Source organism: Hymenobacter sp. B81, from assembly GCF_044628455.1.
In the GTDB taxonomy this organism is placed as follows: domain Bacteria; phylum Bacteroidota; class Bacteroidia; order Cytophagales; family Hymenobacteraceae; genus Solirubrum.
On record NZ_JBIYZW010000003.1, the window covers coordinates 476401 to 534071 of the forward strand.

The window sequence follows — 57671 nt, forward strand, 5'->3', positions numbered from 1 at the left end:
TGCCTTTCATCTTTCTTAAATCTATTGATATTGATGATAGATAAGATAGGAAGCGCTTTTTGTCTCCTATCGCAACATCGTGAGCATCATCTAAAGTATAGCCATTTCTTAAGGCTTCAATTCCGTCCTCTTTGCTTATGATTTCACGTAGTAGATTCAGGTCAGGATTTTGACTTCTTATGATTGGTTGAATATTTTCAGATTTTTTTCCAAATAGCCAAATCATTAACTCCTGTAAATTGTCAATATGGTTTTTAGGTACAGGATCTTTTATTGAAATTTCTTTATTCTCAATTCCTAAAAACTTTTGAAAGTCTGGCTGATCTAATGCAGTGTATAGGTGTGAAAAAGAAAAGTGACTTTTTGCTCTGTCTTCAGTGCTAAATATGCCTTCTTTTTCTGCTTGTTGCAATACTGCGTAACCTCTATATAACCTGGCAACAGTTTTGTGACGGTCGCCAATGGTTTCAGCAATTTCTTCTAATGAATTGTGGTATTCTTCTTTGACTTCTGAAATAAATTTGGCTTTACTGAAACTGTCCCAAGGTTTACTTCCGTTGATATGCTTGAATCCTAATGTGGCCCAAAGTTCTTTTTTGTTTGGATAAATAACGCATGGTAGATTTTGTAATTCTTCTTCTCTCTCTCGGCTAATAATTGGTAGATCGGTAGCGCGTATCTGTTTTCTTAACTCACTATTCAGTAGCAGCTGTACAGCTGTAAGGCGTCTATTTCCTTCAATAACTATATATTTTCTTTCACCTTTTTTGGTAGATTCGTCTATGATAACGAATAACGGTTCGGAATGAAAAAAGCCATTTTTGGCGATTGACAAAGCTACTTCGTCAACCGCCATTTCAGACCACATTACTTTTGCCAAATCAATAGGATTGTTGCCTCCATCCCTCCAAGCTAACCTAGGGTTGTTAGTGTCTAATTGGAGTTGTTTAGTCGGTAATAATACAATTTTGTCTTTGTCTGGTTCGGGTAAGTTCGTGGAGTCCTTCATGCCGGAATTTTTTAAATAAAGCCTGCTAGTTAAACAAGTTTCCTTAGAATCTCCTGGGCGGCTACGGCAATGACGGTGCCGGGGCCGTAGATGCCCGTGACGCCGGCTTCGTAGAGGAAGGCGTAGTCCTGGGCCGGAATCACGCCACCGGCAATGACGAGGATGTCTTCGCGGCCCAGCTTGGCCAGCTCCCCGATGAGCTGGGGCACCAGGGTTTTGTGCCCGGCGGCCAGGGAGGATACTCCCACCACGTGCACGTCGTTTTCGGCGGCCTGGCGGGCCACTTCCTCGGGCGTCTGAAACAGGGGGGCAATGTCCACATCGAAGCCCACGTCGGCGAAGGAGGTGGCAATGACTTTGGCGCCGCGGTCGTGGCCGTCCTGGCCCATTTTGGCCACCATCATGCGGGGGCGGCGGCCTTCCTGCTGGCTAAAGACGTCGGCCAGCTGGCGGGCCTTGGCAAATTCCTGGTCGTAGTCCATTTCGGCGGAGTACACGCCCGACACGGTGCGGATGGTGGCCTGGTGGCGGCCGTACACGGCCTCCAGGGCGTCGGAGATTTCGCCCAGCGTAGCGCGCAGGCGGGCGGCCTGCACGGCCAGGTCCAATAAGTTATTGGGTGTTGGTTGTTGGTTGTTGGCTTCGGGCTGGTCGTTCGAGCCAGAACCCATAGACGAGGAACCAGAAACCTGCCGCGCGGCGTCTGTGAGGGCTTGCAGGGCCTGCTGCACGGCGGCATGGTCGCGCGTGGCCTTGATCTGGTTGAGCCGGGCAATCTGCGACTCGCGCACGGCGGCGTTGTCGATGTCGAGGATTTCAATCTGGGCTTCGCGGGCGGCTTCCTCGTCGGAGAGGCGGTAGCGGTTCACACCCACAATCACCTCCTTGCCCGCGTCGATGCGCGCCTGCTTGCGAGCGGCGGCCTCCTCGATGCGCAGCTTGGGCAGGCCGGTCTCGATGGCCTTGGCCATGCCGCCCAGCGCCTCTACCTCCTCAATGAGGGCCCAGGCCTTGTCGGCCAGCTCGTGGGTGAGAGTTTCCACGTAGTACGAGCCGCCCCAGGGGTCTACCACCTTGGTGATGTCCGTCTCGTGCTGCAGGTAGAGCTGGGTGTTGCGGGCAATGCGGGCCGAGAAGTCGGTGGGCAGGGCAATGGCCTCGTCGAGGGCGTTGGTGTGCAGGCTTTGGGTGCCGCCCAGGGCGGCGGCCAGGGCCTCCACGCAGGTGCGCGCCACGTTGTTGAAGGGGTCCTGCTCGGTGAGCGAGTAGCCCGAGGTCTGGCAGTGGGTGCGCAAGGCCAGCGACTTGGGGTTTTCGGCCCCGAACTGCTTGATGAGCTTGGCCCACAGCAGGCGGCCGGCGCGCAGCTTGGCAATTTCCATGAAGTGGTTCATGCCGATGGCCCAGAAGAAGGAGAGGCGCGGCGCAAACTGGTCGATGGTCATGCCCGCCTTCAGGCCGGCGCGCACGTACTCCACGCCGTCGGCCAGGGTGTAGGCCAGCTCCAGGTCGGCCGTGGCCCCGGCTTCCTGCATGTGGTAGCCCGAGATGCTGATGGAGTTGAAGCGCGGCATCTTCTGGGCCGTGTAGGCGAAGATGTCGGCAATGATGCGCATCGAAGGCTCGGGCGGGTAGATGTAGGTGTTGCGCACCATGAACTCCTTCAGAATGTCGTTCTGAATGGTGCCCGCCAGCTTCTCCGGCGCCACGCCCTGCTCCTCGGCCGCCACAATGTAGAAGGCCATGATGGGCAGCACCGCCCCGTTCATGGTCATCGACACCGACATCTGGTCCAGCGGAATCTGGTCGAAGAGAATCTTCATGTCCTCCACCGAGTCGATGGCCACGCCGGCCTTGCCCACGTCGCCCACCACCCGCGGGTGGTCAGAGTCGTAGCCGCGGTGCGTGGCCAAATCGAAGGCCACCGACAAACCCTTCTGCCCGCCCGCCAGGTTGCGGCGGTAGAAGGCGTTGCTGGCCTCGGCCGTAGAGAAGCCCGCGTACTGCCGAATGGTCCAGGGATTCTGTACGTACATGGTGGAGTAGGGCCCGCGTAGGTAGGGCGCCTGCCCGGCCCCAAAGCCGAGGTGGTCGAGGCGGGCTACGTCGTGGGCAGTGTAGAAGCCTTTGAGCGCGATGCCTTCGGGCGTGGCCGAAGTAGCCGGCGCAGCCGGGGCCGCGGGCAGCGGGGCCGCGTCGTAGGGAATATGGGCGAAGTCGGGTTTCATGGAGTTACTGGGTAACACGTGACAGGTGACACGTGAGAGGTTTTTAGTTTAGGTGACAGGTCACACGGGACACGGAACAGGTAACAAGTGACAAGTCATAGGTAACAGGTAATGAAAATAAGAGTGCGGTTATTCTTTGGGTTTTAGGGACTTCAACAAGCCGTTGATTAAGCCGGTAAGGCGGTCGAGAATTGCAATGGCATCGTCAGTTTGTGTTGGAGTAAGGTAGCCCAGGCGTTCGGACAGTAGCAGAATGGTGTCAAGTTCGGTGACGGAGCCGCGGGCAATTAACAGGAAGCGGCTGAACTCGGCAGGAGAGTAGCGGCCGGCTCCTTCCGCAATGTTAAGCGGTACCGAGGTGGCCGCCCGCCGCAGTTGCGACGCCAGTTCGAACCGCTCAGTTGACGGAAAGGAGCTGGCCAGCTCATAAGCAATGGGAACGAAGTCAAACGCCTGCCGCCAGCACTCCAGCCAGTAATGGGGTTTCTCGCGCCGCATGTCGTTGCCTGTTGCCTGATAACGAACGATTGACCTGTCACCTGTTACGTGTCACGTGTTACCTCCCTTGCAGGCGGGCCAGCACGTCGTCGGTGCTGTGGCCGTGCACGGTGAACTCGCGGAAGCCGAAGTGGCGCACGGCGTCCTGCATGGTGGCCAGGTCGGCGGTCATCAGCACGGGCGGGTCGAGCTGGGCTTCCGGGGTTTCGCCTTCAGCCGTTTCGGCCTCGTCGAGGCTGTTGATGAAAGTGGCGAAGGCGCGCACCTGGTCTTCGTTGGCCCACATGAGCGTGGCCGCGTCGGGCGTCGAAAAAAGCAGCGACAGGGTACCGGCGGGCGGCAGGTCGGTGGAAGCGGGGCGCTCCGATTCCGGCATCAGCTGCACGTACAGGTCGTGAATCAGGCCGATGGTTTCGGTGCCCAGCAGCACCACGGCCGCCTTTTTCTTTTGCTGCTCCTTGCGAATGAAGTGCAGGGCCGTGGCCAGGCGCAGCACCTCGGAGGGGTAGGCCGCCCGGGTGGTGTCGAACTGCCGGCTGCGCAGCAGGGCCTTGGGGTCGTAGCTGAATTGCTCCTGGGCGTTCTGGAAGCGGTTGGTGCCCACAATCACCCGCTCGCCGGTGGCAATGGCGTGGAACTTCTCCAGGGCCGTGCGGCGAATGTCCTCCAGCATGCGGGCGCGGTTGCTGAGCAGGCCGCCGGCCGCCTCGGTGCGCTGAAACAGGGCCCAGGCTTCGCGGGCCAGCTGGTCGGTGAGGGTTTCGAGGTAGTAGGAGCCGGCGGCGGGGTCAGCCACGCGGTCGAGGTAGGCCTCCTCGCGCAGCATTACCGGCACGTTGCGGGCAATGCGGGCGGAGAAGTCGTTGGGCGCGGCAAACAGGCTGTCGAAGGGCAGCACCGAAACCGAGTCGGCGCCGCCCAGCACCGCGCTCATGGCCTCGGTGGTGACGCGCAGCAGGTTGGTGTGGGGGTCGAGCGTGGTTTGCGCCCACGACGAGGTGCTCACGTGCAGGCGCAGGCGGTTGGCGGTTTCGGCGGGCAGGCCGTAGGCGTGCAGCAGCGTGGCCCAGAGGCGGCGCAGGGCGCGCAGCTTGGCCAGCTCAGTGAAGTAGCTGGGCCCCACCACCAGGTGCACGTGCAGGGCGGCGGCCACGTTGGCCACGCTCAGCTCGCCCTCGGGCAGGCTGCTGAGCAAGCTCACGGCCGTGCTCAGGGTGTAGGCCAGCTCCTGGGTAGCTGCGGCGCCGCGGTTGCCAAAGAAGGTGCCGTTTACGGCCAGCGTCCGAAACTCGGGGTGCGGCAGGGCCAGCTGCACGCAGCGGCGCAGGCCGGCCGCGTGCAGGGCGAAGTCGTCGGGCGAGCTGTGGGGGCCGGGCACGTAGCGCAGAAAGCCGCGCAGGCTGAGGCCGGGTGCGGCATCGAGCAGGCGCTGCAACAGCGCATCGGGGGCCTGACTGGTGGTAAAACCCAGGTGCGCGGTGCCCAGCGGCAGGCGGGCGGCCAAGTAGGCCACGTCGAAGCGGGCCGCGTCGGCCAAATCGAAGTGCACGCCGTCGGCGCCGCGCTGCAGGGCTTCGGCCGCGTGGTCGATCTGGGCGTGGCCGTCGGTGTGGGCCGGCACCAGCAGGGTGGGCAGGTTCAGCCAAGCATTGGGGGCAGCGTCGGGGCCGGGAGCGGGGCGCAGCAGCGGCGCGGGCTCCGCGCCCAAGGCGCTCAGGGCTTCGCGGTGGTAAAACGGCTCGATGGTGAGGCCTTCGGGGGAGTGCCAGCGCAGCGTGTCGGGGTCGGCGCCCTTCAGGTCGCGGCGGATGCGCTCCTGCCAGGCCGCGGTGCTGAGGGGTTCGAACTCGGAAAAGGTAAGGGGAGCGGAACGGGGCGTATCAGCCATGAGATACAACAACCGGGGGTAGGTCGAAACGATTGCGGCTTAAAGATACTGGTTCGGGGTAGAGTGCGCGGCCGGAGCCGACCCCGGCAAAGCGGGGGCAGTTGTCGTAGCTTTGTGTTTGCCTTTGTCCGCCGCGGCGGCCCCCGCACCCGGTTGTGCGGCTTGGCGCGGGCCGCCACGGCGGCTCCGTTCCCCGGTTTCTGACGGCGGCGGGCATCAATTTTCCCGCGCCGGCGTTGCCGCTCGGGTGGCGTAAGCTGCCGGCGGTCTTTCCGAACATTCCGTGTCGATGACTTCTCTTTCTGCCCGACTTTCCCTTTCGCTGCTGCTGCTGACTACGGCCCTTGCGCCGGCCTGCCAGCGCGGCACCTACCAGCCCACGGCCCAGCTCAGCACCACGGCCCAGACCGTGACAGCCGCCCAGCCCGCCGATCCGCGGGCCGAGGCCGTTATCGTACCCTACCGCCAGCGCGTGCAGCAGCAGATGGGCGAGGTCATCGGCACGGCGCCCGAGCCCATTCGCAAGAACCCGGGCGAGTCGCCGCTGGCCAACTTTGCCGCCGACCTGATGCGCGAGCGGGCCGCCACGGCCCTGGGCCAGCCCATCGACCTGGGCGTGATGACCAACGGCGGCCTGCGCGCCGAGCTGCCCGCCGGGCCGCTCACCGTGGGCTCGGTGTTCGAGTTGATGCCCTTCGAAAACGAGCTGGTGGTGCTGGAAGCGCCCGGCCCGGTAGTGCAGCAGCTGTTTGAGTACTGCGCCCGCATCAAAATGGCCTTGTCGGGTGCCACCTACGCCGTGACGGCCGAGGGCAAGCCCACCGACATCCGCATCGGCAAGGAGTTGTTCGACCCCAACAAGGAGCGCCTCTACACCATTGCCATTTCCGACTACCTGGCCGGTGGCGGCGACAAGCTGGACTTCTTCCGCCCCCTGGCGCCCCGCAAAACCGGCGTGCTGGTGCGCTCCGCCATCAACGACCACATCCGCGCCCTGACCAAAGCCGGCAAGCCCGTGGAAGCCAAAGTAGAAGGCCGGGTGAAGTTTTAATGTGTTTGAATGTGCTAATGTGGAAAATGTGGGCAATGGGCTGATATGCTAAAGGTCGTTCTGGCATTAGCACATTCAGCACATTACTCACATTACCCACATTAGCGCGCAGAGCAGCACATTTCCCACATTAACCACATCAGAGAGCAGTGAATCGTCGCGACTTCATCAAATCTTCGGCCCTGACCACCGCCGGCCTGGGCCTGCTGGGCCCCGGGCTGCTGACCTCGGCTGAGGCCGCAGGCGCCGCCGTGCGCCTGACCATTCTGCACACCAACGACATGCACTCGCGCATCGACCCCTTCCCGGCGGCCGACCGGCAATGGGCCGACCAGGGCGGCATGGCGCGGCGGGCGGCGCTGGTGCAGAGCATTCGCCAAGCCGAGCCCAACGTGCTGCTGCTCGACGCGGGCGACATCTGGCAGGGTACGCCCTATTTCAACTTCTTCGGCGGCGAGCTGGAATACAAGCTCATGAGCCAGATGGGCTACGACGCGGCCACCCTGGGCAACCACGACTTCGACAACGGCCTGGAGGGCCTGCTCAAGCAGCTGCCCCACGCGCAGTTTCCCTTCATCAACGCCAACTACGACTTTTCGCAGACCCCGCTGAAAGGCCGCTTCCAGCCCTACAAGGTGTTCGAGAAGCAGGGCGTGCGCATCGGCGTGTTCGGCGTGGGCATCGAAATGGCCGGACTGGTGGCCGACAAAAATTACGGCGCCGCCAAGTACCTCGACCCCATTGCCGTGGCCCGTGAGCAGGTGCAGCAGCTGCGCGGGGCCGAGCGGTGCGACCTGGTAATTTGCCTCTCGCACTTGGGCTACAAGTACGAAAGCGCCAAGGTCGACGACCACAAGCTGGCCGCCGCCGTGCCCGGCATCGATTTGATCATCGGCGGCCATACCCACACCTTCCTCGACACGCCCACTGTAGTAGAGGGTGGGCAGGACCACCGCACCCTCGTCAACCAAGTGGGCTGGTCGGGCATCAAGCTCGGGCGCATCGACTACGTATTTAACCGCGCCAATAAGAAGTTGGGCGTTGCGGCGGCTGGAGCGCTGAGTATCAACGCTTCCGCTTTGGGGTAGGCAAGATGGGTTTGGCGCTCTGCCGACTTTTCCACATTTTTGTCTCCCTTTCGCCGAACCGTGGCTTTTTCCGCGGTTTTGCTCCCGCCCCGTTCCACCCCACCGCACACCGCTTGCGCCGCTCGACTAATGCAGAAGGATTGCCGAACCGTCTGGGCCAACTGTCTGCGCGTCATCCGGGCCAACGTCGGGGAGCAGAGCTTCCGCACGTGGTTTGAGCCCATTGTGCCGGTGGCCCTGCAAGGGGCCCTGCTCATTATTCAGGTGCCCAGCCAGTTCTTCTACGAGTGGCTGGAAGAGCACTACGTCGACGTGCTCAAGAAAGCCATTGTGCAGGAGCTGGGCGCCGACGGGCAGTTGGAGTACTCCATCGTGGTCGACCAGGGCAACGAACAGTCGCGGCCGCGCACGGTGAATTTGCCGGCGGCGCGGGCCACCGGCCAGCGGCCTCCTTCGAATACGCCCACGGCCGCGCAGGTGCGGCCCATGGCTTCGGGCCAGAACCCGGCCGTGTCGGCCTTCGGCGGCAACGGCAGCGTGGCCAACAACGCGGCCCGGCAGGCCGCCAACGTGCAGGCCGCGGCGGCCGCGCTGGCCCCGCCGCCCCCGCTGCGCAACCCCTTCGAAGCCCGCTCGGTGGCCGACCGCAGCTACCTCGACTCGCAGCTCAACCAGAACTACTCGTTCAACAACTACATCGAGGGCTCGTGCAACCGCCTGGCCCGCTCGGCGGGTTTCGCCGTGGCCAACAAGCCGGGTACCACCTCCTTCAACCCGCTGATGATTTACGGCGGGGTAGGGCTGGGCAAAACCCATTTGGTGCAGGCCATCGGCAACCACATCAAGGAGCACGCGCCGGGCAAGTTCGTGCTCTACGTCTCGGCCGAGAAGTTCACCAACCAGTTCATCGAAAGCCTGCGCAACAACTCGGTGCAGGACTTCGGCAACTTCTACCTGCTGGTCGACATCCTGATTCTGGACGACGTGCAGTTCCTGGCGGGCAAGGACCGCACCCAGGAAATGTTCTTCCACGTTTTCAACCACCTGCACCAGGCCGGCAAGCAGGTCATCATGACTTCCGACGTGCCCCCGCGCGAACTGAAGGGCTTCGAGGAGCGTTTGCTGAGCCGCTTCAAGTGGGGCCTCACGGCCGATTTGCAGAGCCCCGACTTCGAGACGCGCGTGGCCATTATCCAAAACAAGATGATGGCCGACGGCATCGACATTCCGCCGCAGGTGGTCGAATACCTGGCGTACTCAGTCGAGACGAACGTGCGCGAGCTGGAAGGCGTGCTGATTTCCCTGATTGCCCAGTCGAGCCTGACGCGCCGGGAGGTGGACCTGGAAATGGCCAAGCAGGCGCTGCGCCACATCATCGAGGACGTGGAAGCGGAGGTGAACCTGGACTTCATTCAGAAAACCGTGGCCGAGCACTTCAGCATTCCGGTGGATTTGCTCAAGGCCAAAACGCGCAAGAAGGAAGTGGTGACGGCCCGGCAGGTGGCCATGTACTTCGCCAAGGAGCACACCAACCACTCGCTCAAGAGCATCGGCTACCACTTCGGCGGCCGCGACCACAGCACCGTGATTCACTCGGTGCAGACCGTGTCGGACCTGATCGACTCCGACAAAACCTTCCGCACCACCATTCAGGAGCTGCGCAAGAAGTTTACCAGCAAGTAAGCCGCCGCTCCGGCGCCGGCTTACCGATTAACCAGCCCAAAAAAGCGGGGCCCTGACGTTGACGTCGGGACCCCGCTTTTCTTTTCAGGCCAGTTCTCGGCTACAGCTGCCGCAGGCCGATCTGGTTGCGCTGGGCAAACTCGTCGAGCAGCAGGCGCAGCTCGCGCTTGCGGCGCTGGCCGCGCACCTGGCGCAGGCTCAGGTTGTAGCTGCCGCCTTCCTTCAGGTGCAGGCGCAGCTCGCGCGGGGCCACGTCGATGCTCTGAATGTCGCGGGCCTGGAAGGGTTCCTTGGGCTTGAACAGCCCGCCCTTGTGCACGATGTAGTCGGGCGTGATTTCCAGGTAGGTTTGGGTGCCGAATACCGGCGCGTTCTGAATCAGCACGTAGAGCACGTAGATGATGGCGAACGTGAGGAAGACGTAGTGGAAGAAGTTGTTGTCGCCGCGGCCCCGGCCCGAGGCCATCGAAAACAGCGCGTAGGCAATCCAGAACCCGCCGATGGCCAGCTGGGCCAGAAACGGAATGCGGGAGTTGTTGGCGGGCGTGAGGCGGATGCGCGTAAAGGACGAGGGCATAGGCGGAAAGTCGGAAAGGCCGCAAAACTACGCAAAAGGCCGCAGCCCCGGCCAGGGCGCAAACGAGGCGGACCCGCGGACGGTTGCCGGCCGCTTTAGGCTTTGAGCGTGGCCGAGGTCAGCGTCAGCTCGTCGACCCCGCCCTGGAGCAGGGCCGAAATGGGGCACTTCTCCTTGGCCGTTTCGGCGTAGCGCTGAAACTCTTCCTGCGTGAGGCCTTCCACCTCGCCCTCGGTGGTCAGGGCAATCTTGGTAACCCGCGGCGTTTCGCCCGAGGTGTCCAGGGTCACCTTCGACTCGGAGCGGAGCTGCTTGACCTGCTTGCCGTCCTTGGTCAGAATAACGCTCAGGAACATGGTGTAGCAGGCGGCGTGCGCGGCCCCGATCAGCTCCTCGGGGTTGCTGCCGCGCTGCCCCTCGAAGCGGGCGCCCACGGAGTAGGGCACTTTCACCGTGCCGCTTTGGGTGGTGATTTCGCCGCTGCCTTTGCTGTCGCCGTTCCACACGGCATTGCCACGTTGGTTGATCATGATGAGAGGAGTTTGAGGTTGAGAAGGTGAAAAGATGAGCTTATTCGCGGTAAATACCACCAGCCCGGGCGCGAGGTTGTGCAACTTATCTTTCGCGCTGCTTCCTCCCACCACCAGTCGTTCACGCTTGCCGCCCACCCACACGCCCGATACGTATTTGGAGGACCTGGCTCGGCTGGTTCGGCGCAGTCCCATCTGGCTGGGCTGGTTGGCTTGGGGCTGCATCAGTTTGAGCGTTGTGCTGGCCCGGCTGGACCTGGAGCTGGCGGACCGCGAGTGGGCAGTGCTGTGGGCCCGGCTGGTGTTCTTTTTGTTTTTGTTTGTGCCGCTGGGCGCCTACCTGCAGTTTGCCGGCCGGTGGCCACTCCTCGTTCGGCGGGTGGTGCGGGTGTTGGGTGCCCTAGCCGCGCTGCCCTGGCTGCTGACGGGCTGCCTGGGCTGCGTGCTAATGGATGAAGCACCTCAATCGGTGCCGGAAACGCTGTTTCGCAGCCGCACTCGGCCGGAGGTTCGGATTGAGCGACGAAGGGTCAACGAGGATGAGCCTGGGCTGGTCTCGTACCAGGTGGTGCAGCTCACGCCCACACTGGGCTGGTGGCAGCTGGTAGAGCCCGTTGATACCGCCGCACTCGACTTTGCCCACTGGCAGCGCGTCAGCCGTTAGCCCTACATTTACCTTCCCGCCTTTCCCAAAACCCTCTCCCTGAATGGGCCTGAAGTCCTTCCTAAGTCGTCCGCTAGCCGCCTACACCGTCCACCAGTACCGCAAGTGGGCGCTGCACCCCGAGGCCGCCCAGCAGCGCATTCTGCAAAATCTGGTGCAGCAGGGCACCGCCACCGCCTTCGGGCACGCGCACGGTTTGGCCGACGTGCGCACCGTGACCGATTTCCAGCAGCGCGTGCCGGTGCGCGACTACGAGGCACTGAGCGCGTACTTCGAGCGGGTGAAAGTGGGCGAGCGGGACGTGCTCTGGCCCGGCCGGCCGCTGTACCTGGCCAAAACCTCGGGCACCACCTCCGGCACCAAGTACATTCCCATCACCGAGGCGAGCATAGCCAACCACATCAACGGGGCCAAGGACGCGCTGCTGCACTACATCCACCACTCGGGCAAGCCGCAGTTTCTCGACGGCCGGCTGATGTTTTTGTCGGGCTCGCCCGAGCTGGAGCAAGTGGGCGGCATCAAAACCGGGCGGCTCTCGGGCATCAGCAACCACCACGTGCCGGCCTACCTGCGCCGCAACCAGCTGCCCAGCTACGCCACCAACTGCATCGAGGACTGGGAGCAGAAGCTCGACCGCATCGTGGAGGAAACCCTGGGCCAGCCCATGTCGCTGATTTCGGGCATTCCGCCCTGGGTGCAGATGTACTTCGACCGCCTCACCCAGCGCACCGGGCGGCCGGTGGGGGAGGTGTTCCCCGCGTTTCAGCTGTTCGTGTACGGCGGCGTCAACTTCGAGCCCTACCGCCGCAAGCTGTTCGACAGCATTGGGCGGCCCGTGGATACGCTGGAGCTGTTTCCGGCTTCCGAGGGCTTCTTCGCTTTCCAGGACCAGCCCGACAACCCGGGCCTGCTGCTGCTGGCCGACGCGGGCATCTACTACGAGTTTATCCCGGCCGAGCGGTTTTTCGAGCCCAACCCGCCGCGCCTCACCCTGGCCGAAGTAGAGCTGGACAAGAACTACGCCCTCGTGGTATCATCCAACGCCGGGCTGTGGGGCTACTCGGTGGGTGACACAGTGCGCTTCGTGAGCCTGCGGCCGCACCGGGTGGTGGTGTCGGGGCGCATCAAGCACTTTTTGTCGGCTTTCGGCGAGCACGTCATCGGCGAGGAAGTGGAGCAGACGCTGCGCGAGGTGCTGCAGCAGTTTCCGGAGGCGGAGGTAGTCGAATTCACCGTGGCCCCGCGGGTGAGCGAAACCGAGACTGAGCCGTCGCGCCACGAGTGGCTGGTGGAGTTTGCCCGCCCGCCCGAGGATGCCGCCGCCTTCGCCGCCGCCCTCGATGCTGGCCTGCGCCGCCGCAACGTGTACTACGACGACCTGCTCGCGGGCAACATCCTGGCGCCGCTGCTGCTCACCAGCCTGCCCGCCGGGGCGTTTCAGCGCTACATGAAAAGCCAGGGCAAGCTGGGCGGGCAGAACAAGGTGCCGCGCCTGAGCAACGACAGGGGGCTGGCCGAGGGATTGGTAGGGCAAATTTTATAGCTCGTGTATTCCGGCACCACTCGCCCCGAATCCGTAAATTGAATTATGTTCCGCCTCGACCGCACTACTTCCCGCAAAACTTCCCTACGCCACGACCAGGATGCCGAGGACGTGACGTATTGGCTGACCAGAACGCCCGAAGAGCGGATGGCCGCCGTCGAATTTCTGCGCCGGCAGGGCTGGGTTTTCTGCTCTTCTGCTTCCCATGCAAGCCAACCAGCTGAGCCCCGACTACAAAGAGTTTGTCGAGTTCTTAAACGCCCGCGGCGTTGAATACCTGGTGGTAGGGGCCTATGCCGTGGCTCGTTACGGCGTGGTGCGCAACACCGGCGACATCGATATCTGGATCAATACTACCCCGGAAAACGCCGCCCGCATGATGCAGGTCTTGGCCGATTTTGGCGTGAGCGGACTGGGCTATCAACTGTCTGACTTTACCGAGCCTGACACGGTCGTGCAGTTGGGCGTGACTCCCGTGCGCATCGGTATTCTCACCACGGTGGATGGCGTGCAGTTTGCCGAGTGTTTTCCGAACCGGGAAGTAACGGTGCTCGACGGAGTGCCCATTGCCGTAATTCACCGCACCGATTTATTGCGCAACAAGGCCAGTACCGGCCGTGCCAAAGACCAGGAGGATCTGCGGCTGCTGAACCGGCAAAATCCCCGCTGATCGGATGCGCGTCGCCTTCGACCTCGACAACACCCTCATCCGCTCGGCCCACCCGTTTGCGCTGGAAACGCCGCGGCTGGGCTGGCTGGCCCGGCTGTTCGGCCACGAGAGCCTGCGGCGAGGTACCCCGGAATTGATGCGCTACTGTCGGCAGCAGGGCTGGGAGGTGTGGGTGTACACCACTTCGTACCGCTCCCGCGGCTACATCCGGCGGCTGTTCTGGCTGCACGGCCTGGGTCTCGACGGCGTGGTGAACCAGACCCTCCACGAGCGGGATGTCACGGCCCGCTGCTCCAAGCACCCACCCACTTTTGGCATTGATGTGCTAGTCGACGACGCGCCCGGGGTGGGGCTGGAAGGCGAGCGGCACGGCTTTCGGGTCATTGTAGTGCGGCCCGACGACGAGCAATGGGTGGAGACAGTAAAAACCAGGCTACTTAGCCAATGATGGAAGCACTTGGCAGGGTTAATTTTCGCTCCGTATGGTACCTCGATGCGGTGCATCAGCCCAGTTGGCCTGCCGGCCTACCACCGGCCGATTGGCTGCTGTTCGTCATAGCTGACCACTACGATTACGAGCAGCTGATCCGGGTAGCGGCTGAGTGTATGAAGCGGCAACCGGCAATAGTGTGCAGCGCCGGATTATGCGCGGTGGAAGCGGATTATGTCTTCGACGAGGAAATCGTAGCCCAGGCCAGGGCGTGGGAAGTCAGGCATGGAGCAGCGTACAATTACGAATACGGTACCCAAAGCACCATTCACTACGACTTTGACGAAGGGTTCTGGTTTGCTACTGCCAAAGCCCAACATGCTCGGCAGTCCATTCACCTCATCGTATGTTTAGACCTTAGCGGCCGGTACAAGGAGCGTATCCTGGAACTGTTGCAGCGAATAAACGACGGGTGGCTGCCGCCAGCGCCAGATTATGACCAAGGAAAAACTGTTCGCATTATGTAAGGCTTACGCCGAAACCCGCATCCGCACCTGCCAGGCGGCCATCGATGCGGCGCAGGAATCGGCCAACTCCGAAACCAAGAGCAGCGCGGGCGACAAGTACGAAACCGGCCGCGCCATGGCCCAGAACGAGCGCGACCGAAACCTGGTGCAGCTGGCCGAAGCCCGCAAGCTGCTGGCCGAGCTGCAGCGCATCGACCCTGCCCGCCCCTGCGAGGCGGTGCACCCCGGCGCGTTGGTCAGCACCAGCCTGGGCCGCTTCTACATCGGCATCAGCGCCGGCAAGCTCACGGTAGATGGTGTGGACTACTTCGCGGTATCGACGGCGGCACCTGTGGCGGCGGTCCTGAGCGGTAAGCGGGCGGGCGAGCAGGCCACGTTCAACGGCAAAACCATCCGTATCGAGGCCGTGGCCTGAGCCGGGACGTGTCCCGGAGCACTGGTCACGACTTCCTCAGTCCTTCGGGACTGTCCCGGAGCCTTGGTCACGACTTCCTCCGTGCTCCGGGACAGTCCCAGAGCACTCAGCACTACTTCCTCAGCCTTCTGGGACTGTCCCAGAGGCTTGGTCACGACTTCCTAAGCTCTCTGGGACTGTTCAAGAGCACTGAGTACTACTTCCCCAGAGCTTTGGGACAGCCCCGCGCGGCGCGGTAGCGGGGGCGGGCCGAACCGAGTACCTTTGCCGGAAGCCCCGCCGCCCTATGCCGCGGGGGCGGCCTTGTTCATGTCGTTTCCCCAACCTTTCCGTACCCTGGCCCTGCTGGGCTCCACCGGCTCCATCGGCACCCAAACCCTGGACGTGGTGCGCGCCCACCCCGGGCGCTTCCGCGTGGCGGTGCTCACGGCCCAGCGCAGCGCCGACTTGCTGGTGCAGCAGGCCCGCGAGTTTCGCCCCGAGGTCGTTGTCATCGGCGACGAGAGCAACTACCTGGCCGTGAAGGCCGCCCTGGCCTCCCAGCCCGAAACCCAGGTGCTGGCCGGCGCCGCAGCCCTGGCCGAAGTGGCCGCCCGCCCCGGCGTCGACGTGGTGCTCACGGCCCTGGTGGGCTACGCCGGGCTGCTGCCTACGGTGGCCGCCCTGCAGGCCGGCAAAACCCTGGCTTTGGCCAACAAGGAAACCCTGGTAGTGGCCGGGCAGCTGGTCACGGCCCTGGCCCGCAAGCACGGCGCGGCCATCTACCCCGTCGACTCCGAGCACTCGGCCCTGTTTCAGTGCCTGGTGGGGGAGGCCCCCGAGTCGGTCGAGAAAATCATTCTCACGGCCTCGGGCGGACCGTTTCGCGGGCGCTCGGCCCAGGAGCTGGCCCGGGTGACCAAGGCCCAGGCCCTGAAGCACCCCAACTGGGACATGGGCGCCAAAATCACCATTGACTCTGCCTCGCTCATGAACAAGGGCCTGGAGGTGATTGAGGCCAAGTGGCTGTTTGACTTGCGCGACGAGCAGATTGAGGTGGTGGTGCACCCGCAGAGCATCATTCACTCCCTGGTGCAGTTCCGCGACGGGTCGCTGAAGGCCCAGCTGGGCTTGCCCGACATGAAGCTGCCCATTCAGTACGCGCTGGGCTACCCCGAGCGCCTGGCCAACGACTTTCCCCGCTTCAGCTTCCTCGACTACCCCACGCTCACCTTCGAGCGCCCCGACACCGACACCTTCCGCAACCTGTCGCTGGCCTTCGAGGCCATGCGCCGCGGCGGCAACGCGCCCTGCGTGCTCAACGCCGCCAACGAAATTGCCGTCGATGCCTTCCTGCGCGAGCGAATCGGGTTTCTGGAGCTGCCCGCGGTGGTGGAAAGCTGCCTCTCCAAGGTTTCGTACCTTGCCGATCCGTCGCTCGACGACTACGTGCACACCGACGCCGAAACCCGCCGCGTAGCCGCCGAGTTGGTTAAATAACCAGCGGCCGGCAACGGTTTAGGGGCAAATGGTGTCGGATGGCACCAAGTAAGAACGTCATGTCGAGCGCAGCCGAGACATCTCGCGTGTTGCTGTCTGGTAGTAACCTCAAATAAGAAATTACTATCCGGCAAGATTCCTCGCCTTCGCTCGGAATGACGCTCCTTTTTCAAAGAACAACTGACAACTGATTTAAATGGATATTCTGGTAATGGCCGCGCAGCTTCTGCTGGGACTCACCATTCTGGTGGGCGTGCACGAAGCCGGGCACATGCTGTCGGCCAAGTGGTTTGGCATGCGGGTGGAGAAGTTCTCCATCGGCTTCCCCCCCAAGATTTTCGGCAAGACCTTCGGTGAAACCGAGTACATGATCGGGGCCGTGCCCCTGGGCGGCTTCGTCAAGATTACCGGCATGGTCGACGAGTCGCTCGACACCGACGCGCTCAAGCAGGAGCCCCAGCCCTACGAGTTCCGGGCCAAGCCGGCCTGGCAGCGGCTGATTGTGATGCTGGGCGGCATCATCGTGAACGTGCTTACGGGCATTCTCATCTTCACCCTGCTCACCTACAACTACGGCGAGAGTTACCTGCCCGCCGCCGAGGCCCAGCGCTTCGGCGTGGTGCCCAACCAGCTGGGCCAGCAGATTGGCTTCCAGCCCGGCGACAAGATTGTGAAGATCAACGGCCGCCCCTTCGAGCAGTTCAACGACGTGTACGCCCCCGACGTGGTGATGGGCTCGGGCAGCTACTACACCGTGGAGCGCAACGGCCAGCTAGTCGACATCTCGGTGCCCGCCGACTTCATGGACAAGATGGCCGACGCCGACCAGGCCCTGTTTGTGGTGCCTAACGACCCCTTCGTGGTGGGTGAGGTGGTGCCCGCTGGCCCGGCTTCGAAAGCCGGCCTGGAAGTAGGCGACCGGATTCTGAAGGTGGGCAGCAAGGCTATTCAGTTTTTTCCCGAGCTGCAGGAAGCCCTCAAGGCCAACGCCAACAAGCCCACTCCGCTGCTGGTGCAGCGCGGCGCCGGGCAGGTTACGCTCACGGTGAACGTGGACGAGGAAGGCAAGGTGGGCTTCCGGCCCAAGTCGCTGCTCAACTACGCCACCCGCGAGTATAGCCTGGCCGAGTCGATTCCGGCCGGCACCAAGCAGGCCTTCGGCATCGTGGGCGCCCAGCTCAAGGCCTTCGGCAAGATTTTCAGCGGCGAAGCCTCGGCCCGCAAGTCGCTGGGCGGCCCCATTGCCATTGCCCAGACTTACGGCGGCACCTTCGACTGGATCAAGTTCTGGACGCTCACCGGCATGCTCTCCATGGTGCTGGCCTTCATGAACCTGCTGCCCATTCCGGCCCTCGACGGCGGCCACGTGGTGTTCCTGACCTACGAAATGCTCTCGGGTCGCAAGCCCTCCGACCGCTTCCTCGAAAACGCCCAGAAAGTGGGCATGGTGCTGCTGCTGGGCCTGATGGTGTTCGTGTTCTTCAACGACATCTTCAAGTCGTTCTTCTAAGCAGCACGGCGGCTGCGCTGCCCGGGCCTTACCGCCGCCGGAACGACTTGCCCCCGCGGCAGCGTTTGGCCGCGGTAAGGCCCCGGCTTTTTCTGCTCACCTGGTTTTCCCCGTTCATGCTTCGTCGTTCCCTTGTTTTTGCCGCCGCGCTGCTCTTGCTGAGCTTGGCGGCCTGGGCCCACGCCTACCACGCCAGCATCATGGAGCTGCGCGTGAACCCGGATAAGCAGCAGCTGGAAATATCCCTGAAGGTGTTCACCGACGACCTGGAGAAGGCCCTGTCGGAAGGCCAGCCCCGCCCGGTGAGCCTGGAGCAGAGCCCGGCCGGTACGGTGCAGCCGCTGCTGGCTGCCTACCTGCGCCAGCGCATCGGCTTCACGGGCAAGCCCGGCGAGGCGCTGCCGCTCAGCTACCTGGGCATGCAGCGCGAAAACGACGCGCACTGGCTGTTTTGCACCGTGAAGCTGCCACGGCCCCTGCGCGGGGTGCAGCTGCAACACCGCCTGCTGCTCGAGCACTTTGCTGACCAGATGAACATCGTGAACCTAGAAGCCGGCGGCAAAAAGCAGAGCGCCCTGTTCCGCGACGGCCACGACACCCAGCTGCTGAGCTGGTAGCGCCGGCCGCTCAACCGAAGCAGTAAAGCCAAACCCCGCCCGGCAAACGACAAATGCGTTTTTGGGCGGGGTTTAGCGTTGAGGAGGCCGGACGGGTTACCAGCCGCTGCCGGCGCCGGAGTCGGCGGGCTTCTGGTCGGCTTGGGGTTTGATGAGGCGGAACTCCACGCGGCGGTTGATGCGGCGGTCTTCCTCGGTTACTTCGTCCTTGAGCGGCTCGGTGCTGCCGTATCCGAAGCTTTCGATGCGGTTGGGCTGCAGCTTGCCCTTGGTTTCGATGTACTTGCGGATGGCGTCGGCCCGGTCGCCCGAGAGCTTCTCGTTTACGTCGGGGTCGCCCAGCGCATCGGTGTGGCCGGCAATGCGCAGGCGCGTCTCGGGGTGGTCGACCAGGAACACCACGATGCGGTCGAGGGTGGAGTGCATTTCGGGGCGAATGGTGGCCTTGCCCGGATCGAACTCGATGTTGCGGAAGATGAGCGGAATGTTGTAGTCGATGCTGGTGGTCATGAGCTTGAGCACGGTGTCGGCCTGCAGGTCGAACTTCTTTTCCACCGTGAAGTAATCGGGGCTCTGAATCAGCATCACGTACTTCGAGCCGTCAATCAGGTCGAAGTCGAAGGAGCCGTCGGGGCGGATGTACTTCGAGGCTACCTCAATGCCGTTGTCCACGTCGACGATGCTCACGATGCCGCCCAGGGGCTTCTGCGTCACCGAGTCGATGAGCGTGCCCTCGACGTGGGTGGTGGCCAGGGGCTGGGCCTCCATGGGCAGCGGGAAGGAGTAGAGGTCGAGGTTCTTGAGCTGCTTTTCCTCGGAGCGGGCGTAGTACAGGTTCTTGGAGGCCGCGTCGATGGTGAAGTAGTACTCCGAGCCCCGTCCGTTCACCAGCGGGCCGATGTTGATGGGCTCCTGCCAGCGCCCGGCGGCGCGGTAGGCCTTGTAGATGTCGAAGTCGCCGAAGTTCAGCAGCTGCCCGCGCGAGGAGAAGTACAGCACGTTGTAGAGCGGGTGGTAGAAGGGGCTCACCTCACTTTCGCGGGTGTTCACGATGGGGCCCATGTTCTGGGCCTTGGCCCACTGCCCGCTCTTGAGCTTGTAGGTAAACCAGATGTCCGACAGCCCGAAGCCGCCGATGCGGTCGGAGGCAAAGTACAGGGTGTCTTCGGTGCGCGAGAGCGTGGGCTGCGAGTCCCAGGCCGAGGAGTTCACGTTCATGCCCAGGCTCTGGGGCACCGTCCACTGCCCGTTCTTGAACGTGCTCACGAACAGGTCGCAGTTGCCGTGGCAGGTGGGGCACTCGCAGCGCGAGAAGTACATGGTGGTGCCGTCCTTCGAGAGGCAGGCCGAGCCCTCGTTGTAGGGCGAGTTGATGGGCTTGGGCAGCGGCTCGGCGTCGAGCCAGGACTCGCCCTCGCGCCGGGCCACGTACAGGTCCTCGTCGATGATGCCGTGAATGCCGCGGCGCTTGCGCTTGGAGGAGAAGATAAGCTGGCTGGTTTCGTCGTTGTAGGTGGGGCCGTAGTCCTCTACCTCCGAGTTGATGCCGTCGCCCATGTTGGTGTACACGCCCTTGGGAGGCCGGAAGGTGGCAATGTTCTTCCGGTACTCCACAATCTCGTAGTAGGTCTTCAGCGGCACGTACAGGTCGGCGTCTTTCTGCTCCAGCGAGTCGTAGTAAAGCTGAATCTTGCGCACGTCCTGGCGGTGGTGCTTGAGGGCGAGGCGGTAGTAGGCCTTGGCTTTTTCCTCGTTGCCGGCGCGCTCAAACAGCTGGCCCAGCCGCCACAGCATCTGGTTGTTCTTGTAGAAGTTCTCGATGCCGAAGCGGGCCACGTACTGCTCCAACATCCCCCGGGCCGCGTTCCAGTTTTTGCGCTTCTCGGCCTTCTGAATGGCCTTCAGGGCTTTTTTGTCCTCGAAGTAGGCCAGGCGGTTGACGTTGACGAAGTCGGGCGTGGCGTCGGGGCGCACGCGCAGCTGGCGGGTAATCTTGCTGGTGAGGGCGCGTTGCCGCAGCGCCGGTTGCTGCGCCGCCGCGGGGCCGGCCAGCAGCGCGCCGAGCAGCAGCAATAGGAAGAGCGGACGAATCAGGGGAAGCATAGTGAGAACGAGCCCGCCCGGCCGGGTTTGGCAGAACGGGGTATCAAAAATATAGCTTTTCGGTCATGCAATTGTGAGCGGCTGCCGCTCTGACTGCGCAATGGGGCCGGGCGCGCCGCCGTGGCCGAATTTTGCCGCTCCCGGGCGCGTGGCATAGCTCTTGACAAAGGTGTATCTTCGAAAGTTGGCTGCCGCGCCCCGCCCCTGGGGCTGCCACTCTGGCACGGCGCGGCGGCCCTCCGCTATTTATGACAAAAAAATCCGACCCGCGCTTCACCAACTCGATTTTGCTTATGACCGACGGCCCCGAAGAGCTGGTGTCGCTGGTGTCGGCCGACCCCGAGCAAAGCCAGAGCGAGGTGAGTGAAGCGCCCGACGTGCTGCCCATTCTGCCGGTGCGCAACACGGTGCTGTTTCCCGGGGTGGTGCTGCCGGTTACCGTCACGCGCAAGAAAAGCATCCGGCTGGTGCGCCGCGCCTACCGCGGCAACAAGCTGGTGGGCGTCATTGCCCAGAAAGCCAGCGGGGCCGAAGACCCCGGCGTGGCCGACCTGCACCCGGTGGGTACCCTGGCCCGCATCCTGAAGCTGCTGGAGCTGCCCGACGGCAACACCACCATCATCATCCAGGGGCAGCAGCGCTTTCAGCTCGACGAGGCCACCTCCGAGGTGCCCTACCTCTCGGCCCGGGTCAGCTACCTGCCCGAAAGCCTGCCGGCGCGCATCAGCAAGGAAATCAAGGCCCTGATGGCCTCGCTCAAGGACGCGGCCACCAAGATGCTGCGCCTCAACCCCGAAATTCCGCAGGAAGCCCAGGTGGCGCTGGACAACATCGAGTCGCCGGCCTTTCTGATTCACTTCCTGGCCTCGAACCTGAACGTGGAAGTGGGCCAGAAGCAGCGCCTGCTTGAAATCAACGACGGCGTGCAGCGCGGCACCCAGCTGCTGGAAATGCTGCTCAAGGAAATCCAGCTGCTGGAAATCAAGCACGAAATCCAAAGCAAGGTCCACACCGACATCGACCAGCAGCAGCGCGACTACTTCCTGCGCCAGCAGCTGAAGGTGCTGCAGGATGAGCTGGGCCACGAAGGCCCCGACCAGGAGGTCGACAAGTTCCGGCAGCGGGCCAAAACCAAGCTCTGGCCCGCGCCGGTGGCCAAGCACTTCACCAAGGAGCTCGACAAGCTGGCCCGCCTCAACCCCATGGCCGCCGAGTACCCAGTGAGCTTGAACTACGTGGAGTTCCTGCTCGATTTGCCCTGGGGCGAGTACACCAAGGACAACTTCAACCTCAAGCGCACCCGCAAAATTCTCGACCAGGACCACTACGGGCTGGAAAAGGTGAAGGAGCGCATCCTGGAGTATTTGGCCGTGCTCAAGCTCAAGAACGACCTGAAAGCGCCCATTCTGTGCCTCTACGGCCCGCCCGGCGTGGGCAAAACCTCCCTGGGCCGCTCGGTGGCCGAGTCGCTGGGACGCAAGTACGTGCGCATGTCGCTGGGCGGGGTGCGCGACGAGGCCGAAATTCGTGGGCACCGCAAAACCTACGTGGGGGCCATGCCCGGGCGCATCATCGCCCAGATCAAGAAGGCGGGTGCGTCGAACCCCGTCATCATCCTCGACGAAATCGACAAGGTGGGCTCCGACTTCCGCGGCGACCCGCAGTCGGCCCTGCTCGAAGTGCTCGACCCCGAGCAGAACGCCACCTTTACCGACAACTACCTGGAGGTGGAGTACGATTTGTCGAAGGTGCTCTTCATTGCCACGGCCAACTCGCTCGACACCATTCACCCCGCCCTGCGCGACCGGATGGAAATCATCGACGTGACGGGCTATACGCTGGAGGAGAAAACCCAGATTGCCAAAAAGCACCTCTGGCCCAAGCTGGTGGCCGAGCACGGCCTCAGCCCCAAGGACGTGAGCATCAGCAACGCCGCCCTCACCCGCGTCATCGACGACTACACCCGCGAATCGGGCGTGCGCAGCCTGGAGCGCAAGCTGGGGGCGGTGGTGCGCAACGTGGCCAAGCACAAGGCCATGGAAGAGCCTTTCCCGGCCAAGCTCGAGCCGCAGGACGTTTCCCGCATTCTGGGCGCGGCCCAGTTCGACCGCGACCTGTACCAGGACAACGAAACCGCCGGCGTGGTCACGGGCCTGGCCTGGACGAGCGTGGGCGGCGACATTCTGTTCGTGGAGAGCCTGCTGAGCCGGGGCCGCGGCAAGCTCACCCTCTCGGGCCAGCTCGGCGACGTGATGAAGGAGTCGGCCGTGACGGCGCTAAGCTACCTGCGCAGCCGCGCCGAGGAGCTGGGCATCGACTACCGTCTCTTCGATCAGTACGACCTGCACATCCACTTCCCCGAGGGCGCCGTGCCCAAGGACGGGCCCAGCGCGGGCATTGCCATCTTCACCAGCATTGCCTCGGTGTTTACCCAGCGCAAAATCCGCTCGCACTTGGCCATGACCGGCGAAATCACCCTGCGCGGCAAGGTGCTGCCGGTGGGCGGCATCAAGGAGAAGATTCTGGCGGCCAAACGCGCCGGCATCCGCGACATCATCCTCTGCGAGAAAAACCGCAAGGACCTGCAGGAAATTGCCGCCGAGTACGTCAAGGGCCTGCACATTCACTACGTCGACCGCGTCGACGACGTGCTGCGCGTGGCCCTGCTCGACGAGCTGGTGGCCAAGCCCCTCAAGCTCACCGTGCGCGACGAGCAGCACACGCCCACGCCCGTGCACGAAGTGGAGGTGCAGTAACCCCCGTCCCGTAGCTACTGAAACCCCGCTTGGCCCCCGCGCCGGGCGGGGTTTTTCGTGCCCACCCGGCCCGCCGTGCCCGTGCTGCCGGCGGGAACGGCTCCGCCATCCCCGGGAATGGTCCGTTCATTCCTTGGAACGGCTCGGTCATTCCCAGGAATGGCAGCTTCATTCCCGGGATTGACGGCACCGTTCCCGGGAATGGTGGCTCCAATCCCAGGTTTCACGGGTTCATTCCCGGGAATGGCCGGGCCGTTCCCGGGGTTGAGCCTGCCGCGGTAGGGGCGAGGCTCGGCCGATGGCGGCGGATTTTGGCGGCGCGGCCGCATAAAAACGGCGGCCGCGGCGTTAGGGGCGCGCGTTCCGCTTGTATCTTAGCTACGATGATTCGACTCCTACGCCGCTCGTTTGCCTTGTTGTTGCCCGCGTGGGCCGTCGCGCTGTCGGCCCACGGCCAGATTGGGGGGCAGAGCGCCTTTTCGTCGCTGCACCTGCCGCCTACGGCGCGGCTGGCGGCGCTGGGCGGGGTAGCCGTATCGGGCTTCTCCAACGACCCGGGCATGCTCTACGGCAACCCGGCCCTGCTGAACGCCGACACCGACGGGCGCCTGGCGCTCAGCTACGGCGACTACCTGGCCGACATCCGCCAGAGCACGGCCGTGTACGCGCGCAACACCCAGAAAATGGGCCGCTGGGGCTTCGGCCTCTCGTACCTGAGCTACGGCGACTTCCCCATGTACGACCCGGCCGGCAACCCCCAGGGCGAGTTTTCGGTCAACGACTACCACCTGAGCGTGGCCAATGCGCACACGCTGGGGCCCATCACGCTGGGCGGCACGGCCCGGCTGGCGGTGGCAGGCATTGCCGGCAACCACTCCCTGGCCCTGCTCACCGACATCGGCGGCGTGTTTAAGCACCCCAAGCAGGAGTTTTCGGTGGGGCTGGCCGTGAAGAACCTGGGCTACCAGATCCGGCCCTTCGAGGGCACGAGCCGGGAGCCCATGCCCCTCGACGTGCAGCTGGGTGCCACCATCAAGCCCGAGCACATGCCGCTGCGCTTCACCGTCACGGCCCACCACCTCACCCAGTTCGACATCGTGTATCTCGACACGGCCCAGACCAACCGCCAAACCCTCGACGGGCAGGTCAAAAGCCAGAAGAAAAGCGTGGGCGACAAGATTGCCCGGCACTTCGTGGTGGGCGGCGAGCTGCTGCTGGGCAAGGGCCTGAACGTGCGCGTGAGCTACAACCACCTGCGCCGCCGCGAGCTGCGCCTCGACAACACCTCAGGCGGGGCCGGCCTGGCCTTTGGCGTGATGCTGAAGCTCAGCAAGTACCAGTTTGAGTACACCCGCGCCTACTACCACGTGGCCGGCGCCTCCAACTACCTCACCCTGGCCCGCAACCTCGACGAGATGTTCGGCAAAAAGGAGTAGAGCCACCCGCGCCGTAGCGCAAAACGGTATAGTTCGTGCTGCACGCCAGCCAACAAGCGCGGTGCCCCGGCCTCCCCGCCGGGGCACCGCGCGTTTCTGCCAGAACGGCACCCCGTCACAGTTTTTGCTAGCCAGGCAACTCCCGTCCCGGGGCTGAGTATCTACCCACGCCGACCGCCCGCTGCGGCGGCTTCTCTTTCTGGATATGCTGGATTCCGCCACTTTTCCCACGCCGGCCCAAATCGTGGCCGAGCTCGATAAATACATCATCGGGCAGCACGACGCCAAGCGCAACGTGGCCATTGCCCTGCGCAACCGCTGGCGCCGCCTGCACGCGCCCCTGGACATGCAGCGCGAAATAGTGCCCAACAACATCCTGATGATTGGGGCCACGGGCGTGGGCAAAACCGAAATTGCCCGCCGCCTCGCCGCCATTGCCGACGCGCCCTTCACCAAGGTCGAGGCCAGCAAGTTCACCGAGGTGGGCTACGTGGGCCGCGACGTGGAAAGCATGGTGCGTGACCTGGCCGAGCAGGCCGTGAACCTGGTGAAGCAGCGCCGCAAGGAAGCCGTGAAAGCCCAGGCCGCCCAGCTGGTGGAAGACGCCATCCTCGACGCGCTCATTCCGCCCATTCAGGGCACGGGCAGCTCGGTGGTGAAGCCCGCGTCGGTGGGCTTCGGTGGCGCCGAGGAAATGCCGCAGTCGGATACGGAGCTGAACGAGCGCACCCGGGAACGGTTCCGGCAGAAGCTGCGCGACGGCGAACTGGAAAGCCGCCACATCGACATCAAGGTGCAGCAAAGCAACACCCCCGGCATCGGCCTCATGGGCGGGCAGGCAGGCATCGACGAAGCCTCGCTGGCCGGCTTGCAGGACATGCTGGGCTCGATGATGCCCAAGAAGACGCGCAAGCGCAAGGTCACCATCGCCGAAGCGCGCCGTATACTGCTCGATGAGGAAGCGGCCAAGCTCATCGACATGGACGAGGTGAAGGACGAAGCCCTGCGGCTGGCCGAAAACGCGGGCATCATCTTCATCGACGAAATCGACAAGGTGGCCAGCAGCAGCGTCCACAAGGGCGGGCCCGACGTGAGCCGCGAGGGCGTGCAGCGCGACCTGCTGCCGATAGTGGAGGGCTCGGCCGTGAGCACCAAGTACGGCATCCTGCACACCGACCACATCCTGTTCATTGCCGCCGGTGCCTTCCACGTCAGCAAGCCCTCCGACCTGATTCCCGAGCTACAGGGGCGCTTTCCCATTCGCGTGGAGCTGCAGAGCCTCACCAAGGACGACTTCTACCGCATTCTGAAGGACCCCAAGAACGCCCTCACCAAGCAGTACGAAGCCCTGCTCCAGGCCGAGGAGGTGGAACTGCTCTTCGACGACGCGGCCCTGGAGCGCCTGGCCGAAATTGCCTTTGAGGTCAACGCCGAGGTCGAAAACATCGGGGCCCGCCGCCTGCACACGGTCATGAGCCGCCTGCTCAACGACATTCTGTTCGACGTGCCCGACAAAATCGGGGCCCACGCCCGTATTCAAATCACTGCCGCGCTGGTGGATGAACGCCTGCAGGGCATGGTGAAAAACCGCGACCTGAGCCAGTACATTCTGTGATTGGGTGATACAGTGAAATTGCGAATTGCCAAAAGCCGGCTGCGCCCAACGTCTGGGGCCGCCGGCTTTTTTCATTCAACGATTTAGGTCTTTCCGCAGTAGGCAGTTTTATTCCCTCACCACCTCACCACCTCACCACCTCACCACCTCACCACCTCACCACCTCACCACCTCACCACCTCACCACCTCACCGATGCACTACTACATCATCACCGGCGCCAGCCGCGGCCTGGGCAAGGCCCTGGCCGAAGAAGTGCTGAAGCAGCCCGACGCGCACGTGCTGGGCGTTTCACGCCACGCCACCATCGAGCACCCGCGCTACCAGCACCAGCCGCTCGACTTGTCCGACATCGTGGCCGTGGAAAACAACCTGCACAAGGTGTTTCCGGCCCGCCCCGATGCCTCGGCGCTGACGCTGATCAACAACGCGGCCGTGCTGGGCGACATCGGCTACCTGGGCGGGCAGCCCAACGAGCATTTCGGCTTCGTGTTCGACGTGAACCTGGTAGCGCCGGCCATGCTGATGAACACCTTCCTGAGTGCCTATGGCGGCCTGGGTGTGCCGCTTACCGTGCTCAACATCAGCAGCGGTGCGGCCCAGCGCCCGGTCGACGGCTGGGGGGCCTACTGTGCTTCCAAGGCGGCGCTGGACATGCTCAGCCAGGTAGCGCAGAAAGAGCAGGAACTGCGCAGCAGCGGCGTGCGCATCCGCAGCCTGGCCCCGGGCATCGTCGATACCGACATGCAGGAGCAGATCCGGGGCGCCGAAACCGGGCAGTTCAGTGAGGTGCAGCGCTTCGTGGCCCACCACGCCGAAGGCCGGCTGGCCAACCCGGAGCAGGCCGCCGGACGTATTGCCGCGTGGCTGGCCCAGGGCTGCCCGGGCCCCGAGGTAGTGCTGCGCATCGATGAACTGCCCGGTTGAGCCCGGACGCTAATGCACATAAAAAAGCCCCGGTCAGTGCTGACCGGGGCTTTTCTGTACTGAGGCAGGCGGGGCTTAGTAGCCTTTGTTCTGCGCCAGGTTCGGGTTCTGCTGAATGTCCACCAGCGGGATGGGCAGAATCGACTTGTCGTCGCCGTAGTTGATACGGCCCGGGTTCTGCTTGGTGCGCAGCAGGTCGTAGTAGCGGTGACCTTCGAAGGCCAGCTCCAGGCGGCGCTCCAGCAGGATGGCGTTGATCAGAGCCGTGGCATCAGCGAAGCTGCCCGTGGTGTACGCAGCCTTGTAGTTGGGCTTCGAACGGTTGCGAACGGCGTTGAGCAGGTCAACAGCTTCGGCCGTTACGCCCGTCGTACGAGCCAGTGCCTCGGCACGGGTCAGGTACATCTCGGCCGAACGCACGATGGGGGCGTAGTCGAACGGAGCGTCTTCGTACTTTTTGGTGAAGATACGGGCGGTAGCTGCCACCGGGAAGGTCTGGGCGCTCAGCAGCAACAGACGACGCTTGTCCCGGGTGGGGAACAGGTTGGTGTCGATGCGGGCGTAGGGCGTTACGGTGATGTCACCGCGCTTCGTCTCGCTGTAGTGCTGACCCAGGGCGTTGTTGGTGTTCGGGTTGTCCGACGAGTTGTGAGCCACCGAGAAGATGGACTCGCGGTTCTCGTTTTTGCCGGCACCCGAAACAGTGTTAAACGGACCGTCCGGGCTAGCCAGCAGTGCGTGGCGGCCACCGGTAATAACCTCACCAGCCAGGGTAGCGGCGCGGGCGTAGTCCCCTTTGTAGAGGTACACGCGCGACAACAGACCGCGAGCGGCGTCTTTGGTGGCCCGAGCCGTGTTGCTGAAGGTATCACCAGCCGGGTAGCTTTCCGGCAGGGCCTGGATGGCTTCGGTCAGGTCCTTCTCGATCTGGCCGTACACCTGGGCTACCGTCGAGCGCGAGAGCTGCTGGCTGGGCTCGAAAGCCTCAGCCGCGTCGGGCGCTACCAACTGAATCGGAATACCGGGGTGCGAAGCGTCAGCCGTGAAGTTGTAGGGCTGAGCGAACAGGTTCACCAGTTGGAAATTCGTCAGCGCACGGATGAACTTGCCTTCACCAGTGTACTGGGCAGCCAGCTCCGGCGTGGTGTTGCTGGTGTTCTTGGCCAGCTCCCGCAGGAAGAAGTTCACGCCGTAGAGCGTCTGGTAGCCACCGGTCCAGGCCAGCGTTACCGTGGCGTCGTTGGCCTGGGGGTTGAAGTTGGCGATGGTGTTGAAGTACGGCGACGGATCGGTGTCGTCCGAACGAACGTCGCCGTAGATCAGGGCGCGGCCACCCAGGAACTCCAGGTTCTGGAGGCCATTGTACATGCCGATGGCCGATTTGGCGATGCGGTCAGGAGTAGAAAACGCGTCGGCTTCGGTGAAAGCCGTGGGCGGCTCCTGCTCGATTACGTCGCAGCTCGTGGCAGCAGTCAGGAGAAGAGCGCACAGCAAAGCGGCTTTCCCCAGGTTATTTAATTTCATCATTGTTAGGGAGTCCGGAAATTAGATACCAATGTTGACACCGAACGTGAAGCTACGCGGCTGCGGCACCGAGCGGTTGTCGACACCGTAACCAATGTTGGTGTTGTTTCGGTTCGAGTTTACTTCAGGATCGGTGCCGGTGTAGCCGGTAATCACGAAGGCGTTCTGAACCAGACCGTAGATGCGAACATTGCTCAGGTTCACACGGGTCAGCACCGACTGGGGCAGGTTGTAGCCCAGGCTGATCTGACGCATGCGCAAGAAGTCGCCTTTCTCCAGCCAGCGGGTCGAAGACTGGGTCGACTGGTTGTCGCGCAGCACCAGCTTCTGAACGTTGGTTTGCTGGCCCGGGGTGGTCCAGCGCTCCTTGATTTCCGCCAGGTTGTTATTCAGGAAGGTGGTCATCAGGCCCTGACGCGTCTGGTTCAGGATCATGTTGCCGCCCGAGTACTGCAGGAATACGCCCAGCTCGATGCCTTTGAAGGAGAAGGTGTTGTCGAAGCCGCCGAACCAAGTGGGGTAACCACCTTTGTCCTGGTACTTGAAGTCAGCTGCACCGATAGCCGTAGTCGGCTCACCATTGGCGTTCAGCCAGCGGCCCTGCGTGGCCGTAGCCAGGGTCGTGTAAGCTGCGTCGTACTGCTTGATGTTGCCGTCCTTGTCGTAGAACTGAGCGTTACCGTTGGCCGGGTTTACGCCCGCCCACTGGGGGAGGAAGTACACACCCAGGGGTTTGCCTACGCTGGCGCGCTGGGTGCCCGAGATGATGTCGTTCGGCGTCGCCAGGGAAGTAACTTCGTTTTTGATCCACGAAGCGTTGATGTTCGAGGTCCACTGGAAGCCGTTGTCCATGCGCACGTTCACCGTGTTCAGGCTTACTTCCAGACCGTTGTTGGTCATGGAGCCCACGTTGCGGTTGATCGACGAGTTCGGAATACCGGTCGTGCGCAGCGTGGGAGCCGCCAGCAGCAGGCCGCTGATGTCGGTGTTGAAGTAGTCAACTACCAGGCCGATGCGGTCGTCGAAGAACGAAGCATCCAGCCCGATGTCGAGCTTCTTGGAGCTTTCCCACTCGAGGCCGGAGTTGCCCACCTGCGTGATGCTGAAACCGTTGGCGTCGGCGTACTGGCCGCCACCGATCAGGGTGCGCGAAGCGTACGAGCCGATGCCGGCGCTATTGCCCACCAGACCGTAGCTGGCACGCAGTTTCAGGTCGGAGATGCGGGCAGCCGAGTTGATACCCTGCATGAACCCTTCCTCCGAGATACGCCAACCGATCGAACCGGCCGGGAATACACCGTACTGGTTGTTCGAGCCGAAGATCGACGAACCGTCGCGACGGAGCGAGAAGTTAGCGTAGTACTTGTTCGAGAAGGTGTAGCTAGCGCGGCCGAAGGTCGAGGCGAAGCCCTGACCGAACTGGGTGCCACCGCCCGACAGCTCCGAGGTGAACAGACCGTCGAGGATATCCTTGTACTTGGGGTCAGCAAAGTCAGCAGCTACCGTGTAGATCTGCTTTTCCTGCCACTCCTGCGACTCGATACCGACCGTCAGGCTAACGGTGTGGTTTTCACCGAAAGTTTTGTCGTAGTTGGCGTAGTTCTGCCAGTTCCACTGGTTACGACGCAGGTCGTTCAACTGCACCAGACCTTCGCCCAAGGCGCGGCCCAGACCCGAAATGACGGGGCTGCTGTACTGGTCTTCGAAGTTGTTGAAGAAGTCGATGCCGTAGCGGCTGGTCAGTTTCAGACCCGAAACCGGCTCTACCGTCAGGTAACCATTGGCAATGATGCGCTGCGCGATGTTTTGGTTGCGCTGCAGCTCAGCCACCGCAATGGGGTGGTTGTAGTTGTTGAGCACAAAGCCAACCTGGTTGCCACCGTTGCCCAAGTTACCGAGCGTGTTCAGGTTGTAGTTACCCGAAGCGTTGTAGATAGCAACGTTGGGCGGGGCATTGAAACCCGAAACCGTAGCGCCGGCCAGGTAGCCGTCGGTCAGTACACCGTTGTTGACAGTGCGCGAGTAGCTGGAGCTGAGGCCAGCTTTCAGCCATTTCTTGGGCGTCAGGTCAAGGTTCAGACGAGCCGAGCCGCGCTTCAGGCGGTTGGCAATCAGAATACCTTTCTGGTCGCTCCAGTCAGCCGAGCCGTAGTAGCTGGCAGCTTCGTTGCCACCCGACAGCGCCACCTGGTAGTTCTGCATCGAACCACGACGGAAGATCTTGTCGAGCCAGTCGGTGCGGTCGGGCTGACCGTCGCCGTCCACGTCGCTGTTGGCCGCAATAACAGCCGGAACGCTGGTGTTGCCGATGCCGCCGCTGTTGCCACCGGCGCGGGCGTTGGCTGCCTTCTCGTTGTTGATGGCAATGAACTCATCACCGTTCAGCATTTCCGGAACGCGTACAGCCTCCTGGAAACCAACGTAAGAGTTAACCGAAACTTTGTTCTGACCGCTCTTGCCGCGCTTGGTGGTGATGATGATAACGCCGTTGGCAGCGCGCGAACCCCAGATAGCCGAAGCTGCAGCATCCTTCAGGATGTCGATCGACTGGATATCGTTGGGGTTGATGTCGGCCAGCGGGTTGTAGCGGGTACCGTTACCCGAGTTGAACACGTTGCCGTTCTGGATCGTGTTGGTCGGCACACCGTCGATTACAACCAGCGGTTGAGCGCTGCCGCTGATGGTGTTCGTACCGCGGATGCGGATGGCGCCCTGGTCGGCCAGCGTACCACCCGTCGAGTTGATCTGCACACCAGCCGCGCGGCCTTGCAGGGCTTGGTCGAAGCTTTGCACCGGCTGGAGCAGCAGCTTTTCTTCCTTAACCTGGGCAACCGAGCCGGTAATGTCTTTTACGTCCTGCGAGCCGCCGTAGCCGGTTACAACTACTTCGCTCAGCTGCTTGGTGTCAGCAGCCAGGCCGATGTTGATCTGCGTCTCGGTGCCAATGGCGCGCTCCAGCTGCAGGTAGCCCACCGAGCTGATCTGCAGAGTACCGCCTTCACCAGGAACGCTCAGGGTAAACGTGCCGTCGGCATTCGTAGAAACACCGTTGGTCGTGCCTTTAAGCAGCACCGTGGCACCGGGTAGTCCTTCGCCGGTCGACCGGTCGGTAACCCGGCCAGTGATTTGGCGATTTTGGGCGTCCGCATGGTGAGCCACAGCCACCAGGGGTATCAAACCCAATAAAAGTTTGTTCATGCGGGTTGGAATGTGAGTGAAGTGAGAAATTCCTCTTAAATGTAGCGAAGAGACAACCAAAATGTAAACTGCAAGCCCCAAGAGGCGCAACTTTCTTTCGGTTTCGGGGTCATTTTGGATTATTTAAACAAAAAACCTGGCTGTTTTTTAGCCAGGTTTTTTGTTTTTCAGCGGGCAGTTCCGGCACTATTAGTAACCCGGGTTCTGCGTCAGGTTGGGGTTGCGCAGAATTTCGTTGGCCGGGATGGGCAATACGGCGCGGTCACTCTTCCACGGAATGCCCGGGGCCGGGGCCGAGCCCGTGCGGGCCGGAACATCGAGGCCGTTGCGGAAAAGGTCGAAGATGCGGTGCCCCTCAAAGGCCAGTTCGAAGCGCCGCTCCCGCAGGATGGCGTCGATGAAGGCCTGCTTGGTGGCGAAGCTGGCGACCGTGTAGGAAGCCGCGGTGCTGGGCTTCGAACGGTCGCGCACTTTGTTGAGCAACTCCAGCGCTTCGGCGTCAGCCTGGTCGCCGGCCTGCTGTTTGGCCAGCACTTCGGCGCGGGTCAGCAGGATTTCGGGGTAGCGCAGAATGGGCACCCAGGCGCCGCGATTAGCCCCGCCGTAACTCCCGGTCGACGTTTCGGCCGAGTATTTACGCGTCCACAGACGGCCCGAACGCTGCACCATCAACTCCGTGCGTCGCTTGTCGGTCGCCGGAATCACCCGCGAAAGCGGGGTAACCGTGATGTCGCCGCGGCCGGGAGGCGGGGAGTAGTGTTCCCCAATGGCGTTGTTGGTGTTGGGGTTGTCGTTGATGGTCATGGCCACGAAGAAGATGGACTCCGACGTGAACTGCTGCGGGTGAGGAGCATCCGGCAGCACAGCCCGGAACTCGGCGTAGGCCGAAGTATTCAGCTCGTGCCGGCCCGAGGCAATGATTTCCCCGGCGTAACGCTTGGCATTGTCCAGGTCGCCTTTATATAGGTATAGGCGCGAGAGCAGGCCGCGGGCCGCATCCTGGGTAGCGCGGGCAATGCTCACGGGCTGGCTGCCCTGCGAAACGGGCAGCTTGGCCAGCGCATCGAGCAGGTCGCGCTCAATCTGATCATACACCTGGGCTACCGTCGAGCGGGGCAGCTGCTGCGCGGGCAGGTAGGCTTCTTCGCCGTTGGGCGCGTTCAGCTGAATCGGAATGCCGGGGTGGGAGCCGTTGCCCGAGTAGTTGTAGGGCTGGGCAAACATGTTTACCAGGGTGAAGTGGCACAGAGCCCGGATAAACTTGGCTTCGCCGATGTACTGGTTGTACTTCTCCTGCGTCAGACCTGCGTTGTTGCTGCGCTTGCCCAACTCCTGCATCATGTAGTTGGCCATGTACATGCTGCGGTAGCCGCCCACCCAGGCGCCGGCCGCGTTGGCGTCGCCCGAGGTGGCGTTGGACAGGGCCAGGCCCCCGAAGAAGCCGGCCGGGTCGGTGTCGTCCGAGCGGATGTCGTTGTAGATCAGGGCACGGCCGCCCAGGAACTCGCCGTCCTGCAGGGCGTCGTACATGCCGTTGGCGGCTTTTTCGATGCGGTCAGGCGAGCTGAACACGTCTTCCGGGCTAAGCGCCGAAGGGCTTTCCTGCTCCAGCAGGTCGCAGCCGGGGGCTGCCGTCAGCAGCAGACCGAGGAGCGCGGTCCGCCATACCAGATTGGGGATGTATTTCATGAAAGGTAAAGAGCGGATACAGACTTAGAAGTCCAGGTTGATGCCCGCCGTGAAGGTGCGGGTCTGGGGGTTGCTACGGTTGTCGACGCCGTACGCCACGTTGCTGTCGGTGCCTTCGTTGCCGGCAAACGATACTTCCGGATCAAGTCCCGAGTACTTGGTGAACACGAAAGCATTCTGCACCATGGCAAACACGTTGGCCCGCGACGAACCCATTTTCTGGCTGATGGCCGTGGGCAGGGCGTAGGACAGACGGATCTGGCGCACCCGCAGGAAGTCGCCTTTTTCCCACCAGTTGGTTGAGCTGTTGCCGAAGGTGTTGTCGGCAATGTGCAGGCGCGGAACGTTCGTTACCTGCCCCGGCGTGGTCCAACGCTCCTTGATTTCGTCGATGTTGTTGCTGACGTAGTTGGTCAGCATGCTCACGCGGGTGGCGTTGTAGAGGTAGTTGCCGCCCGAGTACTGCAGAAACAAGTCGAGCTGCAGGCCTTTGTAGGTGAAGGTGTTGTCGAAGCCGCCAAAGAAGGTGGGGTAGCTCTGCTTGCCGGTCCAGGCGCCATCCGAGGCGGTGGTCAAAGGCTGCACGGCCTTGCCGTTGATGGTGGTTTCGCCGTTCTGCGACCAGCGCTGGGTGGCGTCGGCAATGCGCGGGTTGTACTCGCGGATGTTGCCGGCGCGGTCGTACCAGCGCGGGTTGCCGTTGTCGGGGTTCACGCCGGCCCAGGTGAGCAGGTAGTACTCGGTGATGGCGTGGCCCTGGCTGGCTTTGTGGTAGGGGTAGCTGGTGGTTACGTCGCCGCCTTCCGAGAGCTGGGTGATGCGGTTTTTGACGTAGCTGTAGTTGAACGACGAGGTCCACTTGAAGCCGTTGGGCAGCTGCAGGTTGGTGGTGTTCACCGTTACCTCGATGCCACGGTTCCACATCTTGCCTACGTTGCGCACAATCTCGCCCTGCGGAATGCCCGTGCTCTGAATGGCCGGTACGGCCAGCAGCAGGTTGTCCACGTCGTTGCTGAACACGTCCAGGTTCACCCCGATGCGGTCCTGCAGCACCGACAGGTCGAAGCCCACGTCGAGCTTTTTGCCGGTTTCCCAGCGCAGGCGGGTGTTGTTGAGCTGGTTGATGCCCAGGCCGCCGTAGTCGCCGTACTGGCCCTGGCCGATAAGGATGGCCGAGGCGTAGGACCCGATGCCGGCGCTGTTGCCGGTCAGGCCGTAGCTGGCGCGCAGTTTCAGGTCGTTCACCACCGAGAGGTTGCTCATGAAGTTCTCGCGCGAGATGCGCCAGCCCAGCGAGCCGCCCGGGAAGAAACCATACCGCTCGTCGGGACCGAAGCGCGAGCTGCCGTCGTAGCGGGCCGTGAAGGTGGCGTAGTACTTGTCGGAGAAGGCGTAGTTGGCCCGGCCGAAGAACGACTGCCACGCCGTTACGTCGCGCGAACCGCCCTGGCCCGACTGCGAGGGGTCAAACAGGCCGTCGTAGATGTCCTGGAACTTGGGGTCGACGATGTTGGCGGCCGAGCCGTAGAGCGACTCGTAGTACTCCATGTTCTGCTCGTAGCCCACCGTGGCGTCCACGTTGTGGTTTTCCCCGAACAGCTTGGCGTAGGTGGCGTAGTTCTGCCAGGTCGTGAGGGTGTTGTCGGCCCGGATTTTCTGCACCAGCCCGTTGAACGAGCGGCCCAGACCCGAGATAAAGGGGCTGCTGTATTGGTCTTCGAAGTTGTTGAGGTAATCGACCCCGAACTTGGTGGTGATGCTCAGCTCCTTGATGGGCGTGATGGTGGCATAGGCGTTGCCCAGCAGGCGGCGCTGGGTGTTGCCGTTGCGCTGCAGCTCCAGGTTGGCAATGGGGTGGAAGAAGCGGTTGAGCACGTAGGTGCCGTACCGGTTGTTGCCCTCGCCCACGTCGCCGGCGTCGTTGAGGTAGTACCACCCGTCGCGGCCGTAGGCCGGCACGTTGGGGGGAGCGTTGTAGGCGGCCACGGTGGCACCGGCCAGGTAGCGGTTGGTGAGTACGCCCTCGTTCTTGGCGTGGGTGAAGCCCATGGTCACGCCGGTCTTCAGCCAGGTTTTGGGCGTCAGCTCAAAGTTCAGGCGGGCGTTGGCGCGGCGCAGGCGGTTGTTCTTGATGGCGCCGTTCAGGTCGGAGTAGCCCACCGAGGCGTAGTAGGAACCCCGGTCGTTGCCGCTGGAAAGGGCAATCTGGTAGTCCTGCATCTTGCCCTTGTGGTACACCGAGTTCAGCCAGTCGGTGTTGTCTTCCTGGCCGTCCCCGTCGGCGTCCCCGTTCACGATGATGGGGTCGGTCTGGGTGGGGAAGGCGTTGAAGTACTTCTCGTTGTTGATGTCGCGGAATTCGGTGGCGTTGAGCAGCTTGGGCAGCTTGGTGGCTTCCATGAAGCCCCCCGAGGCGTTGAAGCTCAGCTTTACCTGGCCGGCCTTGCCGCGCTTGGTCGTAATCAGAATTACCCCGTTGGTGGCGCGCGAGCCGTAGATGGCCGCCGCCGAAGCATCCTTGAGCACCGTCATCGACTCAATGTCGTTGGGGTTGATGTCGGCCAGGGGGTTGTAGCTCAGGCCGGCGGTCAGGATGTTGAAGTTGCCGAACTCGGTCATGGGCACGCCGTCCACCACGTACAGCGGCTGCGACGAGCCGTTGATGGAGTTGATGCCGCGGATGCGCACGGCCACGGCGTCGCCGAGCGTGCCGCTGGTGTTGGTAATCTGCACCCCGGCAATGCGGCCGGCCAGCGCCTGGTCGGCGCTCTGCACGGGCTGCGAGGTCAGCTTGCTTTGATCGAGCTTGGCGTAGGAGCCGGTGATGTCTTTCACATCCTGCGAGCCGCCGTAGCCGGTTACCACTACCTCACCGATGGTCTTGGTGTCGGTAGCCAGGCCAATGTTGATGCGCGAGTCGTTGCCGATGACGCGCTCCGTGGCCGTGTAGCCCACCGAGGTGATGACCAGGGTAGTGCCGCCCGCCGGAACGTCCAGGGTGAACGTGCCGTCGGCGTTGGTCGAAACCCCGGCCGTCGTGCCTTTCACCAAAACCGTGGCCCCGGGCAGTCCTTCCCCGTTGCTGCGGTCCGTAACCCGACCCGTTATGGTTCGGTTTTGCGCAACGGCATGCTGGGCCACGGCGGCGGTCAGCAGCAATTGCATGAGTAAGGGTTTCTTCATTGAAAAGAAAAAAGGTGGTTGATGGGTGAATTATGGAGGAGGGAGTCGGGTGAGCACAGCTTCAGACTCCCCAAGGTAGGGGATGTGCTGAGATTAACCTAATACTCCCTCGGCCAGCCCCGCTGCGGGCGGCTCCTAACTAAGGGATGCGGGGCCGCAGCAAATGGCATAAACCACCCCGGGAAAAAATATCGGTAAGCTGCTTAGAAGTAGGGCGCTAGCCCCGCACCAACCCCGCCCGCCGACTGCCCATTAGCCCACCGGCCCGCTTCAACCAAGCCCTGCCTGCCGCCCGCCTTGGGCCCCGGCTCCCCCCCGTTCCCGCAGCAGGGGTAAAGTTGGTACCGGCGCCGGAAGGCTTTGTAAAATTTCGCCGGGGTCAAATTTTTACAAAAAGCCCCGGGTGCCCGGGCGTGTAGTAAGATTTCGCCAGGGGCAAATTTTTACAACAAGTCCCAGGTGCCTGGCTGTGTAGTAAGATGTCGAGGGGGGCAAATTTTTACTACGGGCCGGCCGGGAAGCCACGCTGCGGTTGGTCCAGGGCCGAGCAGTGCGCGCGGCGCAGCCGCCTGCGGGGGCAGCCGCATTGGGCTGGGATAATTTTCCGAGGGGGGCAAAAACTTATCCCAGCCGCTGGCCGCATCGGGCCCGCCTCCCGGAATACAACAAGGCCGGTCTACTGACCGGCCTTGTGAACTTAAGCGGATGCGGGGCGAGTGGACCTACCGGTTAATCGGGGTTTTCTCGAACAGCACGCCCCCGGCGAAGGCCGGCGTTTTGGGGTTGGTGTTTACCTCGCTTTGCGCAATGAGGTAGCGCTGCGGCAGGTTGGGCGAGTTGGCGTTCTTCTTGGGTACGCCGATCAGGTTGTTGGTGCGGCGGATGTCGTTGAAGGGCTCGATCTGGCCCACCAGGCTCAGGTACTTCTCCGTCAGGATTTCCTTCAGCAGCGCGTCGTTGGCCGTGGCGGCCCCGCCGTTGATGATGCCGCCCGGCGCGAAGTCCGTCAGGGTGTAGGCATCGTAGTCGGCCGCGGGGTCGATCTGGGCAAAGAAGGCGGCGTTGGTGCTGCGGATGTTGTTGAGCGCAATCAGGGCGCCGCCGGCGTCGCCGGTGCGGGCCAGGGCCTCGGCCAGAATGGCCTGCGTCTCCACGTACGACATCAGCGGGAAATCGGCATCGGGGGCAAACGCCCCGTCGAGGAAGTTCGGGTCGACGCTGAAGTAGCCGTTGGTGGTGTAGAAGTAGTTGAAGCGGCCCGCCTCGTTGGTTTTGGCGTTGGCGCGGGGCGTGCTGCCCGCCGGGTCAAGCAGGTCCACGGCGTAGGCACCCTCGGCCGACATGTAGCCCACGCGGTTGTAGTCGAGGAAGTCGGCGTAGGGGTTGGCGTCCACGGTGAAGTTGCCGTTGTAGGGCATCAGCATGTCGCCGTCGGGCGAGCCAATGCCCAGGCGGGCTTCCACGGCGGCCTGCTGGTAGTTTTTGGTGTGCAGGTAGTAGCGGGCCTTCAGCGAGTGGGCCGCCGCCTGCCAGCGGCCCAGGTCGCCGCCGTAGTAAATGTCCCGGTCGCCGGGGTTGATACCGGTTTTGCCCAGGTTCTGGATGGCCTGATCGAGCAGGGTCTGCACGGCCGCGTACACGGAAGCCTGCGAGTCGAACTTGGGCGGCTGGTTGGGGCGGAAAGCCTCCGAGTAGGGCACGTCGCCCCACAAGGCGGTGGCCGTACCGATCATCTGGGCTTCCAGCACCTGGGCAATGCCCAGCAGGTAGAAGTTGTTCACGGCGCGGGCCTTGTCCTGCACCAGGCGGGCGTTGGCCAGGGTGAGCTGGTAGGTGTTGGCCCACATGTTGTCGTAGTCGCCGGCGGCGGTGGTGTACACGTCCAGGCCCTGGTACTGGCGGTCGGCGCCGGTGAAGTAGTCGCTCCAGATGCCGGCTACGCGGGTCATTTCGCCGCTGAGCACAAACCCTTCGTTGATTTGCACGGCGGTGAGCTGCTGCTCGGCGGGGGCATCCTGCGGCAGGTTGGGGTTCACGTCGTACCCCTCGATAAACTTGTCGCAGCTGCTGAAAGTCAGGCCCATGGTGGCCAGCAGTACGAGGCGTTGAATGTATTTCATGGAAGGAAAGTCAGGAAGTTAGTAGGTGAATTTCACCGAGAAAATGAGCGAGCGGGTGCTGGGGTTGTTGAAGTAATCCAGCCCGCGGCCGTTGGATACGCCGGTCAAATTGGTTTCGGGGTCAACGCCAGTGTATTTGGTGAACAGGGCCAGGTTACGGCCGGTCACCGAGAAGTCGACCGAGCTGAGCTTGGCCCGCTCGCGCAGCCACTGCGGCGCCAGGCTGTAGGCCAGCGTCACTTCGCGCAGACGGGTGTAGTTGATGTTTTCCACGAACTGCTCGGCCGGGCCGGTGAAGCCGTTGCCCAAACCCACGCGGTACCACTGTTCGTCGAGCACCACGTCGCCGGCGCCGAAGTTGTGCACGCGGCCCCGGAAGGTGATGGGCGCGCCGGGGTTGGTCGTACTGCCGTAGCGCTGGGCCACCGTCTGGCCGTTCCACAGGCGCAGCTGCGCGGCCTGGGCACCCGTGAGGGTGGTTTCCTCGCCGGTGTCGATGTCGGTGCCGTAGGAGTAGAGCGCGCCCTTGGTGCCGTTCCACACGTCCAGATTATGCACGTGGTCGATGAGCACGCTCAGGCTGATGCCCTTGAAGCGGAAGGTGTTGTAGAGGCCACCGCGCCAGGTCGGGTTGGGGTCGCCAATCACGCCTTCGGTTTCGGCCAGCTGCGGGAAGCCGTTGGCGTCGAAGGTCAGGTTGCCGGCCTCGTTGCGCTGCCAGCGGGTGCCCCACAGGGTGCCGAGCTGGTAGCCTTTCACAGCGCGCGAGGTGGTGCCGGTGAAGCCGTTCAGCGAAATCGACTCGGCGCCCGACAGGTCGGTTACCTCGTTGCGGTTGCGCGAGAAGTTGGGCGAGAAGGTCCAGGTGAAGTCCTTGGTGCGCACGATGTCGGCATCCAGGTTCAGCTCCACGCCGCGGTTGGTGATTTCGGCCGCGTTGGCGTTGATGAAGGTGAAGCCGGTGGTGGCGGCTACCGGCACGCTCAGAATGGCGTCGGTGGTTTTGTTGTCGTACACCGTGGCGCTCAGGCTGATGCGGTCGGCCAGGAAGCGCAGGTCGGTGCCCAGCTCAATTTCGCGCTTGCGCTCCGGCTTCAGCAGGGGGTTGCCCTGGGTGGCCGAGCGGATGAAGCCGCCGCCGTAGTTGGCCGCGTCGAGGGTAGTGCCCCAGCCGTCGAGAATCTGCACGCCGTCGGCCGGCACGTAGTAGGTGCGCGTGAGGTAGGGGCTGGGCTGCACGCCCACCGAGCCCACGCTGGCCCGCACCTTGCCGAAGCTCAGGAATTTGTTGTCGCTCAGGCCGGCGAGCTTGGTAAACTGCCAGGCTGCCGAACCCGCCGGGTAAATGAACACGCTCTCGGCCTCGGGGCCGAAGGTAGAGGAACGCTCCCCGCGCACCGTACCGGTCAGGAACAGCTGGTCAAACAGCGACAGGTCGGCCTGGGCGTACACGGCGCCGGTGCGGATTTCCCGCACCAGGTTGTAGGGCGTGCGGCTGTCAGCCAGGGTGTTGGAGAGCTGCGGCGGCGAGAAGGGGTTCACGAAGTTCGAAGCCGTGGCGCCCACCTGGTTGTCGCGGCGGGCGTTCAGGTTGTTGCCCAGCAGCAGCGTGCCGCCGATGTTCTCGCTGAAGTTGTAGGTAGCCCGCAGAATCAGGTCGTTGTTGATCTGGGTTTCCTGGATGGACTCCTCCGTGAGCTGGCCCGAGGGGAAGGCGCCCGAGCCGATGGGGAAGTAGCTCGAGCGACGGTCGGTGTAGGTGTCGACGCCCGTGCGGTTCAGGATGTTGAGCCAGGGCGTCACGTCGTAGGTCAGCTCCAGGCCGCCCAGCAGGCGGTTTACCCGGGTCTGGTCGCCCACGAAGTCCACGGTCCAGAACGGGTTGTCGAAGCCCGGCGAAGTGCTGGTGCCCACCTGGTTGCGGTACGACGACTGACGGTTGGGGAAGATGTTGCCGTCGGGGTCGGTGTAGGTGCCGATGTAGCGGGAGTTGTCGAAGTCGGCGGGACTGCGCAGGCCGCCCAGGTAAATACCGCTCACGTTGGAGCCCTGCTGCACGCGGTTGGACTTGGTGCGGGCGTAGGTGGCATTCACCGCGGCGCGGAACTTGTCGCTGAGCTGCCGGTCCACGTTCACGCGGAAAGTGGTGCGGTCGTTGTCGCTGTTGTTGCGGGCAATGCCCTCGGTGTGGGTGTTGCCCAGGCTGATGTAGAACGAGCTGCGCTGGTCGCCGCCCGAGAGCGTGGCGATGTTGTCCCAGGTGTAGCCCGTGCGGAACACGTCGTCGGAGTGGTCGTAGGTGTCGCGGCTGTTCTTGCCGCCGTGCGGGTTGGCGGCGGTGCCGGCCGGAATGGCGTAGCGCCGCGAGCCGTCGCCGAAGGTGATGAAGCCCAGGTAGCCCGGGGCGTTGGGGTCGGTAATGAAGTTGTCGGCGGCGCCGCTGCGGTCGGCAATCCGGTCGCCCCAGCTGCGCGGCTGCGTCTGGCTGTAAAGGCCGTTGACGCCCTGGCCGTAGCGGTTCTGCAGCTCGGGGGCCTGGTTGATTTTGTCGATGCCGTAGGACGTGCGGTAGGAGGCATTGAGGCGGTTATCGAGGCCGCCGCGGCCTTTTTTGGTGGTGATGACGATAACCCCGTTGGCCGCCCGCGTACCCCAGAGGGCGGCGGCGGCGGCGCCTTTCAGGATTTCCATCGAGGCAATGTCGTCGGGGTTGATGTCGTTCAGGCGCGAAGCCTGCACCACACCGTCAACCTGGTTGGAGCCGGCCCCGCCGTTGCTGGTGATGATGCCCTCGTCGCCCACCGACGAGTTGGAAATCGGCACGCCGTCGACCACAATCAGCGGCTGCAGGTTGCCGGTAATGGTGCTGGCGCCGCGAATCTGAATGTTGGCGCTGGCGCCCGGGTCGCCGCTGGAGCGGGTGATGAGCACCCCCGGCGTTTTGCCCGAAATGGCGGTGATGACGCTGGTTTCGCCCGAGCTGACCAGCTGCTGGCCCTGCAGCGACGACTGCGCCGTGCCCAGCCGGTCGCGGCTGGTTTCCAGGCCCAGGGCGGTTACTACTACCTCGTCGATGATCTTGGTGTCGGTGCCCAGGCCTACCGAGTATACCGAGGAGCTGCCGATGGCGCGCTCCTGGGTGGTGTAGCCCACAAAGCTGAACACCAGGGTGGTGGCGTTCTGCGAAACGCCGCTGAGCGAAAACGAGCCGTCGGCGTTGGTGGAAGTGCCGGTAGTCGTGCCTTTTACCAGTACCGTGACGCCCGGCAGACCCTGGCCCGTGGACCGGTCCGTTACCGTGCCCGTGAGGGTGCGGTCCTGGGCCGCAACCTGCTGGACGACCATAGCCAGCGGTAACGCCGACAAGAGTAAACGTTTTTTCATTCGAGTAAAGGTTTGGTGAGGGAAATGGTGAGGAGCGGGGTGAAAAGCCAGAAAAACGACCGGCTTGCGGCAATAATAACAGATAAAACTGCATGTGCATTAATTTGATTTTAATGGACGTCTTTTATTCCTAATAATTTGAGAATTACATAGCGGATATGCCGTCTGGGTTTTAATTCACTAGCATAGAGTTGCATTATTTGAAAAAACCATTACGTTTGGCTGCGTTCATTCACCAAAACTCAACCAAACCCATTCCCATGCGGAAACTCTTACTGACCACGCTTCTCACTGCGCCCATGCTCATGCAGCAGGCCGCCGCGCAGAATCGAAGCATTACCGGACGCGTGACCGATGCGGCCACCGGGCAGGGACTGCCCGGCGTCACGGTCATCGTCAAAGGCACGACCATTGGGGCTACTACCAGCGCCGACGGCTCGTATTCGCTCAGCGTACCGGCTTCGGCCAGCGCGCTGTCGTTCAGCTTTGTGGGCTACCGCTCCATCGACCGCGTTATCGGCGATGCTTCCTCCATCGATATCGGATTGCAGACCGATACCCGGCAGCTGGAAGAGGTAGTGGTATCGGGTCTGGCTTCCACGGTGAAGCGCTCCAACCTAGCCAACGCCGTAACAACCATCACCTCGAAAGAGCTGGTGGGCAGCACCCGGCCGGTAACGGTGGATGCCGCCCTGAGCGGCAAAGTGGTGGGGGCCAACATCTCCCAGACCAGCGGCGCCCCCGGCGGCGGTCTATCGGTGCAGCTGCGCGGTATTTCCACCATCAACGGCTCGTCACAGCCCCTCTACATCATCGACGGGGTGTACGCGGTCAACGCGGAGGTGGGCAACGGCGCGGGTTCGGCCGCCTTCTCCGGCGCTTCGGCCGTAACCACGCGCACCACCCAGGACAACGGCATCAACCGCCTGTCGGACCTGAACCCGAACGACATCGAGTCCATCGAGATTCTGAAGGGCCCGAGCGCGGCGGCCATCTACGGCACCCGCGCCAACGCCGGCGTAGTGATTATCCGCACCAAGCGCGGCCAGGCCGGCCAGACGCGGGTGAGCTTCTCCCAGGATCTGGGCTTTGCCAAGGCCTGGCGCCTGCTGGGCAAGGAAGACTGGACGCCGGAAAAGATTGACCGCTTCTACACCGGGGCCCGCGCCACCCAGGAAAAGCAGCTGCTGGCCCAGGCCCAGGCTTCCGGCCGCATCTACGACTACGAGAAGGAAGTTTTCGGCAACACGGCCTTCCTGCGCAACACCGGCCTGAGCGTATCGGGCGGCAACGAAAAGACGCGCTTCTTCGTGTCAGGCTCGACCACCGACGAGGAGGGCATCGTGAAGAACAGCGGCTTCCAGCGCCACTCCATCCGGGCCAACATTGACCACAAGCTGGGCCAGCGTCTGGACATCGGCATCAGCTCCAACTACATCAACTCGCAGAACCGCCGCAGCTTTACCGGCAACGACAACCGTGGCCTCGGCCTGGGTTATGCGCTGGGCTACATTCCGAGCTACGCCGAGCTGCACCCCAACGCAAACGGTGAATTCCCGGACTCGCCCTACTCCGGCGACAACCCGCTGGCCGTGGTAGAGCGCGCCATCAACGAGGAAACCACCAACCGCTTCGTGCAGACGGGCAACGCCACGCTGCGCATCATCGACAACGAGCGCACGTCGCTGCGCTTCAACGCCCAGGGCGGGGTTGATTACTCCAGCAGCCGCGCCCTGCTGGCCCTGCCCCCCGACATGCAGTCGCAGCGCGGCCTGGCCCTGCCGGGCGCGGCGCGCGAGGCCAAAAGCGAGTACTACAACTCCAACCTGCAGGGCTTCCTGATCTACGACTGGCGGGTAGGGGAAACCCTGAACCTGACCTCGCAAGCCGGCATTGTGCGCCTGTCGCAAAAGCAAAATCTGACCTTCAACCAAGGCCAGAACCTGTCGCCCGGCCCGCCGTACTCGCCCAACCGCGGCACGGTAACCTCGCAGGATACCCAGATTCAGGAGGAAGCTGACCTGGGCTTTGTGGTGCAGCAGGAAGCCAACTTCCGCGACCAGATCATTGCCACCGCCGGCGTGCGTTTCGATAAGTCGAACCGCAACGGCGACCCGGACAAGTACTTCGCCTTCCCCAAAGCCTCGCTGGCCGTGAACCTGGCCAAGTTCGACTTCTGGACGCTGGAGCCGGTGAACATGGTGAAGTTCCGTGCGGCCTACGGCGAAACCGGCGGCCCGGCCTTCTTCAACGCCCTCTACTCGCCGCTGACGGCCCTGTCGACCGGCGGCCGCCCCGGCCTGGTGCCTTCGACGCTGCTGGGTAACCCCGACGTGCGCCCCGAAACGGCTTCGGAATTTGAAGCCGGCATCGACCTGGGCTTCCTCGACAACCGCATCAGCCTGGAGACGTCGTTCTACAACAAGGAGGTGTTCGACCTGATCAACACCTACGTGCTGGCACCGAGCGTGGGCGTTACCTCGCTGCGGGCCTACAACGTGGGTGATTTGCGCAACCGCGGCATCGAACTGGCCCTGAACGTGAACCCGGTTCGCCAGACCAACTTCACCTGGAACTCGACCACCCAGTTCTGGTTTAACCGTAGCGAAGTAACCAAGCTGAACCAGGATCCGCTGGTGGTGCCGCCCTTCAACACGGGTCTGGGTTTCGGCAACACCTTCGGCCGCAACCTGTTCATCGTGGGTGAGTCGCCCTCGCGCTGGTTTGGCACGCCGGTGAACTTCGCCACCAACAACAACTTCAGCGGACTGACGCGCTACGAGGATGCCCAGCCCACCTTCCAGATGTCGTTCCTGAACTCGGTGACGCTGCTGCGGAACTTGGAGCTTTCATTCTTGTTTCACTGGAAGAAAGATGGCTACAACAGTAACCTGAGCAGCCTGCTGAAAGACGAAGGCGGTACGAGCGAAGACTGGAGCCAGCCCAGCGGTCAGGTAAATGCCGACGGCTCGCCCATTCCCCTCGGCGAATACCGTCAGGGCCTGTCGGCCCGCGAGTTCATCCAGAATGCGGGCTACGTGCGTCTGCGCGAAGCTTCCCTGTACTTCTCGTTGCCGGCCAGCCTGCGCACCAGCCTGTTTAAAGATTACGTGAAGAACCTGCGCGTCGGCGTATCGGGCAACAACCTGATTACCTGGACCGACTACCGCGGCTACGACCCGGAAGTATCGAACTTCGGGGCCGTGTCAAACTTTGCCCAAGTGGACGTAGCCAGCTACCCCAACACCCGGCGTATCTTCTTCCACCTGAACCTGGATTTTTAATCCACCTTTCCTGACGGTTTTCTCATGCAATTCATACCTAGCAAACTAGCCGCGGCCACCGCCGTGCTGCTACTGGGCACCACTTCCTGCGGTTTCTTTGATACCGAGTACGTGCCCGACCCCAACAACCCCGGGCTCGACACCGTGCTCAGCAACGCCTCGCGCGCGCAGCTTGATGCCTTGGGCGTAGGCGTAGAAGCTTCCTACCGCCAACAGCATACCACCAATGCGCCCTACAACTGGCTCATGGGCACCCTGGGCCGGGAAGTAACGGTATTGGCCGGTACTGAGTCGCGCTGGTACGGCGAGCTGCAAGGCACCCGCGGCCGGCTCGACGACGCCGCCTACTACAACGGCTACTACACGCCGCTGGCCCAGATGCGCCGCGCCGCCCAGGTGTTCCGCGAGTCGGCCAACAACAGCCAGGCTTATAACGCCGAGCAAAAGCAGGGTGTAGCCGGCTTCACCCATACCTACGAGGCCCTGGCCCAGCTGCTGCTGCTGAACATGCAGGGCGAGAACGGCATCCGTATCGACGTGAGCAACGTGCTGCGCCCCGGCAAGTTCGTGACCCAGCAGGCGGCCCTGACCGAAATCCGGCGCCTGCTCGACCTGGGGGCCACTGAGTTGGATGCGGCGGGTGCCACGTTTGGCTTCACGCTTTCGTCGGGCTACGCGGGCTTCAACACGCCCGCCACGTTCAAGAAGTTTAACCGCGGCCTGGCTGCCCGGGTGGCCCTGTACCAGAAGGACTACACCGGCACGCTGACGCTGCTGGGCAACTCGTTCTACGACCAGGGCGGCAACCTGGCGGCTGGACCCAAGCTGACCTTTAACGCCGCCAACGCCGGCGACCAGGGCAACGCTTACTTTCAGCCCAACAACAGCCCGGCGGGTACTATTGTGTCCGTGCCGGATAACTTCGTGACGGAGGCTGAAGACGGGGATGCCCGTTTGAGCAAGGTGGGCCTGCGCACCACGCCGCGCACGACCGGCGGCATCACCGGCAACTACGAGCCGCGGCTGTTTACGTCCAACTCCGCACCGCTGGACATCATGCGCAATGAGGAACTGGTGCTGATTTCGGCCGAGGCTAAAGCCAACACCGGCAACCTGGCCGGCGCCCTCGACGACATCAACGCGGTGCGCACCCGCTCGGGCAACCTGCCCGCGCTGCCCGCCGGCTCGTTCACGAACCTGAATGATGCGATGGATGAAGTCGTCCGTCAGCGCCGCTACTCGCTGTTCTACGAAGGTCACTTCTTCGTCGACCTGCGCCGCCTGGGCCGCCTGCCCACCACTGCCCAAACGCAGAACGTGCAGGTAGCGCCCCTGCCTGATCGGGTGATGCCCTTCCCGTTCAAGAAGCAGACGCTGGCGTACAGCAGCACCATCGGCACCACCGAGTACCGGCTGTTTGACCGCATGGAGCGCCCGGCTGCCGAAAAAGCTTGGGACGCCACCAACCCGTAACGGTAGCTTACCGCTCATAAAAAAGGTCCCTCCGCTGCGGAGGGACCTTTTTTTATGCGTGATGAGCAGCAGGGCTTAGCTCTCCATCAGGTAGGCGCGGATGAATTCGTCCAGGTCGCCGTCGAGCACGTTCTGCACATCGGTGCGCTCCACGCCGGTGCGCAGGTCCTTCACCAGCTTGTAGGGGTGCAGCACGTAGTTGCGGATCTGGGAGCCGAAATCAATGCGCTTCTTGCCGGCTTCTACCACGGCCCGCTCGGCGTTGCGCTTGTCGAGTTCAATCTGGTAGAGGCGCGAGCGAAGCATGCGCAGGGCGTGTTCCTTGTTCATGAGCTGGCTGCGCTCGATCTGCACGGCGATGATAATGCCGGAGGGCGCGTGGGTGAGGCGCACGGCGGTTTCCACCTTGTTCACGTTCTGGCCCCCCGCGCCGCCGGCCCGGAACGTGTCCCAGCTGATGTCGGCCGGGTTGATGGTGATGTTGATGGTGTCGTCGACCACGGGATAGGCAAACACCGAGGCAAACGAGGTGTGACGGCGGCCGCTGCTGTCGAAGGGCGACATGCGCACCAAGCGGTGCACCCCGATTTCGCTTTTCAGGTAGCCGTAGGCAAACTGCCCCTCGATTTCGAGCGTGGCCGACTTGATACCAGCGCCTTCACCGGGCTGGTAGTTGACCTCGCGCACCGTGAAGCCGTGCTTTTCGCCCCACATGATGTACATGCGCATGAGCATCTCGGCCCAGTCCTGGCTTTCGGTGCCGCCCGCGCCGGGGTTGATTTCGACGATGGCCGACAGTTGATCTTCTTCGTTGGACAGCATGCGCTTGAACTCCAATTGCTCCACGGCCTGCACGGCGCGGGCAAACTCGGCCTGCATCTCGGCTTCGTTGGCTTCGCCTTCCTTGTAGAAGTCGAAGAGCACGTCCACGTCGTCGACGGCCTGGGAGGCAGCCTCGTAGTCATCGGTCCACACCTTCACGGCCTTCAGCTCACGCAGGGTGGCTTCGGCCTTCTTCGAGTCGTCCCAGAAACCCGGAGCCTGGCTCTGGGCCTCCACGGCGGTTACCTGTTCTTTGCGGGCATCGTAGTCAAAGATACCTCCTCAAGGCCTCCACACGGCCTCTTAAGTCTTTCACTTGCTCTAGGGTCATTGAGCGAAAGGGTAGCGGGTTAGAAAATGCGCCCGTCAGCTGCGGTTGACGCCGTAGCCGACGGGTGCCACTGGTAGTAAGGCGGGCAAAGGTACGCCGCTCAAAGCCGAACCGCCCGTCGCGGCCGGAAAGCGCACGACGGGCGGCAGAAAAAGGCGGCAGATGGCGGCGCTATACCTGCACCATCCAGGCGTGTGCATCGGCGGCCTGGCCGGTGCGGATAGCCGTGAGAGCCGCGCTGGCGCGGCGCGAGAAGGCCGAGTCATCCACCTCCGGCAGGGTATAGTCGCGACCCTCGTTGCCAATGACGGCGATGGGCGCGATGGTAGCGGCGGTGCCCACGCCAAAGGCTTCCTGCAGAGTACCGGCTTCCAGCGCCTGCACGATTTCGTGCACGGAAACCTTGCGCTCTTCCACCGGCATGCCCCAGTCGTGGGCCAGCTGCAGCACGCTGCGGCGGGTGATGCCGTCGAGAATGGACGAGCTGAGCGCGGGCGTGACCACGCGGCCATCGATGACGAAGAGGGCGTTCATGGTACCCGATTCTTCCACGTAGCGGTGCTCCGAGGCGTCGGTCCAGATGAGCTGGTTGTAGCCCTGCTGCTGCGCCAGCTTGGTGGGATACATGGCCGCGCCGTAGTTGCCGGCGTTTTTGGCGTAGCCCGCACCGCCCTCGGCCGAGCGTACGTACTTCTCTTCGAAGCGCACCCGCAGCGGCTTGTTGTAGAAGGCACCCACCGGGCAGGTGATAATCATGAAGCGGTAGGAATCGGAGGGACGCACGCCCAGCAGCCCGTCGGTAGCGAACATGAAGGGACGAATATAGAGCGCCGTGCCATCGGCGGCCGGCACCCAGCCCGCATCGAGGCGAATGAGCTGAGTAAGGCCCTGCATAAACAACTCCTCGGGCAAGGTGGGCATGCACATGCGTTCGGCCGAGGCGTTGAGGCGGTGCAGGTTGTCGAGGGGGCGGAACAAAGCTACGCCGCCCTGGGCGGTGCGGTAGGCCTTCATGCCTTCGAAAATAGCCTGACCGTAGTGCAAAGCCGAGTTGGCGGGGCTCACGGCCATGTCGCCGTAGGGCACAATCTGCGGCTCCTGCCACTCGCCGTTCACGTAGTCTACCGCGAACATGTGGTCGGAGAACAGCTTGCCAAACTCAATGTTGGCCGGGTCCAGCTGACCCAGGCGCGAGGCCGTGGTCGGCTGGGTATTGATCGTCAGGGTTTCAGTCATGACAAACGGGGAAAGGGAAAGACTCGGGGGAAATGCGGGGAAAAGGGTGGCGAGCCGGCCGAGTTAGCCGCGGGGCTGCCACTTCACTTCTTCGGCGCCGAGGTCGTGGCTCATGCCACGCGCCAGTACAAACAGATAATCCGAGAGGCGGTTCAAATACACCACCACCAGGTCGGGCACAAACGACTCTTCACGCAGGGCAATGGTCAGGCGCTCGGCGCGGCGGCACACGCAGCGGGCCACGTGGGCGTAGGAAACTGAGGGGTGGCCACCGGGCAAAATGAAGTGGCGCAACTCGGGCAGCCCGTCGTTGAGCCGATCCATTTCCTGTTCCAGTGCCAGCACATCGGCCTCGTGCAAGTCGGGCAGCTGCATGCGCGAGCGTTCCGGGTCCGAGGCCAGGGTGGCGCCGATGGTGAACAGGCGGTCCTGCACCTGCTTAAGCAGCTCGCGGCGCGGGGCGTTTACTTCCTGGTCGCGTACCAAACCCATCCAGGAGTTCAACTCGTCGACCGTGCCGTAGGATTCGATGCGCAAGCTGGATTTGGGCACGCGGGTGCCGCCGATAAGCGAAGTCAGGCCTTTGTCGCCGGTGCGGGTGTAAATCTTCACGGAAGGGCAGTAAGTGACAGGGAGCAGATAGCCAACCCTACCCCGAAGGTAACAACAATGCCCCAACCGCTGGGGCTGGGGCACGGTTGAGGTGCGGACGTAAAGGCAGCAAAACGCTTATTCGCCGCGCATGGCCGCGTGGTGCGAGGCCACGTTTTCGTTGACCTGGTCGCTTTCCACCAGCCCGTCGCGCAGGCGCACGATGCGGTGGGCGTAATGGGCAATGTCGTCTTCGTGGGTTACCATGATAATGGTATTGCCCTTGGCGTAGAGCGCCTCAAACAAGTCCATAATCTCGTAGCTGGTCTTGGAGTCGAGGTTGCCGGTGGGTTCGTCGGCCAGGATGATGCTGGGGTCGTTGACCAGGGCCCGGGCAATAGCTACGCGCTGGCGCTGCCCGCCCGATAGCTCGTTGGGCTTGTGCTTGGCGCGGTCGGCTAGGCCTACCGAGCGCAGGGCTTCCATGGCCTTTTCCTCCCGCTCCGACTTGCTGTAGCCCGCGTAAATCAGCGGCAGGGCCACGTTGTCGAGCGAGGTGGCGCGCGGCAACAGGTTGAAGGTCTGGAATACAAAGCCGATTTCACGGTTGCGCACCTCCGCCAGCTGGTTGTCGGTCATGCGGCTCACGTCCTTGCCGTTGAGCACGTAGGCCCCGGAAGTCGGCGTGTCGAGGCAGCCCACAATATTCATAAGGGTGGACTTTCCCGAGCCCGAAGGCCCCATGAACGCCACGTACTCGCCCCGCTGAATGCGGATGGTAACGGAGCGGAGCGCGTGAATGCGCTCGGTACCCATCTGGTACACTTTGGAAATTTCGGTCGTGTCGATAACAGGCGGCAGCATGGCGCGTGGTGTTAGTCCCAGGGTGCTGCGGCGGCCTGGTGGATGGCACGCCGTTTAGAAAGTTGGCTCTGAAAGGTAGCGTATTCTTCGGAAGGAAGCAACGTGCGCAGTTTTTCCAGGGTTTGCCCCGAGTAATCGGTCAAACCGGCATCGGCTGCCGCGAGGGCGAAGCGCTGCAGCAGTGCTACCGACTCCGGATTGTACTGCAAGGCCCGGCGCAGGGCCTCGTAGGCGGCCAAGTACTGACTTTGGCCCGCAAAAAAGTCAGCCGCTTGGATTATACCGGTTTCGGCGAAGGGGTCGGCCGCCACCAGCCGGCGGTACTGGCTTTCGGCGGCCCGTTTGTCCAGCGTGGCGGCCCGGGCAAACTGCGCGGCGAAGGGCTGGTAGGCTGGCGGGCGGGCAGCGGGAAGCTGCGGCAGCGCATTAAGCAGCTGCTGCGCCGAGCGCGCCTCGGTTGGCAGGGCAGCCACCCGCAGCGCCAGGGTACGGGCCGAGTCGGGGCGGCTGCCGAAGGCGAAGGCCCAGGCCCGAGGCAGAGCGGCCGCGGGGTTGCCGGCTGCGGTGGCCAGCGCCAGGCGGCTGGCGGCCGAGGGGTAGAGGCCGCGCTCCAGCAGGTACAAGCCCAGTAGCTGCTGGTAGTAGCCGGCGCCGGTGCCGGTAGCCAGGGTTTCGAGCTGATCGAATCCGCGGGCCGGCTCGCCGCCGCGCAGGCGGGTGAGGCCCTGCAGAAAGTGAAGCTGATCGGCAAACGGGTCGTTGGCGGACTGGCGGCGCAGGCCCGTGAGCAGGGGCAGCAGCGTGGTGTCGCGGCGGGCGGCGCGGGCCAGCCCGATGTGGTAGAGGTGGGCAAACTGCGCTACCGTCAGCACCGAGTCGGTGAGGGGCTGGGGCGTGGCCTGGGCGGCCGCGGCAGTTTGTGCGGGCTTCTGCAACAGCTGAAACAGCAGCTGGTTGCTTTGCCAGGCCGGCCACTGAGGGAAGGGGTGCTCGGCCACGCTCTGGGCGGCGGCGTTCAGTTGGTTTTGCTTGAGCAGAAACGCCAGCCAGTTGGTGTGGGCCACGGCATCGTCGGCATCGGCGGCGGTGGCGCGCTGGTAGTAGTACACCACCGAGTCGGTGAGCGAGGAGCGGGCGTAGAGCTGCGCCATTTCGGCGTTGAGCCAGCGGCTGGCCGGGTAGGCGCGCAGGCCCTGGCGCAGCACCTGCTGGCGGTCGAAGAAATCCGAAGACTGGTCGTAGCGGGCGGCCAGGCGCAGCAGCACTTTCTCGTGGGGCTCGCGCAGCAACGTGGTGCGCAGGATGTTGATTTCGTTCTGGCGCTGGCTCAGCTGCTGGTACAGGGCAGCCCGGCCCAGGGCCGCACGGGCGTTGCGCGGGTCCAGCTGGTCGGCCTCGGCGTAGTAGCGCTCAGCCAGCAGCGGCAGGTAGGTGTTTTCGGGCTGCCCCTCGCTCTGGAAGCGCGTCAAATCGCCCAGCTGCACGTACATGCCGGCCCGGGCCTGGTCGAGCAAATCGAAGTTGTTGCGCACCAGCACTGCCACGATGCCGCCCAGCGCCAGCAGGTACACCGCGTAGTAGGGCAGACGGCGCGGCTCGTACACCACCCGGTACACCCGCAGCCGCTGCCGAATGAGCGGGGCGAAGTTCATCAGCACGTAGAGCAGAAACGGCACCCCCACGCACAGCAGCGCCAGGGCCACCAGCTGGCGGCCCGCCGCCAGTACCGGCTCGTTGTGGGTGGCTGCCGCGTAGCCCGCCGAGGCCATAGCCAGCGTCAGCAGGGCCAGGTAGAGCAGGGGTGCGGCCTTGGCGGGCACCCAGCCGGCGTAGGTGGGGCGGCGCAGCGGCATGCTAAACCAACCCACCAGCGCAGCCAGCAGCAGCAGCAGATAAGGGTCGAGGTGGATGCCGCCAGGAAACAGCATCAGGCGGCCGCCGTTCCAGTAGTACAGCACCAAGGAGCCCAGCAGCAGGGCGCTGGCGGCCACGAAGGGCAGGAGACCGAAGCGGCTCTGCGGAGTGGGGCCCTGGGTGTTCAGCCACAGCAGGCCAAACACCAGCTCACCGCCCACCCACAAGGCCAGTAGCCCCAGGGCGGCGGCCCCGGCCACGGTGCCGTAGCCCGCCAGGTGCAAACTCACGTAGGCCGCCGGGTAGGGCGAGCCGAGATACAGCAGCGCGCCCAGCCCGGCCACGAGGGCCACGAAGATGAGCACCCGCGGGCCCAGGCGCACCCCCTCCAGAAAGGCGTGCAGCAGGTAGGCCGCGCCGGCCAGCACCACCAGCACCGTCACCAGCTCGTAGTGTCGCCCGCCCAGCGCCTCCAGGGCGTCGGGGTTCAGCGACATGAGCAGGAAGATGGCCGCCGCCGTGCCGGCCACGAAGGCCAGCCGGGGCAGGGTGCTCACCGCCGCCAGCCAGAGGCTGAGGCTCAGGCCCAGCAGCGCCACCCACAGCGCGGCCGCCGCCGGCCACAGCTCGGGGCCGCCCACGTCGCGGGTCTGGCTGAGCAGGTAGCCGTTGGCTTGCAGCACGAGGCTGTCGGGGCCCACAGGCACGTAGGCCACGGGCACGGGGGTGGGGCCCAGCTGCGCCACCGTGCCCACGGGCAGGGTGTGGGTGGGGCCCACCACAAACTGGTAGAGCGTGGCGGCCAGCACCAGCAGCAGGGGCAGCAGCCACCAGGCCGAGGGGCGCCGCGGCGCTACGGAATCGGGCGATGAGGGGGCAGCGGGCACGCCTTACTCCAGTACTTTGGGTACGCGGAAGTAGTCAGTGTCTTTGCGCGGGGCGTTCTGCAGGCCCTCGGCGTGCGACACCGTGTTGAGCGGCTCGTCGGGGCGCAGCACGTTCAGCTCGCGCGAGAGGTGCACCAGGGGCTCTACCTGGGCGGTGTCCAGCTCGCGCAGCTGCTCTACCCAGTTCAGAATCTCGTTCAGGTCGCCCAGCATCTTCTGCTCGTGGCGCTCATCGAACTCGAGGCGGGCTAGGTGGGCCAGTTGGCGCAGGGTATTCAGGTCGGTACTCAAGGCAGCAAGGAATAAGGTAGAAACAACGAAAAACGGGGGGCGACGCGCCTCAGCGCGGCTGGCCCGGGGTGCCCGCCGGGTGCAGGGCCGCGTCGGCGTCGGGGGCCGTTGCCCCGGTAGGGGCGGGGGCCTCATCGGCGGCGGGGCGTAGGCCGCTGGGGGCCGGAATGCCCGCCGCGGCCGGGTCGAAGCCGCTGGCAATGATGGCGCGCACACGCTCCTTCAGGGCCGGAATATCGGCCGCGGTGAGTCCCACGGTGGGAATGGCTGGGTGCAGCTCGATGCGCAGGCGGGCGTAGCGCACCCGCAGCGAGCCGGGCACATCGGGCATGAAGCGGTGGTTGTAGGGCATGGTCACGGGCACGATGGGTGCGCCCAAGGACACGGCTATCTGAAACGGCCCGTCCTTGAAGGCGCCCATTTCCTCGCCCGGCCGGGCCGAAATCGAGCCCTCGGGGAAGATGACCAACGACCGCCCCTCTTCCACGCTCTGGCGGGCCTGCACCAGCGAGCGGGCCCGGCTGATGACGCTTTCACGGTTGACGGTGAGGTACACCCGCCCGAAAATCGGCCCCCACAGCGGTACCTTGGCCAGGGAGCTTTTGCCCATAATGTTCAGAAACCCGGGAATGGCCTTAAACAGCAGGGGAATGTCGATGTAGGAGCTGTGGTTGGGCACGTACACGCAGGGCTGGCCCTGCGGCTGGGGCTGGTGGCGCACCACTTCCACGGGCACCAGCCACATGCGAATGAAGAGCTTCGACCACAGCCGGTTGAGCGTGTGCAGGTGCCGGTGCCAGGCCGGCCGACGGCTCAGCAACACCTGCAGGGGGTAGGTCACCACAAAAGGCATCACAAACCAGAAGGTTGCCCAGGTGGTGTACAAACGGTGGCCAATGAAGCGCAGCACAGAACGCATAGCACAAAGGTAACAGCCCCGGCGCTACCAAAAATCCCCGCTTCCCCGCTCCATCCCATTGGCTCAGGAGCCCCGGCCGCGGGCCGCCGCCCCCGTCACCCCCTGCGGCGGGCAGCCGGCGCGAGGCTCCCGGGCCGGGACGCGAGGGGTAGGAGCCTGCCCGCGAGCCGTAGGAGACGCAGCGCGAAGGGTAGGAACGTTGCCGCGCGGGGTAGGAGCCGCGGCGCGTGCGGTAGGAACGCCGGCGCTAGCGGTAGGAGCCTCAACGCGTGCGGTAGGAACGATAGCGCGAACGGTAGGAACGTCAGCGCGAGCATTTTTTCAGGCACCAAACGGCCCTGACGTAGCTGCCGGGGCGGTTTTGCCGCTTTGGCAGGCGCGGGGTCGGAAAGCCAACCGGATGGGGGAGGGGTCAGCCCGCCGCGGGCGCCTGGGCGGCGCGGGCGGCCAGCACGCGCTCGGCCTTGAGCAGGCCCGCCACGCTGATGGCATCGGTAATGCGGTTGCTCATCACCATTTCCACGGCCTCGGCCAGGGGCAGCTTCCAGAGGTGCAGCTCCTCGGTTTCCTCGGGCTCCACGGCACCGGGCTCCAGGTCTTCGGCCAGAAACACGAAGCCCTCCTCGTCGGTCACCGAGTTGGAGGTGTGCAGGCGGGCAATGTTGGTCCAGCGCCGGGCCGTGAGGCCGGTTTCCTCCTTCAGCTCGCGCTGGGCCGAGAGCAGGATGTCCTGCTCCACGGGGCCGCCGCCCATCGGGATTTCCCAGGAGTATTCGTCGAGCGGGTAGCGGTACTGGCCCACCAGCCAGGTGTTGCCCTCGGCGTCGACGGGCACGATGCCCAGGGCCTTGTTGCGCATGCTCACCACCCCGTAGATGCCGCGGCCGCCGCCGGGGTTGATGACCTGGTCTTCGCGCACGCTGATCCAGGGGTTGCGGTACTTAAGCTCGGTGCTGAGCACCTGCCAGGGGTTGCGGGTTTCGTCGGGGAAGCTGCTCATGCCGGGGAAGGGAGGCCCATAAAAGCGCAAGGTAGCCCGGTGGGCCGGCCCCGCGCAACGGCCGCCGCCGGGACCAAACCAGCCCCGTTGCCCGACGGCGCGGCCCGCGTGTTACCCGAAAATTAAATCGGTCCGGCTACGATCCAATTCCGGCCGGGTTACGTAGTTCATCGGCGCAAAAGCGTGGTTAATCGAAAAGATACTTAGCGGATTTATACGGAGAATAGTTTTGCGGCCGAATTGTGCTTTTCACAGCTCACAGTTCCACCTGAAGCGTCCATTCACCCTTTTCTTCTTTTCATGGTTACACTCCTACGCTTCCGAGCGCAACGACCGGCCGGTGGCCCGTCAGGCGTCTCCCCGGCTTACGAGCATCTAACAGCCCCGCGGGGCCGGCGCGCCGGTCCTGGCTGGCTGCTCAGGACCCTGCTGCTGCTGGCAACTGCCCTGGGCAGCCTCGCGCCGGCCCAGGCCCAGCGCGGCAAAGACGGCGCCCGCAGCGTTTCGGCCGTCGGCGTCATCGTCAACGAGTACACCACGCTCACGGCCAATGCCGCGGCGGGTACCCGCACCCTGAACGTGGCCAACGGCCTGCTGAACGCCAACGCGCGCTTCAGCGGCAACCTGGCCGCCGGCGACCTGGTGATGATCATCCAGATGCAGGGGGCCACCATCAGCACTGCCGACGACGCTACCTACGGCAACGTAACGGCTTACAACAGCGCCGGCCGCTACGAGCTGGTGGAAGTGGCCTCGGCCACCGGTACCACCATCACGCTCACCTGCGGCCTGACCAACAGCTACTCCAGCGCCGGCCGCACCCAGGTGGTGCGCGTGCCCCGCTACACCACGCTCACCATCACGGGCGCGGGCAACTCCATCACGGGTGAAGCCTGGAACGGCAGCCAGGGCGGCGTCATTGCCATTGATGCCACCGGCGAAGTATTGCTGGGCACTGGCACCACCATCAACGCCTCCGGCCTGGGCTTCCGCGGGGGCGCGGCCGAAAACGACAGCGACGCGTCCGGCAACGCCAACTTTGGCTACCGCTCGACCTCCAGCGCCTACGGCGCCGAGAAAGGGGAGGGCATTGCCGGCAGCGCGGCCGACTACACCACCGGCCGCTTTGGCCGGGGCGCTCCGGCCAACGGCGGCGGCGGCGGCAACTCGCACAACGCCGGCGGCGGCGGTGGCTCCAACGTGGGCACCGGCACCTGGACCGGCACCGGCGTGCCCAACCGCGGCACCAGCAACGCCTTCGACGCGGCCTGGAACCTGGAGGGCGCGAACTTTGCCACTTCTTCTTCGCCCGGCGGCGGCCGCGGCGGCTATTCGTATTCTTCGGCGGAGCAAAACGCGCTGACCACCGGCCCCGGCAACACGGGCTGGGGCGGCGACAACCGCCAGAGCAAGGGTGGCTTCGGCGGCCGCCCGCTCGACCGCACCGGGCGCCTGTTTCTGGGCGGTGGCGGCGGCGCCGGCGACGGCAACAACAGCGGCGCCACCTCCGGCGGCCGCGGCGGCGGCATTGTGTACATCCTGGGCGGGGGCACCGTGCGGGGCGTAAATGCTACCAGCAGCCAGATTCTGGCTAGCGGCGTGGGCACCACCAACTCCAACGGGCAGGATGCGCCCGGCGGCGGCGGCGGCGGCGGCACCATCGTGCTGAACGCCTCCGGCACGATTTCCTCGCTGACCGTGCAGGCCCAGGGCGGCACGGGCGGCTCGCAGGCGGCCAACGGTGCCGAGGCCGAGGGCCCCGGCGGCGGCGGCGGCGG

The 57671-nt window shown here is 63.6% G+C and carries 40 protein-coding genes (2 of these 40 only partly in view); 19 read left to right on the forward strand and 21 right to left on the reverse strand.

The genetic code is table 11. The features are described from left to right. The 4 genes from ACE191_RS18860 to ACE191_RS18875 form a co-directional block, all read right to left on the reverse strand. Window positions 1–1009 carry the 5' portion of a ParB N-terminal domain-containing protein gene (locus tag ACE191_RS18860; RefSeq protein WP_400193794.1) on the reverse strand. Its footprint begins 119 nt before the window's first position, so only the first 1009 of its 1128 coding nucleotides appear in the window; it begins with the start codon at window positions 1007–1009; its stop codon lies off the left edge, out of view. A 29-nt stretch (window positions 1010–1038) separates the two neighbouring features. Beyond that, window positions 1039–3237, reverse strand: coding sequence for a methylmalonyl-CoA mutase (gene scpA, locus ACE191_RS18865; protein WP_400193795.1), 2199 nt, complete (start codon window positions 3235–3237; stop codon window positions 1039–1041). 129 nt (window positions 3238–3366) lie between these two features. Continuing rightward, window positions 3367–3735 (reverse strand): four helix bundle protein, encoded by a 369-nt coding sequence (locus ACE191_RS18870; RefSeq protein WP_400193796.1) that lies wholly within the window; start codon window positions 3733–3735, stop codon window positions 3367–3369. A 58-nt stretch (window positions 3736–3793) separates the two neighbouring features. Continuing rightward, complete coding sequence (locus ACE191_RS18875) at window positions 3794–5623, reverse strand: methylmalonyl-CoA mutase family protein (RefSeq protein ID WP_400193797.1); 1830 nt, start codon at window positions 5621–5623, stop codon at window positions 3794–3796. A 289-nt stretch (window positions 5624–5912) separates the two neighbouring features. Here ACE191_RS18875 and ACE191_RS18880 point away from each other — a divergent pair, with 289 nt between their 5' ends. From ACE191_RS18880 to dnaA, 3 genes are all read left to right on the forward strand, one after another. Further along, window positions 5913–6674, forward strand: a complete 762-nt coding sequence (locus ACE191_RS18880) for a 5'-nucleotidase C-terminal domain-containing protein (RefSeq protein ID WP_400193798.1) — start codon at window positions 5913–5915, stop codon at window positions 6672–6674. 149 nt (window positions 6675–6823) lie between these two features. Next, window positions 6824–7762: a bifunctional metallophosphatase/5'-nucleotidase gene (locus tag ACE191_RS18885; protein ID WP_400193799.1), complete on the forward strand. Its 939-nt coding sequence runs from the start codon at window positions 6824–6826 to the stop codon at window positions 7760–7762. A gap of 129 nt (window positions 7763–7891) precedes the next feature. Continuing rightward, window positions 7892–9445: a chromosomal replication initiator protein DnaA gene (gene dnaA / locus ACE191_RS18890; protein ID WP_400193800.1), complete on the forward strand. Its 1554-nt coding sequence runs from the start codon at window positions 7892–7894 to the stop codon at window positions 9443–9445. Window positions 9446–9545: 100 nt separating this feature from the next. Here the strand turns inward: dnaA and ACE191_RS18895 are convergent, their stop codons facing one another. Together ACE191_RS18895 and ACE191_RS18900 are read right to left on the reverse strand one after the other, a co-directional pair. Beyond that, complete coding sequence (locus ACE191_RS18895) at window positions 9546–10022, reverse strand: hypothetical protein (RefSeq protein ID WP_400193801.1); 477 nt, start codon at window positions 10020–10022, stop codon at window positions 9546–9548. Window positions 10023–10117: 95 nt separating this feature from the next. Then, a complete protein-coding gene (locus ACE191_RS18900) occupies window positions 10118–10552 on the reverse strand; it encodes an OsmC family peroxiredoxin (RefSeq protein ID WP_400193802.1) in 435 nt (144 codons plus the stop codon). Window positions 10553–10679: 127 nt separating this feature from the next. On the opposite strand from ACE191_RS18900, the gene ACE191_RS18905 reads away from it, so the two are divergent. The 9 genes from ACE191_RS18905 to ACE191_RS18945 all read left to right on the forward strand — a co-directional run bounded on the left by ACE191_RS18905 (window position 10680) and on the right by ACE191_RS18945 (window position 18407). Further along, window positions 10680–11216 (forward strand): hypothetical protein, encoded by a 537-nt coding sequence (locus tag ACE191_RS18905; protein ID WP_400193803.1) that lies wholly within the window; start codon window positions 10680–10682, stop codon window positions 11214–11216. Between the two features lie 43 nt (window positions 11217–11259). Then, complete coding sequence (locus ACE191_RS18910; protein ID WP_400193804.1) at window positions 11260–12759, forward strand: GH3 auxin-responsive promoter family protein; 1500 nt, start codon at window positions 11260–11262, stop codon at window positions 12757–12759. 205 nt (window positions 12760–12964) lie between these two features. Further along, window positions 12965–13429 (forward strand): nucleotidyltransferase, encoded by a 465-nt coding sequence (locus tag ACE191_RS18915; protein WP_400193805.1) that lies wholly within the window; start codon window positions 12965–12967, stop codon window positions 13427–13429. 4 nt (window positions 13430–13433) lie between these two features. Then, window positions 13434–13877 (forward strand): hypothetical protein, encoded by a 444-nt coding sequence (locus tag ACE191_RS18920; protein ID WP_400193806.1) that lies wholly within the window; start codon window positions 13434–13436, stop codon window positions 13875–13877. Continuing rightward, the gene (locus ACE191_RS18925) at window positions 13874–14386 is read left to right on the forward strand and encodes a hypothetical protein (protein ID WP_400193807.1); all 513 of its coding nucleotides are present in this window, start codon (window positions 13874–13876) and stop codon (window positions 14384–14386) included. Before ACE191_RS18920 ends, ACE191_RS18925 begins: the two co-directional genes overlap by 4 nt. Further along, complete coding sequence (locus ACE191_RS18930; RefSeq protein WP_400193808.1) at window positions 14355–14801, forward strand: 3-oxoacyl-ACP synthase; 447 nt, start codon at window positions 14355–14357, stop codon at window positions 14799–14801. The genes ACE191_RS18925 and ACE191_RS18930 overlap by 32 nt, the downstream gene beginning before the upstream one ends. Before the next feature lie 309 nt (window positions 14802–15110). Next, on the forward strand, window positions 15111–16280 hold the full coding sequence (locus ACE191_RS18935; protein ID WP_400193809.1) for a 1-deoxy-D-xylulose-5-phosphate reductoisomerase: 1170 nt from the start codon (window positions 15111–15113) through the stop codon (window positions 16278–16280). 196 nt (window positions 16281–16476) lie between these two features. Then, window positions 16477–17790, forward strand: coding sequence for an RIP metalloprotease RseP (gene rseP, locus ACE191_RS18940; RefSeq protein ID WP_400193810.1), 1314 nt, complete (start codon window positions 16477–16479; stop codon window positions 17788–17790). Window positions 17791–17906: 116 nt separating this feature from the next. After that, on the forward strand, window positions 17907–18407 hold the full coding sequence (locus tag ACE191_RS18945; RefSeq protein WP_400193811.1) for a DUF6702 family protein: 501 nt from the start codon (window positions 17907–17909) through the stop codon (window positions 18405–18407). Between the two features lie 96 nt (window positions 18408–18503). Here ACE191_RS18945 and ACE191_RS18950 read toward each other — a convergent pair whose 3' ends face one another. Beyond that, window positions 18504–20510 carry an OmpA family protein gene (locus ACE191_RS18950; protein WP_400193812.1) on the reverse strand — a complete coding sequence of 669 codons (2007 nt, stop codon included), beginning with the start codon at window positions 20508–20510 and terminating at the stop codon, window positions 18504–18506. A 248-nt stretch (window positions 20511–20758) separates the two neighbouring features. Here ACE191_RS18950 and lon point away from each other — a divergent pair, with 248 nt between their 5' ends. The 4 genes from lon (at window position 20759) to ACE191_RS18970 (ending at window position 27243) form a co-directional block, all read left to right on the forward strand. Then, window positions 20759–23266 (forward strand): endopeptidase La, encoded by a 2508-nt coding sequence (lon, locus tag ACE191_RS18955; protein ID WP_400193813.1) that lies wholly within the window; start codon window positions 20759–20761, stop codon window positions 23264–23266. A gap of 383 nt (window positions 23267–23649) precedes the next feature. Then, window positions 23650–24702 carry a type IX secretion system protein PorQ gene (porQ, locus tag ACE191_RS18960; protein WP_400193814.1) on the forward strand — a complete coding sequence of 351 codons (1053 nt, stop codon included), beginning with the start codon at window positions 23650–23652 and terminating at the stop codon, window positions 24700–24702. Between the two features lie 205 nt (window positions 24703–24907). After that, the gene (gene hslU, locus ACE191_RS18965; RefSeq protein ID WP_400193815.1) at window positions 24908–26317 is read left to right on the forward strand and encodes an ATP-dependent protease ATPase subunit HslU; all 1410 of its coding nucleotides are present in this window, start codon (window positions 24908–24910) and stop codon (window positions 26315–26317) included. A 194-nt stretch (window positions 26318–26511) separates the two neighbouring features. After that, window positions 26512–27243: an SDR family NAD(P)-dependent oxidoreductase gene (locus ACE191_RS18970; protein ID WP_400193816.1), complete on the forward strand. Its 732-nt coding sequence runs from the start codon at window positions 26512–26514 to the stop codon at window positions 27241–27243. A 75-nt stretch (window positions 27244–27318) separates the two neighbouring features. Here the strand turns inward: ACE191_RS18970 and ACE191_RS18975 are convergent, their stop codons facing one another. From ACE191_RS18975 to ACE191_RS19000, 6 genes are all read right to left on the reverse strand, one after another. Further along, complete coding sequence (locus tag ACE191_RS18975) at window positions 27319–28770, reverse strand: RagB/SusD family nutrient uptake outer membrane protein (RefSeq protein WP_400193817.1); 1452 nt, start codon at window positions 28768–28770, stop codon at window positions 27319–27321. 18 nt (window positions 28771–28788) lie between these two features. After that, window positions 28789–31965 (reverse strand): SusC/RagA family TonB-linked outer membrane protein, encoded by a 3177-nt coding sequence (locus ACE191_RS18980; protein WP_400193818.1) that lies wholly within the window; start codon window positions 31963–31965, stop codon window positions 28789–28791. Between the two features lie 189 nt (window positions 31966–32154). Next, window positions 32155–33654, reverse strand: coding sequence for a RagB/SusD family nutrient uptake outer membrane protein (locus tag ACE191_RS18985; RefSeq protein ID WP_400193819.1), 1500 nt, complete (start codon window positions 33652–33654; stop codon window positions 32155–32157). 24 nt (window positions 33655–33678) lie between these two features. Further along, a complete protein-coding gene (locus ACE191_RS18990) occupies window positions 33679–36837 on the reverse strand; it encodes a SusC/RagA family TonB-linked outer membrane protein (RefSeq protein WP_400193820.1) in 3159 nt (1052 codons plus the stop codon). A gap of 722 nt (window positions 36838–37559) precedes the next feature. Beyond that, window positions 37560–38957, reverse strand: a complete 1398-nt coding sequence (locus ACE191_RS18995) for a SusD/RagB family nutrient-binding outer membrane lipoprotein (RefSeq protein ID WP_400193821.1) — start codon at window positions 38955–38957, stop codon at window positions 37560–37562. A gap of 18 nt (window positions 38958–38975) precedes the next feature. Then, entirely contained in the window at window positions 38976–42341 is a 3366-nt protein-coding gene (locus ACE191_RS19000; RefSeq protein ID WP_400193822.1) for a SusC/RagA family TonB-linked outer membrane protein, read from the reverse strand. A gap of 260 nt (window positions 42342–42601) precedes the next feature. On the opposite strand from ACE191_RS19000, the gene ACE191_RS19005 reads away from it, so the two are divergent. Next, window positions 42602–45625 (forward strand): SusC/RagA family TonB-linked outer membrane protein, encoded by a 3024-nt coding sequence (locus tag ACE191_RS19005; RefSeq protein ID WP_400193823.1) that lies wholly within the window; start codon window positions 42602–42604, stop codon window positions 45623–45625. Between the two features lie 24 nt (window positions 45626–45649). After that, on the forward strand, window positions 45650–47098 hold the full coding sequence (locus ACE191_RS19010; RefSeq protein WP_400193824.1) for a RagB/SusD family nutrient uptake outer membrane protein: 1449 nt from the start codon (window positions 45650–45652) through the stop codon (window positions 47096–47098). Between the two features lie 75 nt (window positions 47099–47173). On the opposite strand, the gene prfB is transcribed toward ACE191_RS19010, so the two are convergent. From prfB to ACE191_RS19050, 8 genes are all read right to left on the reverse strand, one after another. Then, window positions 47174–48251 (reverse strand): peptide chain release factor 2 gene (gene prfB, locus ACE191_RS19015; RefSeq protein ID WP_400193825.1). Its coding sequence is split into 2 segments (ribosomal slippage): window positions 47174–48199 and window positions 48201–48251, totalling 1077 coding nucleotides; the frame shifts between segments, so codons are not numbered across the junction. A 171-nt stretch (window positions 48252–48422) separates the two neighbouring features. Next, window positions 48423–49487, reverse strand: a complete 1065-nt coding sequence (locus ACE191_RS19020) for a branched-chain amino acid aminotransferase (protein WP_400193826.1) — start codon at window positions 49485–49487, stop codon at window positions 48423–48425. A 63-nt stretch (window positions 49488–49550) separates the two neighbouring features. Next, the gene (locus ACE191_RS19025) at window positions 49551–50099 is read right to left on the reverse strand and encodes a cob(I)yrinic acid a,c-diamide adenosyltransferase (protein ID WP_400193827.1); all 549 of its coding nucleotides are present in this window, start codon (window positions 50097–50099) and stop codon (window positions 49551–49553) included. 117 nt (window positions 50100–50216) lie between these two features. Next, window positions 50217–50942: an ABC transporter ATP-binding protein gene (locus ACE191_RS19030; protein WP_400193828.1), complete on the reverse strand. Its 726-nt coding sequence runs from the start codon at window positions 50940–50942 to the stop codon at window positions 50217–50219. Between the two features lie 11 nt (window positions 50943–50953). After that, window positions 50954–53683 carry a hypothetical protein gene (locus ACE191_RS19035; RefSeq protein ID WP_400193829.1) on the reverse strand — a complete coding sequence of 910 codons (2730 nt, stop codon included), beginning with the start codon at window positions 53681–53683 and terminating at the stop codon, window positions 50954–50956. 3 nt (window positions 53684–53686) lie between these two features. Continuing rightward, window positions 53687–53974 (reverse strand): Asp-tRNA(Asn)/Glu-tRNA(Gln) amidotransferase subunit GatC, encoded by a 288-nt coding sequence (gene gatC, locus ACE191_RS19040; RefSeq protein ID WP_400193830.1) that lies wholly within the window; start codon window positions 53972–53974, stop codon window positions 53687–53689. A 49-nt stretch (window positions 53975–54023) separates the two neighbouring features. Next, on the reverse strand, window positions 54024–54893 hold the full coding sequence (locus ACE191_RS19045) for a lysophospholipid acyltransferase family protein (RefSeq protein WP_400193831.1): 870 nt from the start codon (window positions 54891–54893) through the stop codon (window positions 54024–54026). Window positions 54894–55305: 412 nt separating this feature from the next. Then, window positions 55306–55893 carry an NUDIX domain-containing protein gene (locus ACE191_RS19050; protein ID WP_400193832.1) on the reverse strand — a complete coding sequence of 196 codons (588 nt, stop codon included), beginning with the start codon at window positions 55891–55893 and terminating at the stop codon, window positions 55306–55308. A 300-nt stretch (window positions 55894–56193) separates the two neighbouring features. On the opposite strand from ACE191_RS19050, the gene ACE191_RS19055 reads away from it, so the two are divergent. Further along, on the forward strand, window positions 56194–57671 hold the 5' end (the start) of the coding sequence (locus tag ACE191_RS19055; protein ID WP_400193833.1) for an Ig-like domain-containing protein. 8170 nt of this gene lie beyond the right edge of the window; the window shows 1478 of its 9648 coding nt (coding positions 1–1478); the start codon lies at window positions 56194–56196; its stop codon lies beyond the right edge, outside the window.

Coding starts and splice junctions, on each gene's coding strand:
- scpA (WP_400193795.1), bottom strand. CDS start 3,237: ATGAAACCCGACTTCGCCCATATTCCCTACGACGCGGCCCCGCTGCCC.
- ACE191_RS19050 (WP_400193832.1), bottom strand. CDS start 55,893: ATGAGCAGCTTCCCCGACGAAACCCGCAACCCCTGGCAGGTGCTCAGC.
- ACE191_RS19030 (WP_400193828.1), bottom strand. CDS start 50,942: ATGCTGCCGCCTGTTATCGACACGACCGAAATTTCCAAAGTGTACCAG.
- ACE191_RS18900 (WP_400193802.1), bottom strand. CDS start 10,552: ATGATCAACCAACGTGGCAATGCCGTGTGGAACGGCGACAGCAAAGGC.
- ACE191_RS18975 (WP_400193817.1), bottom strand. CDS start 28,770: ATGATGAAATTAAATAACCTGGGGAAAGCCGCTTTGCTGTGCGCTCTT.
- ACE191_RS18870 (WP_400193796.1), bottom strand. CDS start 3,735: ATGCGGCGCGAGAAACCCCATTACTGGCTGGAGTGCTGGCGGCAGGCG.
- rseP (WP_400193810.1), top strand. CDS start 16,477: ATGGATATTCTGGTAATGGCCGCGCAGCTTCTGCTGGGACTCACCATT.
- ACE191_RS19010 (WP_400193824.1), top strand. CDS start 45,650: ATGCAATTCATACCTAGCAAACTAGCCGCGGCCACCGCCGTGCTGCTA.
- ACE191_RS18920 (WP_400193806.1), top strand. CDS start 13,434: ATGCGCGTCGCCTTCGACCTCGACAACACCCTCATCCGCTCGGCCCAC.
- ACE191_RS18980 (WP_400193818.1), bottom strand. CDS start 31,965: ATGAACAAACTTTTATTGGGTTTGATACCCCTGGTGGCTGTGGCTCAC.
- ACE191_RS18875 (WP_400193797.1), bottom strand. CDS start 5,623: ATGGCTGATACGCCCCGTTCCGCTCCCCTTACCTTTTCCGAGTTCGAA.
- hslU (WP_400193815.1), top strand. CDS start 24,908: ATGCTGGATTCCGCCACTTTTCCCACGCCGGCCCAAATCGTGGCCGAG.
- ACE191_RS18915 (WP_400193805.1), top strand. CDS start 12,965: ATGCAAGCCAACCAGCTGAGCCCCGACTACAAAGAGTTTGTCGAGTTC.
- ACE191_RS19045 (WP_400193831.1), bottom strand. CDS start 54,893: ATGCGTTCTGTGCTGCGCTTCATTGGCCACCGTTTGTACACCACCTGG.
- ACE191_RS18990 (WP_400193820.1), bottom strand. CDS start 36,837: ATGAAGAAACCCTTACTCATGCAATTGCTGCTGACCGCCGCCGTGGCC.
- lon (WP_400193813.1), top strand. CDS start 20,759: ATGACAAAAAAATCCGACCCGCGCTTCACCAACTCGATTTTGCTTATG.
- ACE191_RS19000 (WP_400193822.1), bottom strand. CDS start 42,341: ATGAAAAAACGTTTACTCTTGTCGGCGTTACCGCTGGCTATGGTCGTC.
- ACE191_RS18895 (WP_400193801.1), bottom strand. CDS start 10,022: ATGCCCTCGTCCTTTACGCGCATCCGCCTCACGCCCGCCAACAACTCC.
- ACE191_RS18925 (WP_400193807.1), top strand. CDS start 13,874: ATGATGGAAGCACTTGGCAGGGTTAATTTTCGCTCCGTATGGTACCTC.
- ACE191_RS18985 (WP_400193819.1), bottom strand. CDS start 33,654: ATGAAATACATCCCCAATCTGGTATGGCGGACCGCGCTCCTCGGTCTG.
- ACE191_RS18910 (WP_400193804.1), top strand. CDS start 11,260: ATGGGCCTGAAGTCCTTCCTAAGTCGTCCGCTAGCCGCCTACACCGTC.
- ACE191_RS18970 (WP_400193816.1), top strand. CDS start 26,512: ATGCACTACTACATCATCACCGGCGCCAGCCGCGGCCTGGGCAAGGCC.
- ACE191_RS19005 (WP_400193823.1), top strand. CDS start 42,602: ATGCGGAAACTCTTACTGACCACGCTTCTCACTGCGCCCATGCTCATG.
- ACE191_RS18935 (WP_400193809.1), top strand. CDS start 15,111: ATGTCGTTTCCCCAACCTTTCCGTACCCTGGCCCTGCTGGGCTCCACC.
- porQ (WP_400193814.1), top strand. CDS start 23,650: ATGATTCGACTCCTACGCCGCTCGTTTGCCTTGTTGTTGCCCGCGTGG.
- ACE191_RS18930 (WP_400193808.1), top strand. CDS start 14,355: ATGACCAAGGAAAAACTGTTCGCATTATGTAAGGCTTACGCCGAAACC.
- ACE191_RS18950 (WP_400193812.1), bottom strand. CDS start 20,510: ATGCTTCCCCTGATTCGTCCGCTCTTCCTATTGCTGCTGCTCGGCGCG.
- ACE191_RS18945 (WP_400193811.1), top strand. CDS start 17,907: ATGCTTCGTCGTTCCCTTGTTTTTGCCGCCGCGCTGCTCTTGCTGAGC.
- ACE191_RS18995 (WP_400193821.1), bottom strand. CDS start 38,957: ATGAAATACATTCAACGCCTCGTACTGCTGGCCACCATGGGCCTGACT.
- ACE191_RS19020 (WP_400193826.1), bottom strand. CDS start 49,487: ATGACTGAAACCCTGACGATCAATACCCAGCCGACCACGGCCTCGCGC.
- dnaA (WP_400193800.1), top strand. CDS start 7,892: ATGCAGAAGGATTGCCGAACCGTCTGGGCCAACTGTCTGCGCGTCATC.
- ACE191_RS18880 (WP_400193798.1), top strand. CDS start 5,913: ATGACTTCTCTTTCTGCCCGACTTTCCCTTTCGCTGCTGCTGCTGACT.